A 57,671-nucleotide genomic window follows, 5' to 3' on the forward strand; every position below is an offset into this window, starting at 1 on the left:
TCTTTCACTTGCTCATAGGTCATAGCTTGGATAGTGGCGTTATCAGGATTGTACTTCTGAATCGCTTCTAACATGCTTAAACGTGCGTATGGGCCACCGAAATCGACAGTGTGCTCACCGTAGGGCATTTGCGCACTGCCAAGCAGTTCGATAGCAATCGAGCTGAGCATTTCTTCGGTAAGGTCCATCAGATCTTTGTAGTCAGCATAAGCCATATAGAATTCCATCATAGTGAATTCTGGGTTATGACGTGGCGACAGACCTTCGTTACGGAAGTTACGGTTGATTTCGAACACACGCTCAAAACCACCCACCACTAAACGCTTCAGATATAATTCTGGCGCGATACGCAGGTACATTGGCATGTCTAAGGCGTTGTGATGGGTGATAAAAGGACGCGCCGAAGCACCACCTGGGATCACATGCATCATAGGGGTTTCAACTTCCATGAACTCTTTTTTGATCATGAAGTTACGAATTGCAGAAACCACTTTAGAACGCATGATAAAGGCATTGCGCGAATCTTCGTTAACGATGAGATCCACGTAACGTTGACGGTAGCGCATTTCTTGATCGGCTAGACCATAATAGTCCGCAGGCAATGGACGCAGCGCCTTGGTCAGTAGCTCGTACTGTTCCATGTTGACGTATAAGTCGCCTTTGCCAGACAAATGCAGCTGACCGGTTACACCGATAATGTCACCGATATCCAGACCTTGAAAACGCTCTTTCAAATCAGCTTGTACGCTTTTTTCAGCATAGGCTTGAATACGGCCAGACACGTCTTGGATCACTAAGAAAGGACCACGTTTTGCCATGATGCGGCCAGCGATGCTGGTCTTAAAACCTAAGGCTTCGAGTTCTTCTTTAGTGCTTTGACCATACTGTGCTTGTAATTCAGCCGCTTTATGGGTGCGACGGAAGGTATTTGGATGGGCATTAGCACTACAATTTGGGCGGATGCTTTCTAGCTTGGCACGGCGCTCGGCGATCAGTTTGTTCTCATCAATTACTTGTTCAGTCATCTTATTTCTCGTCTATACCTTGAATTAATTACAGCCCAGATTTCAAACTGGCTTCGATAAACTTATCCAGATCGCCATCGAGTACCGCTTGAGTATTGCGGGTTTCAACGCCTGTGCGTAAGTCTTTAATGCGGGCATCGTCTAATACATAAGAGCGAATTTGACTGCCCCAGCCGATATCAGACTTAGCGTCTTCTGCGGCCTGTTTGTCGGCATTTTGCTTGAGCATTTCTAACTCAAACAGTTTTGCTTTCAGCTGCTTCATCGCAGCATCTTTATTTTTATGCTGTGAACGGTCGTTCTGGCACTGCACGACGGTATTCGTCGGTAAGTGGGTAATACGAATCGCCGATTCCGTTTTGTTAACGTGCTGACCACCCGCGCCCGATGCGCGATAAGTGTCAATACGCAGATCCGATGGGTTGATATCAATCGTGATATCGTCATCGATTTCTGGATAAACGAACACAGAGCAGAATGACGTATGACGACGACCCGATGAATCAAATGGCGACTTACGTACTAAACGGTGCACGCCAGTCTCAGTGCGTAACCAACCGAACGCATATTCGCCAGTAAACTTAATGGTCGCGCCTTTAATACCGGCCACGTCACCATCGGTCACTTCCATCAACTCAGGGCTAAAGCCATGGGCTTCGCCCCAACGTAGGTACATACGCAGCACCATGTTGGCCCAATCTTGGGCTTCGGTACCACCACTACCAGACTGAATGTCTAAATAACAGTTTGACGCATCTTGCGGGCCGGAGAACATACGACGGAATTCAAGATCGGCAAGGCGGCTTTCGAGATAATCCAGCTCTTTACTGGTTTCATTGAAGGTATCTTCGTCTTCCTCTTCAATAGCCAGCTCGAGTAAGCCTTCAACATCTTCAAGACCTGAGTCCATATCGTCTATGGTTTTGACCACAGCTTCTAGGCTGGCGCGCTCTTTGCCTAAGGCTTGGGCGCGCTCTGGGTCGTTCCACACTTCTGAACTTTCAAGCTCACGGGTAACTTCTTCTAGACGCTCATTTTTGGCATCGTAGTCAAAGATACCCCCTAAGAAGCTCCGTGCGCTCGGCAAGCTCCTTAATTTTGAATTTTACTGGATTAACTTCAAACATGAGTTTTCAACTTTCTTTATTTGGCCGCTTTAATTGATCTTCCACTAAAAGGGGCGGTGATTAACAGTATTTGCAACCGCGCATTTTAACCTAACCAGACTGGTAAACCTAGGGGTGCACTGTTCATTAAATGGGATAACAAGGATTATTTTCCAAGCTAAAAGACCACAGCACTAAAGCCGAGACTAACAAAAAGCAATGAGTTAAGACTGTGATCTTACTTAAATTTAGCCAAGATAGTGCTATGCGCGAGGCCAATGGCTGACACACAAGCGCTCTCCTGCCTAAAAAATCCCCATAATATCAAAGGAAACACGACTAAAAAGGCCTGATAACGCCAACCCCATCACGACTAAATCAGAACAAACATTCACCAGCGCACAGTCTGGGCGGGTTTGTGATTCAAGCTGCAATTTTGCAGCAAACTTCACTCGCCCATAAGCGTCTTCTAAAGCTGTCTAGGTATACTCGAAACAACCTAAGCCTGCAGCCCCGCGCTATAGCAGCTAAGCACCCTACATATAAAAAGGCCATGGGATGATAGAACTTCGAATTAATGACCAAGTGTTGTCGGTTAATCCGACCGATAACCTACTGCAAGTGGCGCATGCTGCTGGCATAGCAATACCCAGCTTATGTGATCCCAGCGCAGCCTCGCAGCAATTAGGCAATCACGAACATGCAGACAAGCAAGCCTGCAATTTGTGTGTCGTCCAAATTGAGAATTCCGACGCCAGTTTGCGCTGCGTACGCGCCTGTGAAACGTCCGCCACAGTCGGCATGCGAGTCATAACTCAGTCTGAATTATTAAGTCAAAAACGCAAACAAGCGCTGACTGAGATCTTGAGCGATCATTTTGCCGATTGCGAAGCCCCCTGCCAACAAGCATGCCCTGCGGGCGTCGATGTGCAGAGTTACCTGTATCACATAGCCCAAGGCAACCATACTGAAGCCGTTAAAGTCATTAAACAAACTTTGCCGCTGCCACTCTCCATTGGCCGTGTCTGCCCTGCTTTTTGTGAAGCACAATGTCGCCGCGGACTCGTCGATGAGCCCATTGCCATACGCCAATTAAAACGTCACGCCGCCGATCTCGACTTAGCTGATGGCGAAAATGGGGGCATGAGTTATGTGCCACCACGCCAAGCCGACACGGGCAAAAAAGTCGCGATTATTGGTGCGGGTCCAGCAGGGTTAAGTGCCGGATATTACTTATCAAACCAAGGCCATAGCGTTGAGATATTCGAATCTATGCCACAGGCGGGTGGCTGGCTGCGCTATGGCATTCCTGAATATCGCTTACCTAAGGCGATACTCGATAAAGAAATCGAACTCTTGTGCCATAACGGGTTAACCATCCACACAGAAACGCGTCTCGGTCACGAGATACATTTAAATCAATTAGTTGAAGATTTCGATGCCGTTTGTCTTGCCATTGGCGCCCAAAAAGCTGTGCCAATGGATTATCCAGGTAGCACACTCGCAGGTTGCTACTTAGGTGTCGATTACTTAAAAGATCATTGTCTCGAAAAGACACTTATTTTAGGTAAGAAAGTCGCCGTCATTGGTGGTGGCAATACCGCTATTGATTGCGCCCGCACAGCGGTGCGTGAAGGCTGTGATGTCACCCTAATTTACCGTCGTACCCGCGCAGAAATGCCCGCCGAAGCTTACGAGGTACACGAGGCCGAAGTCGAAGGGGTGAAGTTTCATTTTTTAACCAATCCGCTTGAAAACCATAGCGATGCGCAAGGTAGAGTACATTCTGTCACCTTCGCTAAGATGGCACTCGGCGAAGCCGATGCCTCTGGCAGACGCGCTCCCGTTGATACTGGTGAAACCTTTACCCAAGATTTTGATACTGTGATAGCCGCAGTATCACAAACTCCCGATATGAGTTTTATGCAAGATCCCGCGAGCCACTTAAGTAATGGTGAACTCGCTCTCAGCCGCTGGAATACCTTTATTGGCTGCGAGCACACTATGTCATCAGGGGTTGAAAAACTCTTCGTGGTGGGGGATGCGCGCCGCGGTCCTGCCACCGCAGTCGCCGCCATAGGCGATGGCCATAAAGCCGCCATCGCCATAGATAAATTACTCAAACAAGGCCTAAGCTGTGAGCTGCATGCCACTGAATTTAATTCATCAAAAGCAGTCGGTAACACAATAAAACAAGGCTTGCCAACTACCGAGCTCTACCCCTCTGTCGCACGTAAAGCCCGTTTAACCATGCCCGAATTGAACGCGGTGCAACGTTTACTCAATTACGGCGAAGTCGAGCTAGGCTTTGCTCCCGATGCCGCCATGCAAGAAGCGGCTCGCTGCCTCGAATGCGCCTGCCAAGCCAATACTGATTGTAAATTAAGGGACTATGCGACCGACTACCATGTCGAACCTAAGTCACTCAGCACTCAAAGCGTGCGTAAGTTTTCGGTCGATAAATCGAGTCCGTTCATTCAATTTGATGCAAATCGTTGTATTAGCTGTGGTAAGTGCGTCGATGTGTGCCAGTTGCAGAGTGGCCATTGTGCGATTCAATTTGCCCATGATTCCTATCAAGCACTGCCGCAAGATATAAGCGAAACCGCCACGCGCCGCGCACCGAGAGTCGGCTTTAGCGCTAGCATGGCCGACAGCAAATGTGTGCAATGCGGCAACTGTGTGCAGGTTTGCCCAACGGGTGCACTCGTCGATGCGCGGGATAAACGCCAAGGCGATGAAACGCCACTCAAAACCGCCTCAACGATTTGTACCTATTGCGGCGTAGGCTGTCGGCTTGACCTTAAAATCGATACCAACACGAATCAGATCCGTCATATTGAGGGCAATAAAGAGTCTGTGGTTAACCAAGGCATGCTCTGCGTCAAAGGGCGATTTGGTTTCGATTTTATTCACAGTGAAAAACGCCTCACCACGCCACTCATTCGTAAACATGGCCAGCTCACGCCAAGTAGTTGGCCTGAAGCCATCGCCTATGTGGCCGAACATTTACAGCAAATAAAACAGCAACATGGCAGCAATGCACTGGCAAGCTTGGCCTCGGCAAAAGCCACCAATGAAGAAAACTTCCTCCTGCAAAAATTTGTCAGAAGCATACTCGGCACCAATAACATCGACCATTGCGCCCGTCTGTGCCATTCATCCACAGTCACTGGGCTACAGCAAAGTATCGGCAGTGGTGCCATGACCAATGACATTCCGAGCATTCAAGCATCGGATGTGATTTTTATCATAGGCTCAGACACCAGCAGTGCTCACCCGATCATCGCCTCGAAAATTAAGCAAGCCGTGGCTTTGCATGGCGCAAGATTAATGGTGGCCGATCCTAAACGTGTCGCCATTGCCGACAGTGCACAGCTTTATGTCGCCCACAGACCCGGCACTGACGTCATGCTACTCAATGCGATTATGGCGGAAATCATCCGTAATGACTGGCAGGATAAAAGCTATATTGCAGCGCGCACCGAAGGCGTGGATGCTCTCTATGCTGAACTCAAAAAAGTAGATTACAGCCTAGAAAATGCAGCCTTGATAACAGGTGTTAAAGCCGAAGATATCGCCCGCATCGCCCGTACCATAGGCACGGCCGACAAAACCGCAGTCTACTATGCCATGGGCATTACCCAGCACACGACGGGACACGACAATGTCACCGCCATATCTAATCTACAACTTCTATGCGGCAATATTGGAGTTGAAGGAGCGGGGATTAACCCACTACGGGGACAAAGTAATGTGCAAGGTGCCTGTGACATGGGCGCACTGCCTAACTTCTTCAGTGGTTACCAAAAAGTCACCGACATTCACGCCAGAATGCGTTTCGAGGCACATTGGCAAACGCCGTTATCGGGAGAAATTGGCGTGACCGCCACCCATATGATGCATGATATTTCCAAAGGGAAAATCAAGGCTTTATATGTAATGGGCGAAAACCCCGTATTAAGCGACCCAGATCAAGCCCATGTGCTTAGGGCGCTTAATGCAATCGACTTTTTAGTGGTGCAGGACATCTTCCTCACCGAAACCGCCGAGCTTGCCGACGTGGTTCTGCCCGCCGCGGCCTTTGTCGAAAAACGCGGTCATTTCACTAATACTGAACGACGAGTGCAGCGACTCGAACAGGCCCTGCTACCGCCAGGTGAAGCCCTGCCCGATAGGCAAATTGTCCAAGCCATTGCCAATGCGATGGGTGCCGCTTGGGATTACCCTAATGAAGAAGCGATTTGGCAGGAAATCAATGAGCTGACACCACAATATCGCGGTATTACTTGGCAGCGATTAAGCACTAGAGTTGACGGTAAAATTCCCCAAGGTATTCAATGGCCTTGCCCAGATGATGCTCATCCAGGTACTCCCATTATGCACCAAGGCCAATTCACCCGCGGCTTAGGTAAGTTCACGCCAGTGAGTTATCGCTTACCCGCAGAAATGCCCTGCAGTGAGTACCCGCTCACCCTCTCGACCGGACGTTTACTGGAACAGTTCCACACAGGCACCTTAACCCGTAAAACGGCCGGACTCGACTTACTCGGCTCGCCTAAAGTAATGATTTCAGTCTATGACGCCGAGCAACTCGGCATAGGCAATGGCGATAAAATCAAACTTACTACCCGTCGCGGTGAAATTGAAATCGACGCCTTTGTGACGAAAAGAGCCCAAGCTGGCGTGTTATTCCTGCCCTTCCACTTTGTGGAAGCTGCGGCGAATAAACTCACCATCAATGCGCTCGATCCTGTCGCTTTTATCCCAGAATATAAGGTCTGCTCGGTAAGGGTTGAGCGGGTTGCCGAGAAAATTGATTAGAATGAACTGACTAGGCTGGATTGACTAAAGTAGATGGATTAAGTACTCTTCAAAAAGGTAAATAAGCCAAATAAAAACGGGAGACTTTAAGTCTCCCGTTTTTAATCAAGATTGCTGCAATTAAATCTTAAACTGGCCCACTAACTTGCCCAAGTTAATGCCTTCTTCCGAGACTGTCATACTGATCCTAGCGGCATCTTCGCTGGAATGAAGCAGCTCGTTTACAATCTCTTGGATGGCATACACGTTACGGTTAATTTCTTCGGTTACTGAGCTTTGCTCTGTCGCCGCGGCCGCAATTTGGGTACTCATATCATTAATAGCCGTTACCGCTGAAGTGACTGAACCTAAACTATCGGAAATCGTGCGAGAAGAATCCACCGAACGTACACAGCTTTGCTGACTCTCTTCCATGGCTTTCACGGCTTGGGTCACTAGCTTATGCAGTGCCGATAACATCTCGTTGATTTCTAACGTGCTGGCTTGAGTTCGACTGGCTAAATTGCGCACCTCGTCGGCGACCACAGCAAATCCACGACCCTGTTCACCAGCACGGGCCGCTTCGATGGCGGCGTTTAATGCCAATAGGTTAGTTTGCTCGGCAATACCGCCAATGACAGAAAGCACGCTGTTGATCTTCTGTGATTGCTCGCTGAGTGACTTTATACTGCCAGCCGCATTGTTGATTTGCGACATTAAAGACGCAATCTCCTCAAGCGAAGCATCAACACAACGCTGTGCATTCGCCACATCACCAGTAGCAGCGTGAGTCGCTTCGGCTACTTGAGTGGTATTCTTAGCCACTTCGTTCGCAGTGGAGGACATCTCAGTGATTGCAGTCACCACCTGATCGGTTTCATTGTTATGACTCACCAACTGGCTCGACATGACTTTAGTTTGATCATGAATCGCATTGGCTGCCGTTTTTACTTTAGCCGTCGCAGTCGCAACATCGCCGATAATATGCTGAAGTTTATCGACAAAGAGGTTAAAGGAGCGCCCAAGTTGGGCAATTTCGTCTTCACCTTTTACGGTAAGTCGTTTGGTTAAATCCCCTTCGCCCTTAGCAATATCATTTAAGTTATCGGCCATATTCTTGATTGGCACAACCATACGATGGGCGGCAATCATAATGATAAAGCCAGTAATACCCGTAAGGAAAAGCGCTATCAGCAAAATCGCGAAGGATTTTTCTGCCATTTGCTCAGTCACTGTCTGGCGATAATCTTCAACAACAGCTTCAATATCATCGATATATGCCCCAGTACCTAACATCCAGTCAGTACTTGGGATCATCATGGCGTAACTGATTTTTTCAATCTGTTCATTAGTATTAGGTTTTTGATAGTAATAGGAGAAACTACCATCGCCACGTTTAGCGGCATCGAGCAGACCGACGATAATTTTAGTGCCGCGAGGATCTGTCATATCCATTTTATTTTGCCCTTCTAAACTCGGTATTAGGGCATGGAAAATATTTTTCCCTTGAGAGTCATACATGAAGAAATAACCCGCACTGCCAAAACGTATGTCTCTTAGCGCTTGATTCACATTCCCTTGTTCTTTTAACGATAATTGGTAATTCACTATACCAGCGGCAATTTCGGTAGCTTCTTTAATTTGTTGTTTACGTTCACCGACGAGCTTAGATCTAAAGGTAACCACCTCATCGGCAAGCGCATTTTTCTCGACATAATAAGAAACCGACATCAACACCAATAATGCGAGGATCAAAGGGAACAGCGATAGCAATAATAATTTATTGCGCAAACTCAACTTAGACATACTTGAATGCTCCAAAGGATTACAACTTGTATCTTCGGAGTATAGCTAAGATTGTTGTATTTCTATGCGCTTAAAGTAACAAAATCTTAATCTTGCTCAATAAACATTCGATTAATAACGACTCAGTTCAAAGCATATTAAGCAGCACACCACATACACTAAAACCTAATACCAGTTGTAGCATGGGTGGTTTAAATAACTTTAATGCACCAAAACCGAGCAATACCAAGGCCATATCTTTACCTGAGAATACCGCCTGAGAAAACACGGGTTGATAAAGTGCTGCGGCAAGTAAGCCAACAACACAGGCATTGACGCCCGCTATCGCACCAGCAATTTTTGGTCTTGCGGCAATCGCATGCCAGCTTTTCAACCCCACCAGCATGAGTAAAAAACCGGGTAAAAAAATGGCTGCGGTTGCGATGCAAGCCCCCATGAAGGGCTTATCTAACATCACTTCAGCGCCTAAAAAGGTCGCAAAGGTAAACATAGGTCCTGGCACTGCTTGGGCAAAGGCATAACCTGTCAGAAAACGATCGCCACCTATGGTATCACCCACCGCAGTTTCCAACAGAGGTAGCACAACATGACCACCACCAAATACTAAGCTCCCTACGCGATAAAACTCACCGAAGATCCAAGCTTCAGAGCCTAAATCCACGATAAAAAAACTGCCGATGAGCAACACGAAAAAGAGCAACAAATAGAAGTAATTCAATCGAATCGGTGCCAGGGCTACTGTGTCATCTTGGCTCGCACTCAATTTATAGATGCCGATAGTGGCGGCGCCAAGTAACAAAAGGATTTGCGTCCACATAGATGGCACAATCAAAATTGCAGCAGTACTGACTAACATTAATAGGCGTGCGGATTTGCGTTGGCAGAACTGTTTAAACATGGCGAGAACGGCATCGGCAACCACAACGACGGCCATTAACTTAAGCCCATAAATCATCCCTTGAACATAATGATTGGCGAGCCAAGCCGACGTCGTTACCGCCAGTAAGTACATCAAAATAAAGGAAGGTAGTGTAAAACCGGCAAAAGCAGCAAGCGCGCCAACAAGCCCGCCTCTTTGATAACCAATGGCAAAGCCCACTTGGCTCGACCCTGGCCCCGGCATAAATTGGCTTAAGGCAACCAGACTGGCGTAACGCTTATCATCGAGCCAACCGAGTTCATTTACGAAGGTCTGGCGAAAATAACCAATGTGCGCCGCAGGTCCACCAAAACTCATCAAGCCCAAGGTAAAAAAGCGTAGGAAAATCTGTAGCATAAATCGCCGCCCATCAATGCATAAAGTGCTGAAGATTATGCCACTAAAAAGACACTTTGATGAAGTTTCACGCGAGCAGCGCAGATAAAAGTATTGCAAAGACTCCACATGGTAGAGTCCTTATGATTGTTTGAGCGGACTTCAAGAGTCGTAAAGCGAGTGAACACAAATGCTTAGTGATAAAATGATGAGAGAAAAAGCTAATCCTTCACCAACATAGCTAAGACTTCAAAATGATCCGTGTGGGGGAATAAATCAAATAGCTGCACTTTGGTTAAGTGATAGCCTTGAATATATTCGAGATCTTTCGCTAAGGTTTGCGGATTACAGCTTGAATAGAGAATGGCCTTAGGGGCAAACTCGCTTAAAGACTGACATAGCGCCTCGCCAATGCCACGCCTTGGTGGATTAACAATGATCAAATCCGGCTTATCGGCAGCGCTTTTACCCTTAGCAAAGTCGGTGGAATCGAGCGCCATAAATTGCACGTTTTCGAGCCCCATCATTTGCGCTGACATTTGCGCGCATGCAATCGCTTCAGCTTCAATTTCAATCCCTGTGAGGGTAATATCTTTGGATGCACAGTGCAGTCCGAAACCGCCTACACCACAGAAGAGATCCCATAACGAATGAGGTGAAAACTCGGCAACCCATTCACGGGCCGTTTGATATAACTGAGCCGCAACGTGTGGATTGGTTTGGAAAAAGCTCTTAGGCCGAATAAACAAAGGCACATGATTAAAACGTTCTTCAAGCCTAGTATTCTCAGTTAAGAAAATCTCTTCATCACCCTCAAGTATTGCCATATGAACCGGTTGGATATTGACTGACACCACTTTTATTTGCGGATATTCAGCTAATAATGCAGGTAATTCACGTTCGATACGTTCGATACTATTGGTGGACCGCAGTACAAACCGCAGTAGATATTCACCACGCACTTGACTGCGGGTCAGCAGAATAAATTTAAGTTCACCCTTGGCTCTATCTACCCGATAAGGAGGAAGTCCAGCCTGCTGCACAAAGCGTGTTAAGCGATGTAATAAATCTTGCATATCAGATGGATATAAAAGGCAGTCGCAAAGATCTACCGCCTCGCCACTTGGGCTCACAATCCCCAGCACTGGCGCATGGGCGGCGCCTAAGGCTACCATTTTAGCTTTATTACGAAAGCCGCTGTCCTCCCCAATTACCGGCGGCTGAAAAATATCGTGTAAATTAGCTGGGATAAAAGGCGCGAGTAGTTGCTGTAAAGTTTGAGTCTTAACCGCCACTTGCTGCACCATAGGCTGTTGTATATGTCGGCAAGAAAGGCACTGACCTTGGTTAAAATAACCACATTGCTTGGCGGTATTTACAATAGCAGCATTCACGGCAGATCCTAGATATCAGTAAAAAAGCGCCACACTGTAGCGGTTTTACAGGTAAAAATCACCTTGAAGCATATTCAAATCAGCATCAAGTGCATAATTCACGGCGCACTCAAGATAGGGTGAGTTTATCAACATCAGCAATAGACTGCCGCTTACCCAGGGCCTTTTCAATCCATTCAAGCACTTCGGCTGAGGTACTGCGAAACGTCGTTAACTTACCGCCATATAAACTGAGTATTCGCGGATGGGAAATCGATGTTTGCATTAAGGTATCTCGCGGTCGCTCAAAGGCTTGGCTATTTTGCTTAGGCAAGACCCGAATACCACAGAAAGTTTTGGTTATTAGCGCCTTGAGCTCATCAATCTCCGGCGTTAATGGGAAATAATGTTTGTAGATCCCCAGCAGATAATTAATTTCAGATTCGGTCGCCTCAGGCGGCTTATCTAAAGAGGTTAATTCAGTTTCTGTGGTGCCGATTAAGGTTTGACCATACCAAGGCATCACAAAAATTACCCGCTTATCGAAGCATGACTCTAAGTACAAGATGCCATCGGGCGCGGGAATATCCAGCAACACATGGGCACCTTGTACCCAATCGAGTTCAACACCCGCAAGTGGGGGCAAGACTTTGCTTAAAACAGCATTTACCCAAGGACCTGCAGCATTAATCACAAGCTTCGCCTCGGCTTTATGGATTTCGCCCCTGTGGCTAAAACTCAGCTCACAGGTCTCGCGCTTGTGTTCCAACTCAAGAAATTCAGCCTCGGTATAGACTTCAGCACCCAGTGCCTGTGCGCTACGCGCCACCGCTTGAGTGAGCAATTTATCGTCGGTCTGTGCATCCCAGTACTGAAATACGGCTTTTAATCCAGAGAGTTTTAATCCCTTGAAACGATGCCAATGCACAGCAGGTACTGACACAAATTGGCCTAAAGGATCAAATTCACTCAGCAGTGCATACATACTCAGTCCTGCGCGAATGGTCCAAGGACTGCGCTGACTGTTGTCGTACACGGGAATATAAAAGGGCACAGCTTTAACAAGTGATGGCGCAAGATTGAGTAAATGTCGCCTTTCAAGCAATGACTTACGGACTAAATTAATTTGTCCGGTTTCTAAATAGCGTAAACCACCGTGGATAAGCTTGCTGGAATTAGCTGAGGTTTGGCCGCCAATTTCGCCCTTTTCAATCAGCAAGGTGGAATAGCCCGCTGCTGCTGCATATTGGGCAATGCCGACACCGCTGATCCCACCGCCAATAATGGCTACATCGAAACAGGCCATAACTTACTCTCGCTAACCTTCAATAGACGACTGACCCGCTGAGCCTCAAGCATAAAACCCATTACACTCAGTCGAAACGCTAATAAGCGTTAATATGTCAATAAGTTAATCTTAGATCAAATCTCGACGATAAGAGTTTAATCAATACTGGCATGTAATTGTTTAAGTGCTTGATCGCACATAGTCTTTAAGGCTTTTAGTTCGCTCGCCTCGCCGCCTACTTTACAGCGCATCAAATGGGGAATTTCACTTGCCTGTGTTTTGAGGGCAAGCCCCGCTGGCGTTAAGGCCAGCACTCTCACGCGTTCATCCTGCTCGCTACGCCCGCGAGTCACTAATCCTTTAGATTCTAGCCGCTTCAGCAATGGCGTTAACGTGCCTGAATCGAGGAAAAGTTTATCGCCTAAGGTTTTGACACTAATCCCCTGCTCTTCCCATAGCACTAGCATGACTAAGTACTGCGGATAGGTTAGATCTAATTTGTCCAACAAAGGGCGATAGGCACGCACCATAGCATTTGCAGCACTATAAAGTGAGAAGCACACTTGATTCTCAAGACATAAGGCATTCTCTGTGCTGGTATTTTCGGCCATATCGACAGTATTAACACGGGTGTTGGGTTGAGTTGTTGCCATAGGAAGATCCGACAAATTAAATATATTGCGCACAATATACTTGCATTCACACCAAAGATCGAATTATAGTTTACCACAATTAAATTGCGCGCAATTCAAATAGGTTTACTTAATCCTTAACCTCAGAAGGTCTAATACTATGAAAACACTTTATGAAACACGTGCCACAGCAAAAGCGGGTCGTCAAGGTCAAGTCAGCACTGATGATGGTTTACTGGATGTCGCTTTAGCCTATCCAAAAGCCATGGGCGGTAGCGGTCTCGCCACGAATCCTGAACAACTGTTTGCCGCAGGTTATGCCGCCTGTTTCTCAAACGCCGTTCTGCACGTCGCAAAAATCGGCAAAGTGGATATTACCGAAGCGCCAGTCAGTGCAGTTGTTGGGATTGGTGCCAATGACGCCGGTGGTTTTGCATTAGCGGTTGCCTTAGAAGTCAGCTTAGATTTACCGCAAGAAGCCGCAGAAGCCCTAGTGCGTCATGCGCATCAAGTTTGTCCGTACTCGAACGCCACGCGCAATAATATCGACGTGAAACTTAGCGTAAATGGCGTAACGTTAGGCTAACCATAACCCATCATCGACACCTGTTGATAACGTCAGAAATAGAGCACCCTCGGGTGCTTTATTCTTTATTAGCCAATAACGACTCAAGCTGAGAGTGAGTGTGCATCACACCATTTCACAGGGAGATAAACTGGTTTCAGTTCCCAAAAAATTATTATTCGCGAGTTAACTAACACTTCTTAATATCTAATTTAATCAAAATGATTGATTTAAGTAGAGTAAGAGATAATCGAACCGTTTGACGATACTTAAACCCACTCTCTGTGGGAGGCGCTATGACAAAATATCTATCGAAATTATCTCTCTTTTGCTCGCTATTATTCCTCTTTGCCTTTTCTATCCCGAGCTGGGCCGAGACAACACCCTCAAGCTCAGCGGATCGAACGTGGCATTATGTGAATGCTCAGGGTGAACTCAAAATTAAGCTGTATTTCTTTTGGTCAAAAACCTGTCCGCACTGTGCAGAGGCCCATCCGTTCATTGATTCATTACCGCAAAAATACCCTTGGATAGAACTCGAATCCCATAGAGTGTCAGATCCCGGCGTACAGGATATTTGGCAAAATATTGCCTCCAAAACCAGTACTGAAGCACGCTCAGTACCCTATATGGCAAGTTGTGAAAAGGCCATTGTGGGATATTCAAGTGAAGCGGTAACGGGTGAGTTTTTAGTCAATCGACTGAAGAATTGTTATTTATCCCTTGGCGGTAAACTGAGCGACGCTGACCTCCCCACCAAAGGAGCCACCAGCACAACCACAAGCGCTCAAACTGATGCACCGCTCTTTGGCACTTGTGGCACGGATACTGGTGAAGGCACCTGTGATGCCACCAGCTTAAGCGAGTCCGTTGCAGAGGCAGAAGTTCAGCCCGTTGAATTACCTTTAGTGGGAGTAGTGACACCTGAGACTATGTCTCTGCCGTTACTCACCTTAGTGCTCGCAGGTGTCGATGCTTTTAACCCTTGTGCCTTCTTTGTGTTGCTATTTTTACTATCGATAATGGTTAATGCCAAGAGTCGCAGCCGCATGTTACTTGTCGGCGGGATTTTCGTATTCTTCTCCGGCTTTATCTATTTCCTGTTTATGACGGCATGGCTAAACATCTTCCAACTGCTGGGGGCAGGCAGTGATGGCGGTATGATCATTTTAGCGGCGGGTTGTTTAGCTTTGATCGCAGGAGCCATCAATATCAAAGATTACTTCTTTACTAAGGGAGAAGTGACACTATCGATGTCGGCAGAAAATCGTACGAGTCTAATAAAACGCATGGGGAAACTATCCAATTCCAGTAACTTAGGCGCGTTACTCATAGGTTCTACCGTATTAGCTATCCTCGCCAATGCCTATGAGTTACTTTGCACCGCAGGCTTCCCAATGATCTACACCAGTGTGCTATCTATGCACAATCTGCCAGACATTGAACGCTATATGTATTTGGTTTTATACAATATTGTTTATGTGATCCCGCTGGCTATTATTGTTATCGTTTTCAGTGCGACCTTAGGCAAACGTAAGTTAACCGAAAAAGAAGGCCAAACCCTGAAACTTATGTCAGGCGTGATGATGTTGGGTATGGGTATCGCACTGGTTATTGACCCAACAGCACTGCAAAATGTGAGCCTGGCACTCGGATTGATCTTAGGCTCGCTAGGCGTTACAGCAATAATTGTTATCGGCCGCAAACTGCTCACGGCCAAGGCAAAATAATTGCAGATTGGCAAATTCATGTGTAACGACTAAAGTTAACCGTGGGTTTGCCGATAAAGGGATCCAGCTTACAATCGAGGTTAGTTATGTCAATTTCACTGAATACCCAAGCTATCGCACCGAATCTAGAAAATGGTGCAATTGGCGTTAAGGTTGCTCAGTTAGCAAAAGAGCAGCAAAAAGCCGAAGGTAAAATCGCGGTAGATTTAATTGCAGCTGCGGCGCCAAAACCCGTAGGCAATGCAGGCCACAACATCAACACCACGGCCTAATTGTTAGCAATACAAAATCAAAAAAAGCGCTCTGATTATCAGGGCGCTTTTTTTTGTTATTTTCTCTAAAACGTCAAGCGAATTTAAGAAAAAGCGTTACCATTCACGTGCATAATAGTAAATGTCCACACCACAAATGCCAGTGGGATATGCACTAAGGCATAGAAACACTGATCGAGTCGCCCCATTCCTTTTGCTAACAAAATCAAATACAAGTGTAATCCAATCACCAAGGGAAATAGCGCTAACAGCGGATAGAGTGCGACAGGGTTTGCATCGGAAAATAAGCTGTGACTGAATAAAGCCCACGCCACCATAAAGGCGGTCGTCAACGGCGGCGTTGCAATGCGATATTGCTCTGGATAGGGAAACATCCTACGACCTCTGAGTCTCAATCAATAAATTTACGTTGTAGGTTTTCGCGCAATCAACTGGGCTTTATAACTGCTTTGAGTGGACTGCGGATCACATAATCGACCTTCAAAGTAATGTAAAGATTGCCAGTTAGCAAACACTGATTTGAGTTCATTTTCAGTAAGTAAGAAATCTGGGTTGCGTGGCCTACCTATCTGCGCCTGTTGCGTTGTAAAGGTTTCATAGACGATAAGGCCTGTGCTCTTAACCGCCTTAGCAATTTGTGGCAGTAATGGGCGATGCAGATAATTAAATACTAAGACAATATCGTACTCTTCAACCGGCAATAATGGTCCTGCCTCTGCTTCTAAATCCCTTTGTAATTTGTAAGCATTAGCCTGATCAATGTGTGACATGGCTGACAAATCTCGATCGATAAAAGTCACTTCAGCCCCTCGCGCTAAAAACCACAAACCATTACGCCCAGAACCGCAAGCGAGATCGAGTACCTTAAAGCAACTCAAGTCTAAGTTAGACACAGATGGATTATGCCAAGCGAACTCTGTGATTAACGCAGCAGGCGTTAAAGTTGACGTATGGGTTACAGACATATCAATTAGCCCTTAATTTCTTTTTTCGAGTCAATTTGCCGACGATGCACAATAGAATAATGCCTGAGCCCTGCAGGACCATGGGACACGATAACTGACAAAAAAAGTATCACGATTAACAGCTCAGGTTTGTAATGAGCCAGCGGCACAAACAGGCCAAGCAAGCCTATTTTTACTAAAGTTAACACTCCCTTAAGCTGGATCAGCCAGCGCCAATCCCGTGCGATTTCCCACAACATTAATATGCTGCCCGTCGTCATCGCGAGATACCAATAACTCAACCATTGCACTTTATTTACATCTAATAAAATGCCACCACCGACACCAACGATCCCTAAAATATGTAATGCCCTTAAACTGGTTTTACTCAAACGTTGAAACCAAAAACGTTTTTCAGATATGCCTTGTTTGTGCATTACAACCCCTTAAGAATCAATTGTGTAACATTTGATTAAAATGATAATATAATTTTATACAATAAAGGCTTTTGAAATAACATTATTAATAGAATATATAAAAATAAATAAGCCATCTCCTCAATATACAAGATTAAATTATAATATCTATAAAATACAAATAGATAAAACACGCCACCAAAACCATAATTCATACCATTTTTATTTTATAAAGTTAAAATCAATCCATTCAATATGTTAACTCACGCATGTTATACCGTATTGAAGCAGTGATTAGCCTCAACTTCATTAATATTTCCCATCCGATTGCACATTTTAAATATGTTATTTTCGCTGTAACAAAGGTTATGTGATCTGAACACACATATACCTCTTTAGATAGTGATAAATTTGCAAATGGAGAATGCTCTAACAGTGCGTGAGCTAAGTAAAAAATAAATATCACGCCACGATGAATAACCCTTATTAAGTAGATGAATGTACGGCGGAGGAACTATCATGTTCACAAGAAAGATTCAAAAAACAGCACTAGCCATGCTGATCTCTGGCGCTATGGCAGGTACTGCCTATGCAGCACCAGAAGTGCTAGCCGATTTTCACGGTGAAATGGGTAGCTGCGATAGCTGCCACGTATCAGACAAAGGTGGCGTCACCAACGACAACCTTACCCATGAAAATGCTCAGTGTGTTAGCTGCCACGGTGATTTAAAAGAACTGGCCGCCGCTGCACCTAAAGATAAAGTATCACCCCATAAATCTCACTTGATTGGCGAAATTGCTTGTACTAGCTGCCATAAAGGTCATGAAAAATCAGTCACCTATTGCGATGCTTGTCACAGCTTCGGCTTCGATATGCCTTACGGTGGCAAGTGGGAACGTAAGTTTGTGCCTGTTGATGCAGACAAAGCTGCTCAAGATAAAGCCATTGCCGCTGGCGTAAAAGAAACCACTGATGTCGTGATCATTGGTTCAGGTGGTGCAGGTCTTGCAGCAGCCGTTTCAGCCCGTGATGCAGGCGCTAAAGTTATCCTGTTTGAAAAAGAACCTATCCCAGGCGGAAACACTAAACTTGCTGCTGGCGGAATGAACGCTGCTGAAACTAAGCCACAGGCTAAACTAGGTATTGAAGATAAGAAACAAATCATGATCGACGACACCATGAAAGGTGGTCGCAATATTAACGATCCTGAACTCGTAAAAACGTTAGCCAACAACTCATCTGACTCTATCGATTGGTTAACCTCTATGGGTGCCGATATGACTGACGTAGGTCGTATGGGTGGCGCAAGTGTTAACCGTAGTCACCGTCCAACAGGCGGCGCTGGTGTGGGTGCACACGTAGCACAAGTTCTATGGGACAACGCGGTAAAACGTGGTGCTGACATTCGCTTAAACAGCCGTGTCGTGCGTATTCTTGAAGATGCAAGCGGTAAAATTACCGGCGTATTAGTGAAGGGTGAATACACAGGTTACTACGTAGTTAAAGCCGATGCTGTCGTTATCGCAGCGGGTGGTTTTGCTAAAAATAATGACCGTGTCGCTAAGTACGATCCAAAACTGAAAGGCTTTAAAGCAACTAACCACCCAGGTGCTACAGGTGATGGCTTAGATGTGGCACAACAAGCTGGCGCGGCAACTCGTGACTTAGAGTTTATTCAAGCTCACCCAACTTATTCACCTGCTGGTGGCGTGATGATCACCGAAGCGGTACGTGGTAACGGTGCGATCGTGGTTAACCGTGAAGGTAACCGCTTTATGAACGAAATCACCACCCGTGACAAAGCGTCTGCCGCGATTCTGCAACAAAAAGGCGAAAGTGCTTATTTGGTATTCGATGACTCTATCCGTAAGAGCTTAAAAGCCATCGAAGGCTATGTGCACCTGAACATTGTTAAAGAAGGCAAAACAATTGAAGATCTGGCTAAACAGTTAGATATTCCTGCAGCCGAACTCGCTAAAACAGTGAAAGCTTATAATGGCTTTGTTAAATCAGGTAAAGATGCTCAATTTGAACGTCCTGATTTACCACGTGAATTAGTTGTTGCACCTTTCTACGCTCTCGAAATCGCGCCAGCAGTTCACCACACTATGGGTGGTGTTGTGATCGATACTAAAGCCGAAGTGAAGAGTGAAAAAACGGGCAAGCCTATTGATGGTTTATATGCAGCAGGTGAAGTCACAGGTGGCGTTCACGGTGCTAACCGCTTAGGTGGTAATGCTATTTCCGATATCGTTACTTATGGCCGTATCGCGGGTGCATCTGCAGCTAAATACGCTAAAGACAAAAAGTAAAATGCAATAACGGAGGGTTAAAGGACTAACCCTCAGCTCATATAGTACGACTTTCAATATGAGAGCCCTAGCTTGAACACTTCAAGTAAAAGCAGTCAATCAATAAGCGAGCCGTCAGGGGCTCGCTTTTTTTATTCCCAATTGATGATAAAGCTCACTCTTTTAACGGGGAATTTTCTAAGGCTAAGGACAAAAAGCCCTAACTCACTTACACTCTTTGCCAGATAATTACATCAGCAAACCCGTTAGGTGACTGAAATGAGAATTGGATTTTTTAGCGCAAAACATTACGACATGCAGCACTTTAACCGCACAAATGCTGCGTTTGGTGCACAAATTGAGTACTTCGATTATCGCCTCTGCATGCAAACAGTGAAGCTTGCCGAAGGTTTTGAAATTGTCTGCGCCTTTGTCAACGATTCACTCTGTGAAGAAGTTCTGGTCGAACTCGCTAAGGGTGGCACAAAAATTATCGCCATGCGCTGCGCTGGCTTTAACAACGTCGATTTAGTTGCCGCTAAACGCTTAGGCATGCAAGTCGTTAACGTACCAGCTTATTCTCCTGAATCCGTGGCCGAACATACAGTCGCACTGATGTTGACACTGAATCGAAAAATCCACAAAGCTTACCAACGCACCCGCGATGCCAACTTCTCCCTCGAAGGCTTAGTCGGCTTTAACATGTTCGGCAAAACCGTCGGCGTGATTGGTACAGGTAAAATCGGCGTAGCAACCATCAAGGTATTACTCGGTTTTGGCTGTAAAGTCATTGCCTTCGATCCCTTTATCAATCCGGCTGTCATCGCGCTGAATGTTGAATATCAAGATCTCGACTCTATTTATGCCAACAGCGATATCATCAGCTTGCATTGCCCGTTAACCGCGGATAACCGTCACTTACTAAACCAAGCCAGCTTCGCCAAGATGAAACCCGGTGTCATGGTGATCAACACCAGCCGCGGTGGTTTACTCAATGCTTTCGACGCAATGGAAGCATTAAAACTGGGGCAAATCGGCTCGCTTGGGCTCGATGTATACGAAAACGAAAAGGGCCTGTTCTTCGAAGACAAATCGAATGAAATTATTCAAGACGATGTATTCCGTCGTTTATCAGCCTGCCATAACGTGATTTTCACGGGTCACCAAGCCTTCCTCACCGAAGAAGCCCTAGGCGCCATTGCCAAAACGACCTTGAGCAATATAAAAGCACTATGTGCAGGTGAACTCTCAGGTAACGAATTGTTTTAACTGACAGATAAAATCCTGACTGCTAAAGTGAGGCTTCAACGTTTGAAGCCTCATAGAGGAATATAAATATGTTAGTGACTCAGGAAATTCAGGATATCTCCACGCCTTCAGGGCTAATGCGCACCTATATCTATCGCCCAGAAGCACAGGGAATATTCCCAAGTATCATCTTTTATTCCGAGATATTTCAGCAAACTGCGCCCATCGCCCGCACCGCGACTATTCTTGCTGGCCACGGTTTTGTGGTGTTAGTACCCGAAGTGTTCCATGAACTGAATCCTTTAGGCACACTGCTGGCCTATGATGAATCAGGTAAAGATAAAGGTAACGCCGATAAATTTGCCAAACCCCTAGAACACCACGATAGCGATACCCAAGCACTGATCGATTTTGCCACTCAACAAACTTACTGCAATGGCAAAGTTGGCTCTATGGGCGTGTGTATCGGCGGCCACTTAGCCTACCGCGCCGCACTCAACCCCGCTATTTTAGGTGCATTTTGTCTTTATCCTACCGACATTCATTCCAACACCCTACCCTGCGCTTACGGCAATGACTCATTGAGCCGCAGCGGTGATATTCAAGGGGAATTAGTGTTAGTGTTCGGCAAGCAAGATCCCCACGTATCCGCGGAAGGCCGTGTTCTAATCCACCAGCAATTAATGGCGCTGAACCGTAACTTCACTTGGCTTGAAGTCAACGCCCAACACGCCTTTATGCGTGATGAAGGCGAACGCTATGATCCCGCACTCGCACTGCAAATGTACCTGCAAGCGGTAGCTTTTTTTCAAAGAGTGCTTCGATAATTGCCTTTGAAGAATCCTACCGCCACAAGTTAGAAGCCTTTATTGCATAATTCAAATAATGCAGCAGGTTATCCAAAACACACTTAACTAGCAAAATTCACGCTTAATGAAACAGACTAAAACCTTAACTCGCGTTAAGGTTTTAGTGATTCATCATCTTTTTATTCAATGAAACTAAGCGCCTAGTAAAGGTAGATGTTTGATACTTTTGTATTTCAACGATAATTCAATACATTGGGAAATCGCAGATTCTGGTAGGGGATCATGGATATTCAACACTATGGCTCGATTCCCTTCAAACTGCAGCACGTCGGAATGCAGCTCTCGAAATGTATCAATCAGCTTAGTTTTACAATTAAAGAATAGGTAATATTGTTCGGGATATTTAGGCTTCCAGTCAAACCTTACTGTGCTCCCATTTTTAACGGAATAACTCGGCTCGCCCCATTTTAAGCTCTCTTCCACCGCGCCTAAATTTTGCGCTTCGGCAATCGAAAAAATCAAAATTCGGATCCGTAATAGCAAGGGAGTTATATGCTCAGGGTAGCCTTCAAACTTGTTCTGTACTTCCGCTTGCATGCTCTCATCCTCCAATTTATGCAATGCCGAATCATCATATCTGTAAAACAAAAAACTATGCAGCGGGCCCACATGGTTGAACTTCCAAACCCTTAGTCATTGGTGATTTATCACTTAGTGGAAATATAGAGATAGTGGAAATAAGCAGAAACAAGCGTAATTTTATTTTTCCATATCAAAAGTGTCGATTATATCAGCACTTTATTATAAACCGCGTATTAGGGGTGTGACACAGTGTCGCAGGTAGTTGAGTTTTTATTGAGATATCAGCTTAATCCTTTATAAAACATCTCATTATTTAAACAAACCTTTCATAGGCTTATTATGTCCCGCTCTGCAGTAATGACTTCAATTGCAATATCCCTAACAAGTATGGCCACTTTTTCAGGGATAGCAGCCGAAGCCGAAACTGAAGCAATGTTTCCAGCATCTGCAATTAAACCTCAATTATCGACACCAAGCGCTATCGAAAGGATTGCCATTACAGGGAGCCGAATTCAAAGGGAAGAGATGGCTTCCACCGCGCCGATGACCGTTTTTACCGCACAAGATATCGAGAAAACTGGTGCCACCTCAGTTGAAGTATTGCTGCAAAGAATGACGGCCTCTGCGGGGTTTGCGGGTAATCAAACGAATGCCTATTGGACAGAAGGCGGCTATGGTTCAACCCAAGTGAACCTACGCGGATTAGGGGTAAATCGCACACTCGTACTGCTCAATGGTCGACGTATGCTGAACAGTGGCACAGGGGCGAACTCCTCTGTAGATCTTAATACTATTCCCGTTAGCGTGGTTGAACGAATCGAGGTATTAAAAGATGGTGCATCCGCCATTTATGGTGCCGATGCAGTTGCTGGCGTGGTCAATATTATCACTCGGCAACAAATCGAAGGGGTTGAGTTTCAAGCGCGAACTGGCATAACCGAGCAAAATGATGGTGAACAGTACAAGCTCGACCTTGCCATCGGTCATATCGGTGAGCGTGGCAGTGCATATGTGGCGATGAGTTACGATAAAACCCAAGCCGTCGATATGTTGAGTCGCGCGCCTTGTCCGCTTGAGGAAGTTAATGGCGAGCTAGTGTGTGGCGGTAGCTCGGCGCTGTCGGGGGGAAAAGGCCATTTCATTGATGCAAATGGCAATCAAATCGGCAATGAATTAATGCTATTGCCAACAGGAAGTGCCCCTTACACCAGTAGCCATAAGGATAATACTTATCAGTATTTTAATGCGGTTCAACCTAACGAGCGAGTCAATCTGTTTGCCTACGGTGAATATGACTTAACGGCGAGCAGCCAAATGTTTGCTGAGGCTATGTACACTCACCGTCACTCACAATTACCCGCTACTCCGCAATCGGTGTCAGGTATCGTGATCCCTGCTTGGCATGAATCAAATCCGACCGATGAAGACTTCCTGCTCCAGAGTCGCAGACTGGCAGAAGCTCCCCGACAATTTAATATTCAAGCGGATACTTGGCGCTTAGTGACAGGTTTTAGAGGTGATTTAGACAACGGTTGGCAATGGGATGCTGCCGTTAACTTCGGCAGTAATCGTGGTTCCTATGAAGTGACCAATGTCATTAATAAGGTTCGTCTTGCCGACGCGACAGACTATAGCAATTGTAATATTGATCCCAATGTACCTTGCGCAAACTTTTGGGGAGCTGGCTCACTCACACCTGCAATGCTGGACTATTTTCTGTTTAACATGCGTGATAGCGGCGGTAATGAGCAGTTTAGCCTCACAACGAATATAACAGGCGATCTATGGCAGTTACCCGCGGGCATGATGAGTTTTGCCGCAGGACTAGAGCACAGAAACGAGAAAGGATGGAATGATCCTGACCCACTTAAAATCAGTGGTGAAGCAAACACAGCCCAGCAAGAACCGATTGATGGTAGTTACAATGCCGACGAAATCTATCTTGAAGCCTTATTACCTATGTTAAGCGGCCTGCACTTTGCTAAGTCGGTCGAATTAACTGCGGCGTTGCGATATTCCTATTTTGATACCTTCGGTGGTGATACCAATTATAAAATGGGGCTGCTGTGGGTCGTCAATGACACAGTGACGCTGCGGGCCACCCAATCTACGGCATTCAGAGTACCGAATATTCCTGAGTTGTTTGGCGGCATAGATCAAGGCTCCATGAATACCACAGATCCTTGTAGCGAGTGGGTTAAGCTCAACCCTAGCTCGAATCGATACGCTAATTGTATGGCATCAAACGTGCCAACGAATTATAAGCAAGAAGGCACAATATTAACCGATCGTGGTGGCAATGCTGAACTTGAACCAGAAGAAGCCAATACCTTTACAGCCGGCTTTGTTTGGGATCTGGGATTTATTGAAGGGCTCAACATCACCCTCGATTACTACAAAATAGAGATTGATAACGCCATTAACTCAGTCAATGGTTCGAGCAAATTAGCCGCCTGTTACGACAGCAAAGGGATGACGCATCCTTTCTGTAGCGACGAGCACTTTGTGCGAGACGTGATGACAGGCAACATCACCTACTTACAGACACAACTGGGCAACGCCGCCAACGAAGTGGTTTCAGGTGTTGATATGGCGATGTTTTACCAGAAAGAGATGGGCAGCGTTGTGACGAATACGACTTGGGAGCTGAGCTATTTAGATCAATACGATCTACAAACCTACGCTGGCGCCCCCGTTGAATCACGAACTGGCACCATTGGTTATGATGGTAGCTACACCAAATGGCGCTCAAACCTCTATTTTGATATCACGAATGACAATTGGCGCTTTAGCTACAACATTCAATATATCGGCGCGGCGGATGATCAATATGCCAATGCCGGAGATATAGGTGACTCCGTTGATGCGGTCACTTACCATAACGCACAGGTTCATTATCAAATGGACAACAATATAGCCTTAACGGCAGGTATCGATAACCTGTTCGATAAACCAGCGCCATATCATCAAAGCTTTACCGATGGTAATACCAACACTATGACGTACGACCTAATGGGACGTCGTTACTATGTCGGAATGAAATGGGCTCTGTAATGCTTTGGGCTTAAGGGGGTAATCCCCCTAAGCAAGCTGGCTAAATTAATTAAATAAAAAGTGAGTCATCAACTTGAAGCGGGTTAACACACTAAAACGAGTCTCATCAGCACACTTTCTACACAGATGGTTGATGCTATTGCTGGTGCTGCCGATTGGGATCTGGTCAGTCACAGGCAGCTATTTCGTCTTAATGGATCTTGGGTTTATCCGTGGCGATTATATTAAAGTGCAAGACACCCAGCATATCAATCCCAGCCAGATCCAGTACCCAATCGCAGCGGTTTATGCGCGTTTCCCTAAGGCTCAAGCAATCGCGTTAACCTCAATCACTGATACCCTCTATTACCGGATTAAACTGAACGATAAGTCCATTCTCGTGGACGCAAATTCGGGTGAGTTATTGCCTTCGATAACGGAGAAACAAGCCCGAATGATAGCTTCAAACTATCAGCATAACGGGTCTTTACCCGTAGAGGCTAAGCTTGTTAGTGCAACTCTGCTCACCGATATCGCCCCAGCTGAACTAGCGCCGCAATACCTACCAGTTTGGAGAATGGATTTTAACGATAGTGCAGCCACAAGCCTTTATCTGTCAGCGACAACGGGTGAGTTAGTCACGCGCAGACATGACTATTGGCGTTTGTTCGATCTCTTTTGGAAATGGCACATTATGGATTACGACGAGGGTGAAGCCATCGACAATCTTCTACTGCTGAGCACGGCTCTAGTCTCCATTGTGGCTGTGTTAGCTGGCTTCGTCTTACTGTGGCAGCGAAGAAGGAGGTATCTGAGATGATGCCGAATCTTAAACTTAAGCCTAAACCTAAGCCTAAGCCTCAAAGTAAACACTTCAAACGCTGGGTCAAAATCGCCCACTATTGGCTCGGTGCCATAGTAAGCATTCAACTGCTACTTTGGCTTGTTACTGGGGTCTATTTCAATTTAACGCCCCATGATGAACTCAAGGGAATGGAGTACCAGCTTAGCCATAGTCCTGCACCGCAAAAGCAAGAGTTTGATCCACAAAAGCTCGTGGATATCGCTCCCTTACTGGCTAAGCATACTCAGGTAGAAAGCCTGACATTAATGGCGCTCGCGGGTAAGCCCGTTTATGTACTCGATGCAAAGGTGCAGCGCTATGCACACCAGTGCCAACAGCAAACCTTGATTGATGCCTATACGGGAAATACCTTACTCATTAATAAACAAAGCGCGCAACAACTGGCGCTTGAAAGTTATACCGGGCCAGGGAAAATTACCCAAGTTAAGCAAATATCAGCCCCCATTAGCGAGTGGCCAACCCAGTGCAATTCACTTTGGCAAATAGATATGGATGATGACCTGTCGACGCGAATTTATATCAATACAGTTAATGGCGAATTAGTTGGCCATAAAAATGACCACACAGACATCGCCGACTTGATGTTTAAATTGCACTTTATGGATTACCTCAATCAAGGTAGTTTTAACAACCCCTTTAGCTGGCTGCTGGGGATACTGACCTTATTGTTATCCCTATCTGGTCTGTATTGGGTTATTGATAATCTTGTACTCAAGCGCTATCGGTTAAGTCTGAGTTGAATGGCTAGAACGGCAAGAGCTATTTCATTCATCTCATCGTACGCCGCGATGGGTTAATAGACCCTATAAGCCTGCCAAACGACTCAGACACGCCCACGAACGCTCAGCACAGTTTGATAATCAATGTAGCGCTGCGCAACAATCCAAACTACTCAGGATCAAACTTCTTTTTGCCTTCGAGTAAGGCCTGACGTTCGGCTAAGGGAGTTTGATCGGCGAGCTTTAACACTGCCTTTTGCAGCATGAGGTTATTAGGATAAGTGATGGTATCGCCGTTATCGCGATGGATCAGCACATGGAATAACGCGATTTCGATGATCACGCCGCTAATATCTTCATCCTTATCAACCACCCGAATGCGCTCGCCGATACGGTAGGGAAACACGAAAAAGATCAGCACGCCAGCAGTTAAATTACTCAATATCGACCATTGAGCAACCAATGCAACGCCCATCACCGCAAAGGCAGATGACACAAATAGCGACACATCCTGATAGCCTAGTCCGAGCGAGACCGCCATCAAGGACAGAGTAATAAAAAACATCACATAGGAAATAAAACGGGTCACTAAACTGGTCCGTGCAACACTCACTTGCTTCATTTGCGCGAGTTTTCTAACCCAATGGGTTAAGGCGCGCTGTAAAAAGAGAAACACTGCAAGATAAATACAGGCAAGCAGGATTTGATTTGTCATAATAGCGGCTCAATTAACTAAAACTGTCTGAATTCTAACTTTTTTGCGCGAGCAGTTATAGCCCGTGCAAACAAGCCAAACAGCTAAACCGAGTAATTAATCCAATATGGCCGATTCGACCCTCTTACATGAAACCCAAGACGCACTAGGCCCGATTCGTGTAATCGATTACGACGACTCACGGATCCTGTCCTTTGGGGATAACGATGAGCAGAGTAAGATCCTCAAGGCGGCGCCCCATATTCCCCAGCACACTTATGTGCAAGCCATGCTGTTGGTTTTACTGTTTTGTAAGCCTAAGAGCGCTATTGTTTTAGGTTTAGGCGGCGGCTCGATTATTCACTCACTGCGCAATTTCGACGCGGCAATAAAGTTAACAGCGGTGGAATTACGCCCCGCGGTGATTGAGTTAGCTAAGCGCTATTTTCAGCTGCCGATAGGTAAAAAGCTCAATCTTATCAATGATGATGCTATTGCTTTTTTAGCTGCTGGCGATCATAAAAAAGTGGATGTAATTTTTGCCGATATTTACACAGCCAAAGGCGTTGAAACAGGGCAGCTTTCGCCAATATTCCTTGAGCAGTGCACTAACCTCATCAAACCCAATGGGTATTTAGTGCTGAACTGCTGGAAAGAACATAGCCAAAATCGCGAGTTGTTAGCCGACTTACAACAACACTTTGCCCATGTGAACGCTTGTCTCACAGGCGGCGGGAATTGGGTGATTTTTGCGAGCCAATCGCCACAGCTTTTAGGCACCTCGGCCCTTAAAAGTAGTGCTCAATCTTTATCGCAACAATTGGGTTTTGCCCTTGATCGATCATTGACACGCTTTGGGCCTTGGATTTAATACTAATATCAGCAAAATAGCGTAAATTAGTTAACCCTAAGGCTGAGCTTTGATATTCTTCTCACACTTCCATGATATGAGCTGTCACCATGAAAAATAATAATAAATTGATGTTAAGCGTTATGGCGCTGGCGTGCCTTAACTCTCTCAATGCTAACGCCGAAAGTTTTAGTTTTGACACTCGTAGCTCACTGAATTCAGATACATTAGTGCTATTCCAAAGTGCTGATTCTACTACCTATGGGATCGACTTTTTACCTCAGTCGACCCAAGATCAATTAAACCTAGCAACGGCGGATAATATTTTTTCCGGCAAACGGGGGGAAATCCTCGAGATTTTGGTACCCAGCGAAATTGATGCTAAACGGGTCTTACTGGTCGGCATTGGCGATGCAAAAAACTTAACGCCCGGTGACATTAATACCATTGGTGGCAATGTTGCGGCCAAACTCGATACGGTTCCCCAAGCCACAGTGCGTGTACTCACCCAAGGCTTAACTGCCGCGCCGCTATTTGCCTCTGAGCTTGCTCACGGAATTGAACTACGCAGTTATCGTTATACTCAGTTCAAAGCGAGCCCCCGTGCCGAGAAGAATTACCAAATCGCTGTCGATGATTTAAGTCGCAACCAAAAACACCATAAAAATCTGCAAGCGGTTGAAGCAGGTGTGTTTTTAGCGCGCGATCTGACAAACGCACCTGCAGACATTATGTATCCCGACAGCTTTGCTAACGAAGCCAGAAAACTCAAATCCCTCGGCGTTAAAGTCACGGTATTAGAAGCCAAAGATATCGAACGTCTACAACTGGGCGCCTTAGCTGCTGTAGGTAAAGGCAGCGAGCGCCCACCTAAGTTAGTGGTCGCCCATTGGCCTGGTAGCAAAGACGCGCCAATCGCACTGGTCGGTAAAGGCATCACCTTCGACTCGGGTGGTTACAATATTAAGGCGACAGGTACTTCAATCGCGCGGATGAAGTCAGATATGGCAGGTGCAGCCACTGTGCTAGGCACTATTAAAGCCATGGCGATTCAAAAAGCGCCTGTCAACGTAGTGGCGATTATGCCCATGGCGGAGAACATGGTATCGGGTCATGCAATGATCCCAGGTGATGTGATTAAAACCGCCCAAGGTCTCACCGTTGAAGTGCTCAATACCGATGCCGAAGGTCGCCTAGTGCTGGCCGATGGCCTCTGGTATGCCAGAGAAAATTATAAGCCATCGGTGATTATCGATGTTGCGACACTGACTGGCTCAAAAGTGAGTGCGTTAGGCAATGTTTATGCTGGCTTGTTTACCGATTCTGAGCCTTTAGTGCAGCAGCTAACTTATGCAGGTCAACAGGTTGGCGAAAAGGTCTGGCGCTTACCGTTAGATCAAGCCTATGCGGATGAGCTTAAATCCACTATCGCGGATCTCACAAACACAGGTAAAGAAGGCAGCGCGGGTGCTTCCTCTGCGGCCATGTTCTTAAAACGCTTTGCGGGCGAACAGCCTTGGGCACATTTGGATATCGCGGGCAATGCCTTAACCGCCACTGATACCGCTGTTGTGCCTGCGGGTGCAACAGGTTACGGCGTGCGCTTACTCAGCACTTGGTTAACTCAACCCAAAGCACAGAACTAGAACCTAGAACCTAGAACCTAGAACCTAGAACCTCAGTATCTTGTTTTAATTGTATTTACACTTTAAGGGATATCATTGATATCCCTTTTTTATGCTCGAAATTTATCTTATCTCAATCAACAAAAACCAGCTGGCTAAACCCTGACTACACCCAATCACGCCAAACCCGCAGCCGTCGTAGAAAAACCGATTGAGTCCGACCTAATCGCATCATAATTCGACTAAACCGATTAGGATAATAGTTTTTATCCGTTATCTTAATTTTAATCGAGTCGGTAATATGCTTCACATCGACAGGACGCAAGCAAATGTCCTCGTTATGAACTTAAGCCATCATCAACTAAATGGAAGCATAAAATGACTCAATCAATTATCAACAGCACAATCAAACCATTCAAAGCCACTGCATTCCACAATGGTGAGTTCGTTCCAGTAACTGAACAAGACCTGTTAGGTAAGTGGTCAGTCGTATTCTTCTACCCAGCTGACTTCACCTTTGTTTGCCCAACTGAATTAGGCGACATGGCGGATCACTACGAAAAACTGCAAGGTATGGGCGTTGAAGTTTACTCAGTATCAACTGACACACACTTCACTCACAAAGCATGGCATGACACGTCAGACACCATCAAGAAGATCAACTTCCCAATGCTGGCTGACCCAACAGGCACTATCAGCCGTAACTTCGGCGTGATGATTGAAGAAGACGGTTTAGCACTGCGTGGTACTTTCGTGATTAACCCAGAAGGCCAAATCAAGGTCAGCGAAGTTCACGATTTAGGCATCGGCCGTAGCGCTCAAGAGCTAGTTCGTAAAATTCAAGCAGCTCAATATGTTGCTACTCACGATGGCGAAGTTTGCCCAGCTAAATGGCAACCAGGTGACGAAACATTAGCACCGTCTTTAGACCTCGTTGGCAAAATCTAATTTAGCCTGCAAAGCGTCAACCCCGCCAGTCTAGCGTCCCAAGCTGATTGGCGTTACAGCCAACACAGTTGTAGCGCCACGCAGCAAAGGATTAAGCCCGCCCCTGCAAGAGCCTAGACTGGCCCCCTTACTTCTCCCTTTTAAGCGATTTTGGAGTCATCACATGTTAGATGCGAATTTAAAAAATCAACTGCAAACCTATCTGCAAAACCTCAAGAGACCAGTTGAACTTGTCGTGTCTGCAGATGAGAGTAGAAAGTCTCAAGAATTAAAAAGCTTAGCGCAAGACATTGTCAGCCTATCTTCTCTGGTGAGCCTGAAAGAAGTTCAGGGCGAACGCACCCCGGCAATGACAGTGATTAACCCAGAGCTTAATACGCAAATCAGCTTTGCTGGTCTGCCTATGGGTCACGAATTTACCTCACTCGTGCTGGCATTACTGCACACGGGTGGACACCCAATCAAACTCAGCGATGACATTATTGAGCAGATCCGCAATCTGCCAGGCAAATATGCCTTTGAAACTTACGTCTCACTGACGTGCCAAAACTGCCCAGACGTAGTACAGGCACTGAACATGATGGCGGCCATTAACCCGAATATCACCAACGTGATGATCGACGGTGCCCTGTTCCAAGAAGAAGTAACCAGCAAAAACATTATGGCGGTGCCTTCTGTCTACTTAAATGGCGAAGTGTTTGCAGCAGGCCGTATCAGCATTGGCGAGATCCTCAATAAACTGGATACCAATGCAGCAAGCCGTAAGGCCGATGAAATTAATGAAAAAGCGCCATTCGAAGTCTTAGTCGTTGGCGGCGGCCCAGCCGGCGCAGCGGCCGCTATTTATGCAGCACGTAAAGGACTTCGCACCGGTATTGTTGCCGACAAGTTTGGCGGACAAGTGGCTGAAACCGTCGGTATCGAGAACTTTATTTCGGTCAAAGCGACCGAAGGTCCAAAACTAGTGGCAAACCTTGAAGCCCATGTACGAGACTACGAAGTCGACATCATGGACAACCAAAAGGCAGTGTCGTTATCAACAGATGGCTTGTTCGAGCTTGAACTGGCAAGCGGCGCTAAATTACGTAGCCGTACCGTATTGTTAGCCACAGGTGCACGCTGGCGTGAAATGAACGTCCCTGGCGAGAAAGAATACCGCGGCAAAGGTGTCGCATACTGCCCGCATTGTGATGGCCCGTTATTTAAGGGCAAGCGTGTGGCGGTGATCGGCGGCGGTAACTCAGGTATCGAAGCGGCTATCGATCTTGCGAACATAGTAGAACATGTGACCGTGCTGGAATTTGATAAAACCCTGCGCGCTGACGATGTACTGCAACGTAAAGCGGCTTCTATGGGTAACATTAAAATCATTACCCAAGCTATGACCACTGAAGTGACTGGCGATGGTACTCGGGTTAATGGCCTGAACTACACAGACAGAGCCACTGGCGAGAGTCACCATGTCACACTTGCAGGTATCTTCGTGCAGATTGGGCTAGTACCGAATGCGGAATGGTTGAAGGGCACGATCGATTTAACCCCAAGGGGCGAGATCATAGTCGATGAGCGCGGGCAAACCTCAGTCCCAGGTATTTTTGCCGCAGGTGATGTCACTAACTCACCTTTCAAGCAAATTATCATTGCCATGGGCAGCGGCGCGACCGCATCACTGGGCGCATTTGATTACTTAATTCGCCACAGCGATGAAGAAACCGCCGCGACCAAAGCCGCTTAAGGCTTCGTCAACAGACATCAAAGCTAACGCAAAAATAGCCAGCAAATGCTGGCTATTTTTTTGATGTTAACTAAGGTATTGATAAGGCTTAGCAGGCCTAATTTGCATGAGCATTTCAGGGGTATCGACCGCGTTGAAACCAAACTGGGCGTAGAGTCCATGGGCATCGCGGGTGGCTAACATTATCCGTCTTAAACCTTGTAATTCAGGATGTTCCATAATTGATGTCATCATCAACTTACTTAAGCCTAAGCCACGGTGCGACTCAAGTACAAACACATCGGCAAGATAGGCAAAAGTGGCTTTATCTGTGATTAAGCGGCCAAAAGCCACTTGTTGATTGTCCTTATCAAATACCCCAAAACACAGGCTATTGGCTAACGCTTTTTGTAGCAGCGCCTTTGGCATGCCCTGCGCCCAATAGCTATTACTAATAAAGCCATGGATAACCTCAAGATTCATTTCAGCTTGATCTGTACTGACTCTGTATCCTGTTTCCTGCAGCATTTTCCTTTCTCCGAAATTTTCCGTTAACGTCAGTTCAGGTGTTATTGGCACTCATAAATATCATAAATGCCATCGCTAATAACACCACTTTAGCTAACGAATACAAAGCCCCCGCTAAAGTGCCACCGCCATGATAACTAAAGGCTAAGTGGCGATTGATTTCATACTTAAAGGATTTAGCTAAATAACGGTAAGCGAGAAAGTAAAACAAGGAGGCTGCGGGCCAAATCCCCATAAGCAGCATTTGCCCCTGAGCCTTAGTAGTGAGTAAGGTTGAGATAAACGGTACACTTAAGCAGATAACATATATCCAAGCAAAACGCTTAAGTAGCTGGCGAATTTTTTTATCGGATAATGATTTCAACTTAACTCCTTGTCATCAGAAGCTTACATAGCTTCGATTTGCTCAATCATAAGTTGCAGCGAAAAATTGCCGCGATACTCATTCACATCGAGTTTATACACAATACGGGCATGATTAATCGTCGCATCTGGCCAAGTGTGCAAATCCACATTAAAGGCAATGGCATCGAGCATCACAGTGCCGCATTGGGTTTCGAGTACGAGCTTAAGGTGGCGCTCACCGACAAGACGTTGTTGCACTATCGTAAAGTAACCATCGAATAACGGCTCTTCGAAAGCTTGTCCCCAAGGCCCCGCATTGCGCAGTAACTGAGCCATTTCAAGATTCAACTCTGCGGGAGTGAGCTCGCCATCGGACCAAAGCTCACCCGTTAACAACTCAGGTTTAAGCTGCTCACGCACCGCATCATCATAGGCTTTGGCAAATGTCGCAAAACTGCCCGCTTTGAGCGATAAACCCGCCGCCATTGCATGACCACCAAATTTGATAATCAGTCCCGGATGGCGAGTGTTCACTAACTCCAATAAGTCGCGCATATGCAAGCCTGTGATCGAACGCGCCGAGCCTTTAATTTCACCATTGCCCGCATCGGCAAAGGCAATCACGGGTCTATGGTATTTGTCTTTAATGCGCGAGGCCAAAATCCCGATCACGCCTTGATGCCAATCCTCTTGAAATAAAGCAATCCCCCAAGGTAACTCGGCTTCGTTAAGCTTTAAGTGCTCTAGGCTTTTTAAGGCTTCCTGCTGCATGCCGACTTCCAGCTCACGACGTTCTTGATTCAATCCGTCAAGCTCTGCCGCCATGCGCCGTGCATACATCATGTCTTCGCAGAGTAAGGTTTCAACCCCAAGTGCCATTTCATCTAGTCGCCCTGCGGCATTCAGTCTAGGGCCCACGGCAAAACCAAAGTCAGATGCGACAATGCGCGCCGGATTTCGCTTCGCCACTTCAAGCAACGCAGTAATCCCCACACGGCAACGCCCGGCTCGCACGCGCTGCAAACCTGCTTCAACCAAAATACGATTATTGGCATCGAGTGACACCACATCGGCAACGGTGCCAAGGGCAACGATATCGAGTAATGTGCCTAAATTAGGCTCAGAAATACCATGGGTTTGATACCAGTTTCGCGTCCGTAATTCAGCCCTTAATGCGGTCATCAAATAAAAGGCCACGCCGACACCCGCTATCGATTTACTGGCAAATGGACAGCCCGGTTGGTTAGGGTTCACTATCGCATCGGCAGCGGGTAACTCATGGCCGGGTAAATGATGGTCGGTAATCACCACTTGCATACCAAAGGCTTTGGCCGCCGCAACACCGTCAATTGATGAAATACCATTATCAACTGTGATGAGTAGTTCAGCCTGTTTGGAAGCCGCAACTGCAACAATTTCAGGGCTTAAGCCGTAGCCGTAATCGAAGCGATTGGGGATCAAATAATCCACTCTCACCGCGCCCATCATCCGCAGCGCCAACATACACACACTGGTCGATGTGGCGCCGTCTGCGTCAAAGTCACCCACGATCAGAATCGACTTATTCGCCTGCATGGCATCGGCAATAAGCGCCGCAGCTTCAGGCAGGCCCTTCATGGTTTCAGGTCTTAATAGACCCTTAAGGACAAGTTCGCATTCGTGGGTGAGCGCACCACGGCGAGCGTAAAGCTGCTTCAATAGCGGCGAAAGATGAGCAGGTAAATGGCTATCATCAACGGTTGGGCGACGGACTATCTTATGGATCAAGGGACTCAAACTCTCATGAAATCGTGGCAATAAGATAACAAAAAGGTGAGCCTTAAGCTCACCTTTCGTGGGATAAATTTTACATTTTAGACTGTTACTGACGTGCCTCTAAGGTGCGTAATAAGTCTTCAGGCGGTTGATAACCAGGGATCATATTGCCATCTTCTAATACGATTGCAGGCGTACCATTGACACCAAAGGTTGTGCCTAAAGCATATTGCTCGGCAATTTTAGCATCACATGTTGCCGCGGCAACTTTGCTGCCCGCTTTAGCATCAGTCATAGCTTTTAATGGATCTTTAGCACACCAGATAGCTTGCATCTCGTCGGCATTAGCTGACGGCACACCCGCGCGCGGGAAGGCTAAGTAACGCACTGTAATACCAAGTTTATTGTAGTCAGACATTTGGCTATGCAATTTACGGCAATAACCACAGCTAACATCGGTAAATACAGTGACCACGTGTTTTTCGTTTTTCGCTTTATAGACAAGCATATTCTCTTCAAGCGGCTTCATCATTTCTAAACGCGGACCCGCTAATGCGGCTTCGGTTAAGTTTTTCATGCCCTTATCGATATCATACACACTACCGTGGAATAGTTTTGAACCATCACGGCTAATATAGAGCACGCCGCGGTTGGTCATGGCTTGATACAAGCCCTCAATTGGTGAGTCCTGCATAGAAATGACTTCAACATCTAACATCTCACCGAGTTTTTGCTTAATCGCAGCGGTATCGGGAGACGTCGCAGTGGCAGCGCTGGCAAGTGGTGCAACTAGGAGGGCAAAAACTAAGGATAATGCTGGGGTCAACTTCATGGGACATCCTATAAATTGTGTCGCTACAACGAGATATTGGGGCCGTTCTAACTCGAGATATTCAATAGACCCTGTATAGGGGCAAAAAGTTACAGACAAGCCGCGCGGAAAGCAAATTTATGCTGTAACTAAATCCTTTTTTAGCCTCTAGGATGATGCTGTTGATGCAATTCCTGCAATCTTGCCCGTGCGACATGGGTATAAATCTGTGTCGTCGATAAGTCGCTGTGACCTAATAACAGTTGGACAACGCGCAGATCGGCACCGTGATTAAGCAAATGAGTGGCAAAAGCATGGCGTAAAGTGTGCGGTGATAATGCAGTTTCAATCCCCGCACGCAGAGCATAAAGTTTAATCCGATGCCAAAAAGTTTGCCGCGTCATCATCTGACCGCGTTTCGACGGAAATACCACATCGGATTGCTTATTACCGAGCAACTCTTGGCGAGCAAATTTCATGTAGCCCTCCACTTCGGTAATAGCCAATTCCCCCAGCGGCACAAGACGCTCTTTGCCACCCTTGCCCACAATACGTACTAAGCCTTGGCGCAAACTCATTTGCTCCATGGTCAAGCCGACAAGTTCACTCACCCTGAGGCCAGTTGCATACAAAAGCTCTAGCATTGCCTTGTCACGGCATTCGACGGCATCATCCACATTGGGCTCAGACAGTAAACGGTCAACCTGCGACTCACTCAGAGAATCCGGCAAATGGCGCGTTAACTTAGGTGACTCTACTAAGGCCATAGGATCGGCTGAAATCTGCTTGGTCTGCACCAGATAAGTATAGAAACGCCGTAAGCTGCTGAGCAGCCGAGCGCTACTGGTACGCGCAAAATTCTGCTCAACTCTAAAGGCCAGATATGCCCTAACATCGGTCTGAGAAACCGCGAGTAACGTCACTCCTTGCTGACCTTGATAACGATCAAAATGGCGTAGATCGGTACGATAGGCCGATAGCGTGTTATCACTCAGTCCTTTGCTTGACCAAAGATCATCAAGAAAAGCATCGATAAGTGGATCTGGCATATAGGTTTTAGGCACAAATACTCCATAAAAAAACGGCGTAATCAAATGATACGCCGTTGATATTAATTTAAATATGTCTAAGCCTGCATAAGCTTAACTGAGTTAAGCATAAAGACGAGAACTAAAATGCAAAGCCTAGGCTGCAGCCGTTTGACCACGGCCACGACCGAATACTAAACACAGTGCAATCGTCGCAATGGTCGGCAATAACCAAGCCATACCTTCTTCATAGAGTGGCAGCTTAGATAACACTGGAGACATAACATTCACTATATGGATAAAAACCTGTGCTAAGCCATTCATGGCTTGACCATCAGCGTCAGTCAAACTTTTCGCAGCCACTTTAAGACCATCGAAGATGCCGAAAAACAGTGCCACGCTCAGTACTGCACGATGTGCAAACTGTGGATTCGCAAAATAAGCGGTCAGGAAAGTCACAACAACAAGAGCAATAGCCACAGGATAAATCGTCATTAATACGGGAATACTAATAGCAATCAACTGACTTAGGCCCACGTTCGCAATCACAGCGCATATCAAGCTTAAAAAGATCACGAGGAAACGGTAAGACAGTTTAGGCATCAGCTCATTAAAGAACTCAGAACACGCACTCACCAGCCCAACCGCAGTGGTTAAACAAGCTAAAGTCACGACTGATGACAACAAGACTGAGCCTAGTTCCCCAAACTCGCGGGTCACGTAATTTGTTAATATTTCGCCACCATTTTTAGTGCCGATAGCGATATCGCCAGCGGTTGCACCTAAAAAGAACAAGGACACATACACAAAAGTTAAACCAGCGGCGGCAATAAAGGCTGCACGGATTAGATACTTAGTTTGATCACTGGGTTGGTCAATGCCCTTTTTACGCAGGATATCAATAATCAACATACCAAACATCAAGGATGCTAACGTATCCATAGTGTTATAGCCTTCCAAAATACCTTTAGTCAGCGGATGCTGTTGGTAATCCCCCACAGCTTGGCCCACTTCGGATGCAGGTAAAAACAGCACTGAAACGGCTAATCCGACCAACAAAATCAATAAAATAGGCGTTAATACTTTACCTACGCTATCGAGCAACTTACCAGGGAAAAGCGCCAGCAACATAGTGACAGCGAAGAAACCTAATGTGTATAGCAGTTGCGTCAGGTTTAATTCCAAACTGCCCAGCAAAAACGTTGCCGTAGTGTCATCGATAAATGGCTTAGCGCCAATCTCGTAAGCCACTAATCCCGTACGCGGCGCAGCAAAAGCAGGGCCGATAATAATGTAAATCGCGACGGCCAATATCGTTGCTGCAAATACTGGCAGCATAGCCATAACCTTACCTTGAGCCTTAGCGACAGCAATCAGTCCAACTAAAGGTAAACCTACGGCGGTAATCAAAAACCCCAACATGGCGAGGGGCATATTTTCGCCCGCTAACATACCCGCGAATGGTGGAAAAATTAGGTTTCCCGCACCTAAAAAGAACGCAAAGGTCATAAAACCTAAGCCTAATGTATCTCCGATACTCATCTGATTGTCTTGCACTGGAAGCCCCATCTTGTCTTATTGTTTTTTTACAAACTTAAGTGATTATGTGTCGATTAGCCATAGCTAAAACAAAGCCCATCCGGAGTGCAAATCTATGTTTACACAATTCCGTGGTAAATATGTTCGATATCTGCCGAGTTTATAAACGATGGCGAACGTTTATGTAGCCTAACTGACGACTAATTCACCAACAAACTCGTTTACCTATCCGTTAATCTTAAAAGTGATTAAAAATGGGGGCGAAACTAATACCAGACTTAAAGCATCAATACAAGACAACAAGTCCGTTCAGGCAAAAAAAACGAAATAATGCTAATTAACTGCTAATAAAAGGTTTCTAAGGCAATAAATTAAAGCGTTAATTAAGTGAAATCAGTATTACCACGTAAAATAGGAAATGATTTGGCGACACAAATTCATACAGCTAGGACAGATGCGACTGTTTAAAAACATTAGCTAAAAACAAGGGCTAGAATTAGAATATTGCGCGCCCAATATTGGGCCTAAATCACTTTAGAACGGCAAAATTAACTCCCCATGGCATTCACTTTTAAACAATTTCATATCGATGACATGAATTGCGGCATGGCCGTAGGCACAGACAGCGTCGTCCTTGGGGCATGGGCACAACTGACCACCGCGAAATCAATCTTAGATATAGGCGCAGGCAGCGGCTTACTCAGTTTAATGGCAGCTCAGCGCAGTCAAGCACATATCACCAGTGTCGAATTAGACACCAATGCCGCCCATGCTTGCCAACATAACTTCCACAATAGTCCTTGGGCTAATCGACTGACCTTAGTTAATTGCAGCATCCAAGACTTTTGCCAACAAACTGAGTATCAAGGGTATTTTGATCACATAATTTGTAATCCCCCCTATTTTGAGCAAGGCACGCAAGCGATACAATCCCAGCGCGCTATGGCCCGTCACACAGATAGCTTAAGCTTTACCGCACTACTCGATGCCATTCATGTGTGCCTAGCACCGCAAGGAAAGGCAAGTCTCATATTACCAATGCAGAGTATGGCCCGTTTCGACGAAATATTAACGCACTCTCAGCTCAATTTGATTGAAATAACCAACCTTATCAGCATTGTAGGGAAAAGCGCTAATCGAGTACTCTGCGTACTCGCCCACAAGACTCATCCACAAATGGCTCCAAAGCTCAGTGATATCACTATTCGTGAACGTTCTGGCCAATACACACAAACCATGGTGCAATTGATCCAAGATTTTTACCTTAAATACTGATATCGAGTCCAATCCTGACAAGTTAAGTAAAGCTCGCTAAGTTTGGCAAATTTAACGAAAGGTCCAATTTCCCACAAATTAAATGCTAATACATTGACCTAAAAGTAATTAACTTATGCCAATTACCATAAAACTTTACTGACACAGAAGATAAACACAGGAGATCTAGATAAGTTATTTAAGTTAACCGCCATAACCTTTATAATGCTTCGCTATTATCCGTCGAGACGCTGCGCATGCAATTTGAAGATTTCCAGCTTGACCCTAGCTTATTAGAGTCGCTTAATGCCATGGGGCATCATTCACCCACTACGATTCAGCAAGAAACGATTCCTTACGCCCTAGAGCAAAGAGATATTCTTGCGCGCGCCCCGACAGGAACAGGTAAAACAGCGAGCTTTTTACTGCCCTCGCTACAACATTTGATCGATTTTCCCCGTCGTTTTGCTGGACAAGCAAGAGTGCTAATCCTCACGCCAACCCGTGAGTTAGCCAGCCAAATCCACCGTTATGCGAGTCACCTAGCCACGGGCCAAGGTTTAGATATTGCTATCGTTACTGGTGGCGTTCCTTATGGACCACAGGAAGAAGCCTTAGCAGGCAACGTCGATATTCTGGTCGCGACCCCAGGCCGCCTGATGGAATATTTAGACAAAGGCAATTTCAACGCACAAGAAGTCGATATCTTAATTATCGACGAAGCCGATCGCATGTTAGACATGGGCTTCTCTTCCGTGGTGCAAGCCATTGCTATTGAGGCCCAAGGCCGCAAACAGAACATGCTGTTTTCTGCCACCTTAGAAGGCGGCGGTGTACAACGTTTTGCCCGTGAAGTGTTAAACGACCCGATTGAAATCGATGTTGAAGCCCCTCGCAGTGAAAAAGCCAAGATCCACCAATGGATCCACTTAGCCGATGATAAAGAGCATAAATTTGCGCTGTTGTGTCATCTGCTACGCCAAGAGGATGTCAAACGGACTATCGTATTTGTGAAAACCCGCGACATCGTTTCTAGCCTAGAAGGCCAGTTACTGAAAGTCGGTATTCCCTGCGCCTTTATGCGTGGCGATATGGAACAGAAGAAACGCTTCCAAGCCTTAAGTCGCTTTACTAAAGGTGAAGTCAATGTCTTGTTGGCGACCGATGTGGCTGCACGCGGTATCGATATCGACGATATCACCCATGTGATCAACTTCGATATGCCACGTTCTGCCGACACTTATATCCACCGCATTGGCCGTACTGGCCGCGCTGGCGCAAAAGGTACCGCGATTTCGCTTGCCGAAGCCCACGACATGCGTATCGTTGGTAAAATCGAGCGTTATATCGAGCAACCGTTGAAACGCCGCGTGATCGAAGAGCTGCGTCCAAAGAATAAAGAAGCGCGCACACCGGGTAAGAAAAAAGCCAAAGTGAAAGCGAAAGAAGCTGCGAAGAAAACGAGCAAGAAAGAAGCGGCAAAGAAAGCGAGTAAAATCGCCCGTAAGAAAAAGTAACACCCGCTTAAATTCACCAAACTAAAGCCGCTATATGCGGCTTTTTTATTACCAAAATATAACTTACATGGGTGATTTTACTAAAAATATCCTGCTATGTTTAATTATATAGAATGAAATGCGGCGGATTTAGAGCCGTTAACCCCAATACGTATTCATTCTTATTTCAATATATTCCAATTACCTAACTGAACCTTTCATCACCTTTCTGCTCTAATTTTCGCCCAAATATCGATGCATGATGAGCATATCTGTCGCGGCATCACTTTTAGAAACATTTAATTTACAAAAATAAATTTATTGGCGTGGCCGACTCTGCTACTTTAACCCCATTACGCGATTAGCATGGATTTAACCATTATATGATGAAGACCCTACTGAGGAGACTGTCTCCTTTTCTTATTCTGCTGCTGTTTGTATTTGGCGCAGCCTTATTAATGCAAACGAAGGAGGCGCCAGAACAAAAACCTGAAGAGATGCCCATTCCTATCGTTGATGTCACGCAAGTGACTCAGCAAACAGTATCGCTAAACTTACCTTCCTACGGCGTGGTTACCCCAAAGTATAAAACCCAACTAGTGACCGAAGTTCAAGGCAGAATGCTCACTATTTCCCCTCATTTTGTTGCAGGTGGCATAGTCAAGAAAGGCGACCAATTAGCGCAAATCGAGCCCTCAGATTACGAGGCTGACTTAATGCAAGCCGAAGCGACGCTGGCCCAAGCCACCGCCGCACTGAACGAAGAAATAGCCCGTGGTGAAGTCGCTAAAATCGAATTCAAAGGCTACGACAAGGGCTTGCCCCCTGAGTTAGGTCTACGTATCCCGCAACTCAAAAAAGAACAAGCTAACGTAAAATATGCACAAGCAGCACTGGCGCGCGCCCAACGTAATCTTGAGCGCACAGTTATTCGTGCGCCCTTTGACGGCATAATCAAAGTTAGAAATGTCGATTTAGGTCAATACGTTAGCTTAGGCACTAATCTAGGTGAACTCTACGATACTCGCGTTGCCGAAATCCGCTTACCCATTTCTAATGATGATTTAGCCTATTTAGAGTCTGTCGATAATCCCGATACCCAAGTCACGCTTAGCGCCTCTTTGGCGGGCAAAGAAAATACTTGGGAAGGCAATATTATCCGCAGTGAAGGTGTTATCGATGCCGAAAATCGCATGGTGTATTTAGTCGCAGAAATCAAAGATCCCTATCTGCGCGCGAATAAAGTGCCAGGTAGCTTACCACTTAAATACGGCAGCTTCGTCAATGCAGTCATCAAGGGCCGCACTGTCGATGGCATAGTTAAATTACCCCGCCATGTGGTTCGTAACGACCAAGTCGCCCTAGTCAGCGACAAAAATATCATTGAAATGCGCCAAGTAAATGTGGTTCGTAGTGATTTAGAAAATGTGTTCATCAAAGACAGTCTAAAAACGGGCGAACGCGTCGCTACGACCCACTTTAACAGTATGGCAAATGGGCAAATGGTCAAAATCTTAGGTGAAGCGGCATTGCCCACTGAGACACCAAAAGAAAATACTCCTGAATCGAGTCTTGCGACCGCTGGAGTCAAATAATGGACACTCAAAAAGGGATCTTAGCTTGGTTCGCCCGCAACAGTGTGGCCGCGAACTTATTAATGTGTGTTCTGCTCATCGGCGGCCTGTTCAGCAGTATTTTGATTAATAAAGAAGTTTTTCCTTCTTTCGAACTCAATTTATTAAATATTTCCGTCGCCTATCCAGGTGCGGCGCCACAGGAAATCGAAGAAGGCATCAATATCAAGATTGAAGAAGCCATCCAAGATATCAACGGCATCAAGAAAGTGACTTCTGTGGCTAGCGAAGGCGTTGGCTCGATTACCGTTGAAGTTGAAGACGGTTACGAAGTGCAGACCATTCTCGATGAAGCCAAACTGCGGTTAGATGCAATTTCAACCTTCCCAGTGAACATCGAAAAACCGAATATCTCTCAAATCAAGCCAGAGAATAACGTCATTTGGGTGTCTGTTTATGGCGATATGACACTCCACGATATGAAAGAATTGGCTAAGTCGGTGCGTGACGATTTAACCCAACTCCCCGCTGTAACCCGTGCGAAAGTCACAGGGGTGCGCGATTATGAAATCGGTATTGAAGTTTCTGAGAATAAGTTAAGAGAATACGGTTTGACCTTCTCGCAGGTCGCATTAGCAGTGCAAAACTCCTCCTTAGACTTACCAGGTGGCTCTATTCGTGCTCAAGATGGCGATATCCTATTGCGCACCAAAGGCCAAGCCTACACGGGCGATGACTTTGCCAATATAGTCGTCACAACTCGCGCCGACGGTAGCCGCGTGATGCTGCCACAAGTGGCGACCATCAAAGATGATTTTGAAGAACGTTTGGAATATACCCGCTTTAACGGCAAGCCCGCTGCGATTATTGAAGTCACCAGCATTGATGATCAAAACGCCTTAGACATTGCAGACCAAGTTAAACAGTACGTCGAGCAGCGCCGCGCCACACTGCCAGCTAACGCTCAACTCGATACTTGGGGTGATATGACCCACTATCTCCAGGGCCGCTTAGACATGATGATGTCAAACATGTTTTACGGTGCCTTGTTGGTGTTTATCATCTTAGCCATGTTCCTCGATCTGAAGTTAGCATTTTGGGTCATGATGGGAATACCTGTTTGTTTCCTCGGCACTATGTTGGTCATGCCGCTCGAACCTTTCTCCATGACGATCAACATGTTGACCCTATTCGCTTTTATCTTGGTGCTCGGAATAGTGGTGGATGATGCCATTGTCATCGGCGAGAGTGCCTACACAGAGGTCGAACGCCACGGTCACTCGGTTGAGAACGTGATCCGCGGCGCGCAAAAAGTGGCGATGCCCGCGACCTTCGGGGTCTTAACTACAATTGCGGCATTTATTCCCATGTTAATGGTTTCTGGCCCTATGGGGATTATCTGGAAATCCATCGGTATGGTGGTCATCCTCTGTTTAGCCTTCTCATTGGTAGAGTCTAAGTTCATTCTGCCAGCGCATTTAGCGCACATGAAGTTTAAAAAACCTGGCGCACCAAAGGGATTCTTTGGCCACCTAAAAGCCAATTTTAACGACAGAGTGCAATACTTTATTCACCACAGCTATCGCAACTTCCTCGAGCGCTGTATCAAACACAGATACAACGTGGTCGCGGCCTTTATCGGTGTATTGATTCTGTCGATTGCCTTAGTCGCCAGTGGCAAAGTGCGCTGGGTATTTTTCCCAGACATTCCCTCAGACTTTATTCAAGTTGAACTTGAAATGGATGAAGGCAGCTCCGAAGGTAACACCTTAAAAGTGGTACAGAGCATAGAAGAAGCCCTGTACAAGATGAACGAAAAAATGGAGAAAGATAACGGTTATCAAGTGGTGAAGCACAGCTTTATCAATATGAGCTCCCGTACCTCAGCCTTCATTTTTGCAGAACTGACGAAAGGTGAAGACCGGGAAGTCGATGGCGTGACGATTGCTGCCGCGTGGCGTGAACAATTGCCCGAGCTTTTGTCGGTTAAAAAACTCAGCTTTAACGCGAGCACAAACGATGCTGGTGGCGATATTTCCTTCAGACTGACCTCGAGTGACCTCGATGAGCTGTCCGCAGCCTCTAAAGAGTTGAAGCAAAAACTCGCCAGCTATGAAGGCGTGTACGATATTGCCGACAACTTTTCATCGGGCAGCCATGAAATTCGCCTCAAGATACGCCCAGAAGCAGAAGCCCTTGGCCTGACCCTTTCCGATTTAGCCCGCCAAGTACGTTATGGTTTCTACGGTTACGAAGCCCAACGGATTTTACGTAATAAAGAAGAAATCAAGGTAATGGTGCGCTATCCATTAGAGCAGCGCCGTACTGTGGGTTATCTGGAAAATATGCTGATCCGCACGCCAACGGGCACTTCGGTTCCCTTCTCGACTGTGGCACAAATTGAAAAAGGTGAATCCTACGCCTCAATTACCCGTGTTGACGGTAAGCGAGCGATCACCATCACGGCAAATGCCAACAAAAACATCGTTGAACCTTCAAAAGTAGTGCAAGAAATCCAAAAAGATTACCTGCCACAATTGCAGGCCAAGTACCCTAAAATCCAAACTGCACTGGACGGTGGCAGTTTGGATGAACAGAATGCCATGGTCGGTTTGATGCAAGGCTTCTTCTTTGCGCTGTTCACCATTTATGCTTTGATGGCCGTGCCACTTAAATCCTACAGTCAGCCGTTAATCATCATGTCTGTGATCCCCTTCGGGATTATCGGCGCCCTGTTTGGTCACTTAATTCAGGGACTCGCGATGAGCGTGTTAAGTCTCTGCGGCATAGTGGCATTAGCGGGAGTGGTGGTGAACGACTCCTTGATTTTGGTGGACTTTGTGAACCGTGCGCGGGAGCAAGGGCAATCGGTCAGGCAGGCGGCGGTCGATTCAGGCTGTTATCGTTTTAGGGCGATCATCCTGACGTCACTCACCACCTTCGTCGGCTTAGTGCCTATTATTCTCGAACGTAGTTTGCAGGCGCAAATAGTGATCCCTATGGCGACATCCCTCGCCTTCGGTATCCTGTTCTCGACCGTTGTGACGCTAATTTTAGTACCCTTGCTGTACATCATACTCGACGACGTTAAGCGCACTAGCAGCCGCTTCTTCCATTGGTGGTGGCAGCCTAAAAAAGACCATGAAGTGGACTTTACACCTGAGCATTTAGAGCCGCCGGTCCCCACTGACTATAAAAAAGACTATCTATAGGAAGTTAACTAGAAGCAGTTAATCAATGTCTTGAACCTTAAAAAGAGAGCTTAGGCTCTCTTTTTAATCCTCAGTGCGAGTCAATAACCTCTCAATCATCTATGTCATTTTCAGTCTGCCGCGAGTGGCTTGAGCTTTCAAGTTGCGATCTAGTTGACAGTTATCGCATCAGGCTTTCGCTACACTGTGTTTAAGTCGTCAGCTATCGTTAGAATGAAACCCATCATTATGTCTGAGCATCTGCACAAGCAAAATATTGATAAACCACAAGTTGTCACCACAGAAACCCTAGCGAACGGTCACATAACAGATGAAGTTTGCACAAATGAAACCTGTGCGACTGAAACGCTTGTCTATGATATTCGTCGCAGTCGCTACCTTAATATTACAGGTCGCTGCACCCTGCGCTGCGCGTTTTGTCCAAAACATAATGGCAGTAAACAGATCCACGAATATCAACTGGCACTGTGTCACCAACCTAAGCCCGAAGAAATTATTCCACTGCTTGGCGATGTTAAAGACTTCGAAGAATATGTGTTTTGTGGCTATGGCGAACCGACCTTAAATCTTCCAACCTTGCTGGCGGTGGCGAAAGAAATTAAACAAAGAGGCGGACGGGTACGTATTAATACCGATGGTTTAGGTAATTTAGTCCATAGGCGCAATATTTTGCCGGAACTAGCCAACTGCGTTGATAGTTTATCCATTTCCCTCAATGCGGATAATGAAGCCGCCTATATGGAACATTGTCGCCCCAAACTCGCCGGTTCTTATGCCGCCGTACATGCCTTCATCGCATTAGCGCCACACTATATTGAAACGGTACAAGTTTCAGCCATCGAAGGATTAGCGGGTGTTGATATCGACATCTGTCGTGAACAAGTTGAGTCCTACGGCTGCGAATTCAAGCATCGCATATTAGGCGCCTTAGGCTAAACGGCATTCTAATACAGCCAAAATCGACTGAAATACCCCAGCAGATAACACTGTCGATTACGTGAGTGGTACATGTGTGAATCGTCTTAACTTTTACTCAAGGAATCTTGCTGAGTAACTTGGCACTGTCGTAACAATTCTTTCGTGTTAACATAGCGAAATTAACAGTTCACCCACTCATAATCGGTTCATGCTGAAGAATAACCCAAGCACGTATCCCGCTGCGCCACTGCTCTCTTTAACTCAAGGGATCTATTGGTCGCATCAACGCTTACTCGCTATTGCAAGCCAGCTTTCTATGCTGGTGATTGGCATGATTATTTTAACTCACTTAATCATTACTTTAGGTGAACGACGCCTGCAAGAAGAGTGGGCAACGCAAAGATACAGTGAACTGCAAACCATAGGCTCATTGATCGCAGATAAAGTGTCTTTTCAGCAATTTCGAACCCAAATTTTCGCCAATGGGGAACTGCTAAAACAATACTTAAGCAATCCTACCGACAAGCAACAACTTAAATTGCAGGAAAACTGGCAAGATCTAGTAAAACATATTCCTGAGTTACTCGGCATTGCACTGTACGATCCCCAAGGTAACTATAAATTCTCAACGCCCCCTAATTTCAATAAAGATGCCTTACCACCGACCTTACTTGGAGCGAGTCGGAGCATGGGTGGCAAGGAGGTCTATACCTCGCCACTGGAATTTGTTCCGATAGACGGCATGCTTGAACCTTATATGTATCAAATGGCGTGGCTCGAGAAGCCCGATCAGAGTTCTATCGGTTATCTGGTGACGTACAACTCTATGGTAAAAATGCTGGAGGCCATAAAACCAGCCTTTTCAAGCAATAAGTCCCCTATGTTAGTGCTTGATACTCAAGGATTACTCTATGCTGGCGCGAGCGATCTCGCCCCTCTAAGCAATATGCCAGAGACCTTAGGAGCAAGTTTAAGACAGAGCTATCCGGCCCTGTGGCGCGATATGTCCATGAGCAACTTTGGACAATTCCACGGTGAAGAAGCCACTTATGTTTACCTTAAAATCGAACTCACTGCCCAACCTGAGACTCACAGAGAATATTTTTTACTCTCCTATGTGCGCAACTCAGACATAGCTGCTCGTTTCTCACAATGGCAAAACATTGTCATTGTGGCATCGTTAATATTAACGGTTTTAGCCGCTTGGGTTGTACTACTCAGCCACATGTATCGCTTACAACAGCGTTCACGCCAATACAGTATTGATGTTGCTAATGGCTTATTTAATAGTGACATTGGCTTTATGATGGTAAACGAAAATGCCAGAGTCATCAGTGCCAATACTAAAGCGGCACAAGCGACCTTAGTACCATTAGATGAACTGACAGACCGAAGCCTACAGCGTACCTTATGCCTCGATGATAAAACCTACACGGAGTTAATGGAGCAGGTACATAAAACCGGTCAATGGTCTGGTGAAATCAGTCTAGACAGTATCAATGGCCCCACGCTGCGGGTTCATATCCGCCAAGCACCAAGGGCGAGCCGAGGCTCACCACATCTATTAATCACCCTTGAGGACATCAGTGAGTTAATCAGCAGCAAACAAAATGCTTTTCTCAGTGAGCTTTTATGCGATAACACAGTAGCGACAGCCCTCACAGATGCTAACGGTAAACTGATTAAAATCAATCCAGTATTCGATGCGCTAATGCAACTCAATGGCGATTTAAATCAAGATTTAGCGTCATTACTCGCAAATGATTTAGGCAATCAATGGCAGAGGATCAGCGCCCAAATTGCCATGCAAGGTCAGTGGCAAGGGCAAATTCTATGCTCACCTAAACAGGCGCATTCCAATTGTTTGCAAGCCACATTGAAGGGCCATGTGGCCGCCGATGGTGAGATTGATTATATCGTCTGCACTTTAGAACAAGCCGCCGAGCGTGGTCGAGGCACAGAGAAGCGTAACCTTGTGCCCCATCGCAGTACTATTCTGCTGAATTTGGCAGATTTAGAACGTTACTTTAACTCTCTGCCGCCGCCAAGCCGTCTCAGCTCAAGCTTACTGTTAATGGATATCAATCCAGAGGGCATGCTAAGCCACATGAGTGATATCGACCAACTGGCAAATCGTCAGCAAGAAATAGAAGTGCAATTATTGCTTGAAATTCCAGCTAATTATCAAATTCTGCATTGGCAGCTAGGGAAGCTCATTGTGATGTTACCTGACACAGACGCCACCCATGCGCACAACTTTGCCCTCAATATGATGGAAAAGCTCAATGGTAATGGCTTAGGGGAAGGTATTAGTATTGGTATTGCGGGTTATCAAGAAGGCCAGACATTAGAGCAATATTTGAATAATGCCGAAATCGCCCTAAAACGGGCGAAGCAAAATAACGATCAGAATATCGGTCAGGCCTTTACTCGTCATCAATCGTAGATTCGGGTGCATTAACTGAGTCAGGCAACTGACTCTGGGTAATTTCTATGATTGCCGAGCGGTTCATGGTGATTTTATAGCGAATATACTGCGGGGCTTCGCGCCCATCACGCAACACTAAAATCAGATTGACTTGATAGCGCCGCTCAACCGATTCATAACTAATTTTGCCTTCAACTTCCTTATAAATCTTCGCTTTACCCCGTTCTAAATAACGGGCAAAAGGCACTAAGCTAAAGCTCACTTGCTCTTGAATAGTCGAATATCCCGCTTGAAATTCACTCTGATTCACCTTAGTGGCGATTTTATAGTGCAGAATTTCCGCATCGACCTTATTTTGGCTATGTCTGTGCTTTAGAATGTCACTGACTTTTTCGGGTAGATCTTGTTGACGCATAAACTCAAGCCATACCAACTGCTTAGCGATAACCGCCTGACTCGTAGTATCCCGTAAAATGCGGCTCCAACGTGGTCGACCCCGCTGAATAAATCGCCACATGGCATTGCGCACATCGTCCTTAAAGATTTCCCTGAAACCGTAGATCACGGCCAAGGTCAGCACTAGCGCAATAGTAAAACCACTAAAGGCACCCTGTGCTTGAATTATCAACGCAGACACCACCAACATCACTAACGCGGTCGCCAGTCCTGTCGTAAACTTTTTAAGGCCAATCCCTAAAGGCTTTAACTCTTCTTTGAGTACCACACCTTGTTGAATTAAACGGCGCAATAACAACATCTTATTAGAGATACGGTTAGGATCTTGCTTAGTTTGCGCTGAGTTGTACTTATGCTCATCACGATAGGCACATTCATTACGGCAGAGCGTGAGTACCCGCTCTAAAATATCGTTGAAATCACTGGTACGAGTGGCATAAGCGAGCACTTTGAGTAACTGCTGCTCACAAAACCAAGACAAGTAGTTATCAGCATTTTCAAAGTAAGATTTCCATTTGGGATCACCTGGTTCGTTACGACGAAACTTTTTCAGCAACTGGGCAATTTGTTCGCGTAATTCGTCGAGGGCAAAATAAAAATGGGTTACATCTGTGATTTGATTGAGTTCTTTAACATCGTTTTCAACCGCAACCGCAAACTGATAGGCGAAGAGATTTAGGTACAATCTGAACTCTTCAACAGTACGGCGATTTAAACTGGCAAAACGCCCCTGCACCAGAGGTAAGTGCAAGCCTTCTGAATAGTATGAGCGACGTCCAACTATTGAGCTGTAGTAGTACTCTTCTTCATTGAGCGTGCGCGAGCCTATGCCCATTTCCTTAGGTAAAAAGAAATAGAGATCGAGCTGACGATTATCGCCCTTTTCCATCTGATGGCTGAACTTAATCGACAGGGATTCTTCTTGCTTTACACGTATCTTAGACACAACACCCTTTTCATGAATCCCTCACAGGAGACTCACCACAGTAATCACAAATCAATGAGCACTAATCTTAACTGAAATAAACTCAAATTCACTGATTAAATTCGACTATTTACGATTCTGCATCCACAAATAGTATTGCTAGGCTGAAAAAGGACCACGGCATAATCTTTGGTGTCATCCATATCTAACACCTCGATACTGAGATTGTGCATTTCCGAGTCATTAAAATGTAAGCTGCTGATATAGGATAGATATTTCATATGTTCTGGCCAATTTTTTTGCTTTTCAATTTCAGATTCCGTTTTCGTTTTAACGGTAACTTTATAGGTCATGCTATTGGCCTCAATACTGTCGACTTTGCCTTGCATTAAAATATTGCCCGCACTCGTACCGTCAATATTAAAGTAACGATAATTGATCTGCGTATTGTCAGCGGCAATCAAAACATCCACGAGTAGGTAAAATTTACCGTCACTGCTAACACTCGAGCTGCCGCTAGGATTGGCACTAGAATGGCGGTCGAATAATTCAGAGCTGCAATTTAAAATCATCGTCTGATTGGTAGCCGACTGTTTGTATATCACACCGCAGGCCATAATCAATGCCGACAAGATAACAATATTAATCGTCCACTTTAGCCATTTAGCCACAGATGTTAACCTCCTGCAGCCAAGCAGCATCGATGAAGGTTTTCGGTCGAGTGAAATCACTGATTTTAATATTACGGATCACTGACTGACCGAGTTTTTCGCCTCGAAAAGTAATATTAAGCACTTGTTTATCATGGGACAAAGAAGCATAAACATCAGCCCAATCACTTTGACCGCAGGCGATTAATCCTGCACTTAAGCGCTCACCTAATTCGAAGAGTAAGGTGTTATTAGTATTGGAATCAGCAAATAAGTGTAATCGTACTTGCTGGCCTGAAGCCAAAGGTAATATTGAGGTCATAAGTGCTTGGGTTGGCTTGCTGTGATCCGTATGATTCAAATAAAACACCGAAAACGCTAACATAAACCCGAATAACACTAAGGCACTCCACAAAGGCACTGTGTGCAATCTGAGGTAATTAACACCTCTAAACTCAGTCCCATTAGATGGTTGGAGTAAATAACCTTGGCCTTTCACGGTTTCAATCAAGCCCTCATATTGAGGTCCAAGAAAGCTGCGAAGCATAAAAACAGCACGGGCCACAGAGGTATCAGTTAGCGGCGGATGCTTTCCATCCCCCGTCTTCAGCATGTGCTTAGAAACCAACTTACCTTGATGCTCAACAAGCAAATTAAGTACTTGTAACTCGGCTCGAGGAAGATGCCAAGATTCATCGCGAGACAACTCAATCAGTATGCCTCGTTCCCGATCAAACCTGCAGTCTCCCAATTGCATCAACATCCACTCAACTCCATAAAAACACAAAGTTAAGTCTATGCAAACTAACTAATGATTAATGTGATCTTGCTAACCCAAGTCAGCAAATAGTTAATTTTCGTGAGACGACCCCCAAGTTCAGCGCTATTAGGCAAAAACATGCGTTAACTCACAGGAATAAATGCCATTTAGCACATGGTAAATTCGGCATAAATTTACATAAATATAACAAAAATCGGGACGATGAGCACTTTGCAATCTGTTTAGTTAATTAAAATACATAATTTAAGTCGGTTAATTCTATTATAGTGACGCTATTTACCGCTCATGTAAAAGGCAAATATCCTCCGGCGTAAATCACAATATTTATCTCAAGCATGCTTAGAATTTACGCCATCAATTTATCTTTAGCATTTGATAAATAGAAGTAATCCTACATAGAGGAAATACATAATGAGCATAAATAGACGTCAAGCATTAACCCGTATTATTGGTATTAGCACCGCTGCGGCAGGTGCAACATTCATGGGAACATCGGTTCTCGCGGCAACGAATGCCGATGGTCAATATCAATTAGCGATAGGTGAGAAACTTAAATACGTTCCACTTGATGCAATGGCAACAGCAAAACTGGCCTATGAAACGGGTGGTGGTTGTATGCACCAAGTTTTTCATGCCGTTGTGACTATGCTAGCCCAATCTAATAGTGCCGATGCAGACAAGTTCAAAACAATTCCAACGGCATTAGCCGCCTATGGTTTTGCAGGGGTAACGGGTCAAGGCACGCTCTGCGGTAATCTTAATGCGATAGGCATGTTAGTGAATATTTTAGATGACATTAATGGTCACAATAACGCCGTGATAGCTAATACCTTCCGCTACTACGAAAATACAACGCTCCCTTTATCTTCACCTGAATTTGTTACTGGTATTGGCTCGACAGCAGAAAAAACGGCTCTTGTGGGCAGTTCATCAAAAGCCAAGAGCGTGTTATGTCACTCATCTATCAGTAACTGGTCAAAGGCTTCTGGCTTACCATTCGCGAAAAAAGGTGAACGCTGCTACCGCTTATCCGCGTCTATGGCTTATTACCTAGTAGATGTATTGAATCGTGCCTATCAAGGGGAGAATATCGGCGCCCTTGTTGGTAGTAAGCCAACACCAGATGCGCAAGATTGCCAAACTTGTCATGGTAGCACTAGCACACTAGGCTCAGCGGCAAGTGTAAAGACAGACATGGAATGCACCACTTGCCATACAGGGCATTTCAATTAAGGAGACTGTGATGAAATACCCATTACTCACATTGACCCTCGCGACATTAATGCTCGTAGGATGTGGCAGTGACAGCAATAACACTGAGCCTGAAACGCCGCAGCCACCTCCCGTCGAAAATGCAGTAAACATTGATGAAGCAACGCAAATAAATCTCAAGCTTGAGCAATTTGACTCGAGTACAGGGACAATTCAATTTTCACTGACGAATGCGCAACAAGAAGCGATCACTGCAGCAAAAACCTATGATATTTACTATTTTGGGTTCCCCGACAAAGCCAAGGAATCCTCGAATCCGAAGGCATGGAAACACTGGCATGTTACCCAAAATTATCGTTGCCAAAGTCTTGGAGAATGCAGCGGTAAATTAACCGAAGTCACAAGCGGTCAATATCAATTTGAGATAGCTGGCTTAGATTGGGCTCAGCAGGATCCAAGTGGTTCAGTGGCACAAATTAAAGTCGCGATTCAGATCTACGGTGCAAAAGCCAATAACGAGCTGGATTTAATCCAAGTTCTACCGCAATAATCCTTCCCATGACATATCCAAACAAATAGAGGCATCCATCGGATGCCTCTATTTTATTCATTGATATCTAGACGTTATGCGATTGAATTTTGTTAGCTCGATGTTGTTCGCTAAATAATTCGCGATATTATCCGCTACAAAACGACTCACAAACACCAATACAGCCCAAAAGGTGAATGAGCAGTACTTTTATTTAGAACATCGCAGCATTGAGCCACATATGTACTAAAATGCTCGCGATATAACCCAGCGCAATGACAGGTGTCCAACGCAAATGGGCACCAAAGGTGTAAATCCCCCTAGCTTGTCCCATTAACGCGACCCCTGCAGCACTGCCAATTGACAATAAACTGCCCCCAACTCCTGCGGTTAACGTTACCAGTAACCATTGGCCTAAGGCCATCTCAGGGTTCATCGTCAACACAGCAAACATCACCGGAATATTATCAACAACAGAAGACAACAGACCGATAGCCACGTTGGCATAAGTCGTATCCCAATTGGAATACAAAGCCTCAGATACTAAGCTCAAGTACCCCATAAAGCCAAGGCCACCCACACATAGCACTACACCATAAAAGAACAACAGGGTATCCCATTCAGCGCGGGAGATCCTGCTAAACACATCGAAGGGCACCACACTACCAAGCTGCTGAAGACGCTGCTCGTCCTGACGCAATTCAGCCTTTGCACGTTCGCGGGCAACGGAACGATTGAAGGTTTTACGCAGATAAAAACCAAAGAATTGTAAGAAACCTAATCCCGTCATCATACCCAATACAGGCGGCATACCTAAGAAGGAATGAGCACACACTGCCGTAGCGATTGTGAGTAAAAACAACGCAACAATTCGCTTAGCACCCGGCTTAGTATAAACATGCTCTTTTTCTGGCTCTGGCACGAAATGTGGAATAAACACACTCATAATGGCAGCGGGTAATGCAAAGTTCACTAAAGCAGGAATAAACAGATGGAAGAAATCGCTAAAGTGCACTAATCCTTTTTGCCACACCATTAAGGTCGTGATATCACCAAACGGACTAAACGCACCACCCGCATTAGCCGCAACAACAATGTTGATACAGGCTAGGGTGATAAACTTGCGTTGCCCTGCCCCCACCTTCATCACCACGGCACACATCAATAGCGCAGTCGTTAAATTATCTGCCACGGGTGAGATAAAGAACGCCATAAACCCTGTCAACCAAAATACGGTTCTTAGACTAAAACCACGGCCGACAAGCCAACCACGAATGGCATCAAACAAATTTCGCTCTTCCATAGCATTGATATAAGTCATCGCCACGAGTAAGAAGAGTAGAAGCTCAGCATATTCAAGCAAGTTATGTTTGAATGCCGCTTCCGACACTTCAGACATACCATTTTGTACATACACAAAACCTATCATGCCCCAGATAATCCCTGCCGCGACCAGCACAGGTTTCGACTTGCGTAAATGTAACGACTCCTCAGCCATCACCATTATGTATGCAAGTACAAACACAAAGACGGCAACATAACCCACACTCGAGGCGGTTAAATTAAGCCGTTCTATCCCTTCTGTCATAGCCCATGCTGCAGGTGAGAATCCGCTCAATATTGCAACGCAGAATAGACTCCAGAACGCCATTCCACTGCCTTTAAACAACCGCTGTAATTTCATTAAAGTTCATCTCTACGTAGGAAATTAGTCGAAAATTACCATAGCTTCGGCATAGTAAATGTTGATAAAACGCAACTTTCTATGCATTACCCTATAACCAAAGGCGTTTAAAACATTAATTTTTGTATAACTACAGCGATAACTAATAAAGAAACATTTAACTTAGTCTAAAAAGAGCCAATAAAAAAGCACCTCAAAGGTGCTTTTTAGTTTCTAATCAGCGTCACAGCATTAGAAGGAATATAACAAGGTCATATTGGTTTCTGTATCTGTACTTTTCTTATTATCCAACGGCTCGCTGTTGTAACGCACAATAATGGCAAACTTCATTGCTAATGCGCCGATAATATTCGCCGTTAACGAAGTTTCAGAACGGGCATCGAGCTTATCACCGTAATCGGCAACGAAACGTTGTTGGAATTTAGAGGTGTCAGTGATTTCGGTTTCAAAGTTGATCACGCCGTGAGCGACGACGCTGTCATTGGTGTCATGGCCTTCGATAAGTGCTTGCTCTGTATCAAGACGCTGATAGATATAACCTGGACCGACTTCGACATCTAAAAAGGTCTTACTAGTATCATAGAATCTATAACCATAACCCGCTGCGCCAGATAGCGTGTAATCATAACCTGTGAACGGATCAACTTCATAATTACCGTTAGCAAACAAGTAGCTACGATCTGTCATCTTGTAGTTACCTTGTGCGCCCGCTAAATAGCGTTTCGCGGTAACAGAACCTGTATCCTCTTTATATAAACCTTCGAGTAAGTACTGATTCTCCCAATCGCCAAGCTCATGCTTAAGATTTAAACGCCCTTTGAATGATGAGGTTTCAGTGTTACCTGTGGTTAAGGTTGCACCAAGCTCAGCTTCACCTGCGAATGTCTCATCGCCTTTTACAAAATCGGCCCCAGCTGTCGCCATAAAAGGTGCAGTCATTAATAGTGCTGCGGTCAGTACTTTCTTCATGTTTATCCGTTCCTGTTCCGTTAAATCCAATCCCTATAAATATCTGTTCGTCCCAGCGATGCTGAATAAGCACATATTAATAAGGGTTAGTATTTTCCCCTGAAAATCTGCGCGATATTAACATTTACGATTAAAAAATGAAAATTGCAGCTATTTTAAGTATAAAAAAACCCGCTTTAGCGGGTTTTTATCTCAGCGACAACGCTTACATATTGATCTTAGGATCTAACGCGCCAGACTGATACGCTTTATACATTGCTTGTAAAGACAATGGCTTAATCTTAGATGCTTGACCTGCACAGCCGAAAGCTTCATAGCGAACCGTACAGATATCGGCCATGGCTTCCATTGATGCTTTCAGGAATTTACGTGGATCAAATTCACTTGGGTGTTCAGCTAAGAATTTACGAACGGCACCCGTTGATGCTAAACGTAAGTCGGTATCAATGTTGACTTTACGCACACCGTGTTTGATACCTTCTACGATTTCTTCTAATGGTACACCGTAGGTTTCTGGGATCTGACCACCATATTGGTTGATGATCTTTAGCCACTCTTGTGGCACAGAAGATGAACCGTGCATCACTAAGTGAGTGTTAGGAATACGCGCATGAATTTCTTTGATGCGGTCGATACGCAGTACATCGCCCGTCGGTTTACGACTGAACTTATATGCACCATGGCTAGTACCGATAGCAATCGCGAGTGCATCAACATGGGTATCGGCAACGAAACGCGCCGCTTCTTCAGGGCTAGTCAGCATTTGATCGTGACTTAAAATACCTGATGCACCAACACCATCTTCTTCGCCAGCTTGGCCAGTTTCTAAGCTGCCTAAACAGCCGATTTCACCTTCAACTGACACACCACACGCATGGGCAAATGCCACTGTACGACGAGTAACATCAACGTTGTACTCGTACGATGCAGGCGTTTTGCCGTCAGCCATCAAAGAGCCGTCCATCATGACTGATGACATGCCT

The 57,671-nt window shown here is 45.7% G+C and carries 46 protein-coding genes (2 of these 46 only partly in view); 22 read left to right on the forward strand and 24 right to left on the reverse strand.

Annotated features, from left to right (window positions below):
• On the reverse strand, nucleotides 1-1,025 hold the 5' portion of the coding sequence (gene lysS, locus L5M17_RS03260; protein WP_168824901.1) for a lysine--tRNA ligase. Its footprint begins 478 nt before the window's first position; only the first 1,025 of its 1,503 coding nucleotides appear in the window; it begins with the start codon at nucleotides 1,023-1,025; its stop codon lies beyond the left edge, outside the window.
• Between the two features lie 28 nt (nucleotides 1,026-1,053).
• Nucleotides 1,054-2,152, reverse strand: a protein-coding gene (gene prfB, locus L5M17_RS03265) for a peptide chain release factor 2 (RefSeq protein WP_168824900.1) whose coding sequence is annotated in 2 segments (ribosomal slippage) — nucleotides 1,054-2,076 and nucleotides 2,078-2,152 — 1,098 coding nt in all. Because the reading frame shifts where the segments join, the coding sequence is not laid out codon by codon here.
• A 537-nt stretch (nucleotides 2,153-2,689) separates the two neighbouring features.
• Here prfB and fdhF point away from each other — a divergent pair.
• Nucleotides 2,690-6,955 (forward strand): formate dehydrogenase subunit alpha, encoded by a 4,266-nt coding sequence (gene fdhF, locus L5M17_RS03270; RefSeq protein ID WP_263145182.1) that lies wholly within the window; start codon nucleotides 2,690-2,692, stop codon nucleotides 6,953-6,955.
• 120 nt (nucleotides 6,956-7,075) lie between these two features.
• Here fdhF and L5M17_RS03275 read toward each other — a convergent pair whose 3' ends face one another.
• The 5 genes from L5M17_RS03275 to ohrR all read right to left on the reverse strand — a co-directional run bounded on the left by L5M17_RS03275 (nucleotide 7,076) and on the right by ohrR (nucleotide 13,309).
• Nucleotides 7,076-8,740 (reverse strand): methyl-accepting chemotaxis protein, encoded by a 1,665-nt coding sequence (locus L5M17_RS03275; RefSeq protein WP_263145185.1) that lies wholly within the window; start codon nucleotides 8,738-8,740, stop codon nucleotides 7,076-7,078.
• Between the two features lie 127 nt (nucleotides 8,741-8,867).
• Nucleotides 8,868-10,016, reverse strand: coding sequence for a chromate efflux transporter (gene chrA / locus L5M17_RS03280; RefSeq protein WP_263145188.1), 1,149 nt, complete (start codon nucleotides 10,014-10,016; stop codon nucleotides 8,868-8,870).
• A 200-nt stretch (nucleotides 10,017-10,216) separates the two neighbouring features.
• On the reverse strand, nucleotides 10,217-11,389 hold the full coding sequence (gene rlmC, locus L5M17_RS03285; RefSeq protein WP_263145190.1) for a 23S rRNA (uracil(747)-C(5))-methyltransferase RlmC: 1,173 nt from the start codon (nucleotides 11,387-11,389) through the stop codon (nucleotides 10,217-10,219).
• A gap of 109 nt (nucleotides 11,390-11,498) precedes the next feature.
• Nucleotides 11,499-12,674 (reverse strand): glycerol-3-phosphate dehydrogenase/oxidase, encoded by a 1,176-nt coding sequence (locus L5M17_RS03290; RefSeq protein WP_263145193.1) that lies wholly within the window; start codon nucleotides 12,672-12,674, stop codon nucleotides 11,499-11,501.
• Between the two features lie 137 nt (nucleotides 12,675-12,811).
• A complete protein-coding gene (gene ohrR, locus L5M17_RS03295; RefSeq protein ID WP_168824895.1) occupies nucleotides 12,812-13,309 on the reverse strand; it encodes a hydroperoxide resistance transcriptional regulator OhrR in 498 nt (165 codons plus the stop codon).
• A 139-nt stretch (nucleotides 13,310-13,448) separates the two neighbouring features.
• Between ohrR and L5M17_RS03300 the strand changes: the two genes are divergently transcribed.
• The 3 genes from L5M17_RS03300 (at nucleotide 13,449) to L5M17_RS03310 (ending at nucleotide 15,855) form a co-directional block, all read left to right on the forward strand.
• Entirely contained in the window at nucleotides 13,449-13,874 is a 426-nt protein-coding gene (locus L5M17_RS03300; protein WP_131524696.1) for an organic hydroperoxide resistance protein, read from the forward strand.
• A gap of 275 nt (nucleotides 13,875-14,149) precedes the next feature.
• A complete protein-coding gene (locus tag L5M17_RS03305; RefSeq protein ID WP_263145197.1) occupies nucleotides 14,150-15,583 on the forward strand; it encodes a cytochrome C biosynthesis protein in 1,434 nt (477 codons plus the stop codon).
• A gap of 86 nt (nucleotides 15,584-15,669) precedes the next feature.
• Complete coding sequence (locus L5M17_RS03310; RefSeq protein WP_028759392.1) at nucleotides 15,670-15,855, forward strand: hypothetical protein; 186 nt, start codon at nucleotides 15,670-15,672, stop codon at nucleotides 15,853-15,855.
• An 83-nt stretch (nucleotides 15,856-15,938) separates the two neighbouring features.
• Here the strand turns inward: L5M17_RS03310 and L5M17_RS03315 are convergent, their stop codons facing one another.
• Genes L5M17_RS03315 through L5M17_RS03325 form a run of 3 tightly spaced genes read right to left on the reverse strand, consistent with a single transcriptional unit; the run spans nucleotide 15,939 to nucleotide 17,236 of the window.
• Entirely contained in the window at nucleotides 15,939-16,229 is a 291-nt protein-coding gene (locus L5M17_RS03315; protein WP_105250069.1) for a hypothetical protein, read from the reverse strand.
• A gap of 30 nt (nucleotides 16,230-16,259) precedes the next feature.
• Nucleotides 16,260-16,820, reverse strand: a complete 561-nt coding sequence (locus tag L5M17_RS03320; protein WP_105250070.1) for a class I SAM-dependent methyltransferase — start codon at nucleotides 16,818-16,820, stop codon at nucleotides 16,260-16,262.
• 5 nt (nucleotides 16,821-16,825) lie between these two features.
• The gene (locus L5M17_RS03325) at nucleotides 16,826-17,236 is read right to left on the reverse strand and encodes a hypothetical protein (protein WP_105250071.1); all 411 of its coding nucleotides are present in this window, start codon (nucleotides 17,234-17,236) and stop codon (nucleotides 16,826-16,828) included.
• Nucleotides 17,237-17,734: 498 nt separating this feature from the next.
• Between L5M17_RS03325 and fccA the strand changes: the two genes are divergently transcribed.
• From fccA to L5M17_RS03340, 3 genes are all read left to right on the forward strand, one after another.
• A complete protein-coding gene (fccA, locus tag L5M17_RS03330) occupies nucleotides 17,735-19,528 on the forward strand; it encodes a fumarate reductase flavoprotein subunit FccA (RefSeq protein ID WP_105250072.1) in 1,794 nt (597 codons plus the stop codon).
• Nucleotides 19,529-19,786: 258 nt separating this feature from the next.
• On the forward strand, nucleotides 19,787-20,776 hold the full coding sequence (locus tag L5M17_RS03335; RefSeq protein WP_105250073.1) for a 2-hydroxyacid dehydrogenase: 990 nt from the start codon (nucleotides 19,787-19,789) through the stop codon (nucleotides 20,774-20,776).
• Between the two features lie 68 nt (nucleotides 20,777-20,844).
• The gene (locus tag L5M17_RS03340) at nucleotides 20,845-21,582 is read left to right on the forward strand and encodes a dienelactone hydrolase family protein (RefSeq protein WP_263145202.1); all 738 of its coding nucleotides are present in this window, start codon (nucleotides 20,845-20,847) and stop codon (nucleotides 21,580-21,582) included.
• A gap of 174 nt (nucleotides 21,583-21,756) precedes the next feature.
• Here the strand turns inward: L5M17_RS03340 and L5M17_RS03345 are convergent, their stop codons facing one another.
• Entirely contained in the window at nucleotides 21,757-22,161 is a 405-nt protein-coding gene (locus L5M17_RS03345) for a DUF1801 domain-containing protein (protein ID WP_105252988.1), read from the reverse strand.
• 324 nt (nucleotides 22,162-22,485) lie between these two features.
• On the opposite strand from L5M17_RS03345, the gene L5M17_RS03350 reads away from it, so the two are divergent.
• From L5M17_RS03350 to L5M17_RS03360, 3 genes are all read left to right on the forward strand, one after another.
• Nucleotides 22,486-25,200, forward strand: a complete 2,715-nt coding sequence (locus L5M17_RS03350) for a TonB-dependent receptor (RefSeq protein ID WP_263145205.1) — start codon at nucleotides 22,486-22,488, stop codon at nucleotides 25,198-25,200.
• A 133-nt stretch (nucleotides 25,201-25,333) separates the two neighbouring features.
• The gene (locus tag L5M17_RS03355) at nucleotides 25,334-25,999 is read left to right on the forward strand and encodes a peptidase (protein WP_263145207.1); all 666 of its coding nucleotides are present in this window, start codon (nucleotides 25,334-25,336) and stop codon (nucleotides 25,997-25,999) included.
• On the forward strand, nucleotides 25,996-26,784 hold the full coding sequence (locus L5M17_RS03360) for a PepSY domain-containing protein (protein ID WP_263145209.1): 789 nt from the start codon (nucleotides 25,996-25,998) through the stop codon (nucleotides 26,782-26,784). Before L5M17_RS03355 ends, L5M17_RS03360 begins: the two co-directional genes overlap by 4 nt.
• 148 nt (nucleotides 26,785-26,932) lie before the next feature.
• Here L5M17_RS03360 and L5M17_RS03365 read toward each other — a convergent pair whose 3' ends face one another.
• Nucleotides 26,933-27,478, reverse strand: coding sequence for a mechanosensitive ion channel family protein (locus tag L5M17_RS03365; protein WP_006080363.1), 546 nt, complete (start codon nucleotides 27,476-27,478; stop codon nucleotides 26,933-26,935).
• A 106-nt stretch (nucleotides 27,479-27,584) separates the two neighbouring features.
• Here L5M17_RS03365 and L5M17_RS03370 point away from each other — a divergent pair, with 106 nt between their 5' ends.
• The 4 genes from L5M17_RS03370 to ahpF all read left to right on the forward strand — a co-directional run bounded on the left by L5M17_RS03370 (nucleotide 27,585) and on the right by ahpF (nucleotide 32,615).
• Complete coding sequence (locus L5M17_RS03370) at nucleotides 27,585-28,328, forward strand: spermidine synthase (RefSeq protein ID WP_113939824.1); 744 nt, start codon at nucleotides 27,585-27,587, stop codon at nucleotides 28,326-28,328.
• A gap of 89 nt (nucleotides 28,329-28,417) precedes the next feature.
• Entirely contained in the window at nucleotides 28,418-29,953 is a 1,536-nt protein-coding gene (locus tag L5M17_RS03375; protein WP_263145213.1) for a leucyl aminopeptidase, read from the forward strand.
• 357 nt (nucleotides 29,954-30,310) lie between these two features.
• Nucleotides 30,311-30,880 carry an alkyl hydroperoxide reductase subunit C gene (gene ahpC, locus L5M17_RS03380; RefSeq protein WP_105250080.1) on the forward strand — a complete coding sequence of 190 codons (570 nt, stop codon included), beginning with the start codon at nucleotides 30,311-30,313 and terminating at the stop codon, nucleotides 30,878-30,880.
• 163 nt (nucleotides 30,881-31,043) lie between these two features.
• Nucleotides 31,044-32,615 carry an alkyl hydroperoxide reductase subunit F gene (ahpF, locus tag L5M17_RS03385; RefSeq protein WP_263145215.1) on the forward strand — a complete coding sequence of 524 codons (1,572 nt, stop codon included), beginning with the start codon at nucleotides 31,044-31,046 and terminating at the stop codon, nucleotides 32,613-32,615.
• Between the two features lie 66 nt (nucleotides 32,616-32,681).
• Here the strand turns inward: ahpF and L5M17_RS03390 are convergent, their stop codons facing one another.
• The 6 genes from L5M17_RS03390 to brnQ form a co-directional block, all read right to left on the reverse strand.
• Nucleotides 32,682-33,122, reverse strand: coding sequence for a GNAT family N-acetyltransferase (locus L5M17_RS03390; RefSeq protein WP_105250082.1), 441 nt, complete (start codon nucleotides 33,120-33,122; stop codon nucleotides 32,682-32,684).
• 34 nt (nucleotides 33,123-33,156) lie between these two features.
• On the reverse strand, nucleotides 33,157-33,486 hold the full coding sequence (locus tag L5M17_RS03395) for a hypothetical protein (RefSeq protein WP_105250083.1): 330 nt from the start codon (nucleotides 33,484-33,486) through the stop codon (nucleotides 33,157-33,159).
• 23 nt (nucleotides 33,487-33,509) lie between these two features.
• Nucleotides 33,510-35,234 carry a single-stranded-DNA-specific exonuclease RecJ gene (recJ, locus tag L5M17_RS03400; RefSeq protein ID WP_263145219.1) on the reverse strand — a complete coding sequence of 575 codons (1,725 nt, stop codon included), beginning with the start codon at nucleotides 35,232-35,234 and terminating at the stop codon, nucleotides 33,510-33,512.
• 94 nt (nucleotides 35,235-35,328) lie between these two features.
• Complete coding sequence (gene dsbC / locus L5M17_RS03405; protein WP_105250085.1) at nucleotides 35,329-36,054, reverse strand: bifunctional protein-disulfide isomerase/oxidoreductase DsbC; 726 nt, start codon at nucleotides 36,052-36,054, stop codon at nucleotides 35,329-35,331.
• 140 nt (nucleotides 36,055-36,194) lie between these two features.
• Nucleotides 36,195-37,097: a site-specific tyrosine recombinase XerD gene (gene xerD / locus L5M17_RS03410; RefSeq protein WP_173497326.1), complete on the reverse strand. Its 903-nt coding sequence runs from the start codon at nucleotides 37,095-37,097 to the stop codon at nucleotides 36,195-36,197.
• Nucleotides 37,098-37,217: 120 nt separating this feature from the next.
• The gene (gene brnQ / locus L5M17_RS03415) at nucleotides 37,218-38,630 is read right to left on the reverse strand and encodes a branched-chain amino acid transport system II carrier protein (protein WP_263145221.1); all 1,413 of its coding nucleotides are present in this window, start codon (nucleotides 38,628-38,630) and stop codon (nucleotides 37,218-37,220) included.
• 528 nt (nucleotides 38,631-39,158) lie between these two features.
• On the opposite strand from brnQ, the gene L5M17_RS03420 reads away from it, so the two are divergent.
• The 6 genes from L5M17_RS03420 (at nucleotide 39,159) to L5M17_RS03445 (ending at nucleotide 49,500) form a co-directional block, all read left to right on the forward strand.
• Nucleotides 39,159-39,875 (forward strand): tRNA1(Val) (adenine(37)-N6)-methyltransferase, encoded by a 717-nt coding sequence (locus L5M17_RS03420; RefSeq protein ID WP_173246586.1) that lies wholly within the window; start codon nucleotides 39,159-39,161, stop codon nucleotides 39,873-39,875.
• Between the two features lie 236 nt (nucleotides 39,876-40,111).
• Nucleotides 40,112-41,371 (forward strand): ATP-dependent RNA helicase SrmB, encoded by a 1,260-nt coding sequence (gene srmB / locus L5M17_RS03425; RefSeq protein ID WP_105250089.1) that lies wholly within the window; start codon nucleotides 40,112-40,114, stop codon nucleotides 41,369-41,371.
• Between the two features lie 362 nt (nucleotides 41,372-41,733).
• Nucleotides 41,734-42,945, forward strand: coding sequence for an efflux RND transporter periplasmic adaptor subunit (locus L5M17_RS03430; RefSeq protein ID WP_173246592.1), 1,212 nt, complete (start codon nucleotides 41,734-41,736; stop codon nucleotides 42,943-42,945).
• The gene (locus L5M17_RS03435) at nucleotides 42,945-46,136 is read left to right on the forward strand and encodes an efflux RND transporter permease subunit (protein WP_028761618.1); all 3,192 of its coding nucleotides are present in this window, start codon (nucleotides 42,945-42,947) and stop codon (nucleotides 46,134-46,136) included. The genes L5M17_RS03430 and L5M17_RS03435 overlap by 1 nt, the downstream gene beginning before the upstream one ends.
• A gap of 228 nt (nucleotides 46,137-46,364) precedes the next feature.
• The gene (locus tag L5M17_RS03440; RefSeq protein ID WP_105250090.1) at nucleotides 46,365-47,072 is read left to right on the forward strand and encodes a TatD family nuclease-associated radical SAM protein; all 708 of its coding nucleotides are present in this window, start codon (nucleotides 46,365-46,367) and stop codon (nucleotides 47,070-47,072) included.
• A 190-nt stretch (nucleotides 47,073-47,262) separates the two neighbouring features.
• The gene (locus tag L5M17_RS03445) at nucleotides 47,263-49,500 is read left to right on the forward strand and encodes a PAS domain-containing protein (RefSeq protein ID WP_263145227.1); all 2,238 of its coding nucleotides are present in this window, start codon (nucleotides 47,263-47,265) and stop codon (nucleotides 49,498-49,500) included.
• Here the strand turns inward: L5M17_RS03445 and L5M17_RS03450 are convergent.
• The 3 genes from L5M17_RS03450 to L5M17_RS03460 form a co-directional block, all read right to left on the reverse strand.
• The gene (locus L5M17_RS03450; protein WP_028761621.1) at nucleotides 49,481-50,884 is read right to left on the reverse strand and encodes a hypothetical protein; all 1,404 of its coding nucleotides are present in this window, start codon (nucleotides 50,882-50,884) and stop codon (nucleotides 49,481-49,483) included. The two genes, L5M17_RS03445 and L5M17_RS03450, sit on opposite strands and share 20 nt — an antisense overlap.
• Before the next feature lie 95 nt (nucleotides 50,885-50,979).
• On the reverse strand, nucleotides 50,980-51,534 hold the full coding sequence (locus L5M17_RS03455) for a hypothetical protein (RefSeq protein ID WP_113939813.1): 555 nt from the start codon (nucleotides 51,532-51,534) through the stop codon (nucleotides 50,980-50,982).
• The gene (locus L5M17_RS03460; protein WP_105250092.1) at nucleotides 51,527-52,276 is read right to left on the reverse strand and encodes a transcriptional regulator; all 750 of its coding nucleotides are present in this window, start codon (nucleotides 52,274-52,276) and stop codon (nucleotides 51,527-51,529) included. Before L5M17_RS03460 ends, L5M17_RS03455 begins: the two co-directional genes overlap by 8 nt.
• Before the next feature lie 429 nt (nucleotides 52,277-52,705).
• On the opposite strand from L5M17_RS03460, the gene L5M17_RS03465 reads away from it, so the two are divergent.
• A complete protein-coding gene (locus tag L5M17_RS03465; RefSeq protein ID WP_263145230.1) occupies nucleotides 52,706-53,527 on the forward strand; it encodes a cytochrome c3 family protein in 822 nt (273 codons plus the stop codon).
• A gap of 10 nt (nucleotides 53,528-53,537) precedes the next feature.
• Entirely contained in the window at nucleotides 53,538-54,056 is a 519-nt protein-coding gene (locus L5M17_RS03470) for a hypothetical protein (protein WP_173497322.1), read from the forward strand.
• A gap of 193 nt (nucleotides 54,057-54,249) precedes the next feature.
• On the opposite strand, the gene nhaD is transcribed toward L5M17_RS03470, so the two are convergent.
• The 3 genes from nhaD to fba all read right to left on the reverse strand — a co-directional run.
• Nucleotides 54,250-55,719 carry a sodium:proton antiporter NhaD gene (gene nhaD / locus L5M17_RS03475; RefSeq protein ID WP_105250095.1) on the reverse strand — a complete coding sequence of 490 codons (1,470 nt, stop codon included), beginning with the start codon at nucleotides 55,717-55,719 and terminating at the stop codon, nucleotides 54,250-54,252.
• Nucleotides 55,720-55,950: 231 nt separating this feature from the next.
• A complete protein-coding gene (locus L5M17_RS03480; RefSeq protein WP_028761626.1) occupies nucleotides 55,951-56,688 on the reverse strand; it encodes a YdiY family protein in 738 nt (245 codons plus the stop codon).
• A 205-nt stretch (nucleotides 56,689-56,893) separates the two neighbouring features.
• Nucleotides 56,894-57,671, reverse strand: partial view of a class II fructose-bisphosphate aldolase gene (gene fba, locus L5M17_RS03485; RefSeq protein WP_028761627.1) — the 3' portion only. 290 nt of this gene lie beyond the right edge of the window; only the last 778 of its 1,068 coding nucleotides appear in the window; its start codon lies beyond the right edge, outside the window — the gene reads right to left on this strand; it ends in the stop codon at nucleotides 56,894-56,896.

This window comes from Shewanella sp. SW24, from assembly GCF_025653395.1.
GTDB lineage: Bacteria > Pseudomonadota > Gammaproteobacteria > Enterobacterales > Shewanellaceae > Shewanella > Shewanella oncorhynchi.

What these genes read in the sequence shown, in the direction of transcription:
- fdhF (WP_263145182.1), top strand. Translation starts at nt 2,690, where the DNA reads ATGATAGAACTTCGAATTAATGACCAAGTGTTGTCGGTTAATCCGACC.
- L5M17_RS03275 (WP_263145185.1), bottom strand. Translation starts at nt 8,740, where the DNA reads ATGTCTAAGTTGAGTTTGCGCAATAAATTATTATTGCTATCGCTGTTC.
- chrA (WP_263145188.1), bottom strand. Translation starts at nt 10,016, where the DNA reads ATGCTACAGATTTTCCTACGCTTTTTTACCTTGGGCTTGATGAGTTTT.
- L5M17_RS03290 (WP_263145193.1), bottom strand. Translation starts at nt 12,674, where the DNA reads ATGGCCTGTTTCGATGTAGCCATTATTGGCGGTGGGATCAGCGGTGTC.
- ohrR (WP_168824895.1), bottom strand. Translation starts at nt 13,309, where the DNA reads ATGGCAACAACTCAACCCAACACCCGTGTTAATACTGTCGATATGGCC.
- L5M17_RS03300 (WP_131524696.1), top strand. Translation starts at nt 13,449, where the DNA reads ATGAAAACACTTTATGAAACACGTGCCACAGCAAAAGCGGGTCGTCAA.
- L5M17_RS03305 (WP_263145197.1), top strand. Translation starts at nt 14,150, where the DNA reads ATGACAAAATATCTATCGAAATTATCTCTCTTTTGCTCGCTATTATTC.
- L5M17_RS03310 (WP_028759392.1), top strand. Translation starts at nt 15,670, where the DNA reads ATGTCAATTTCACTGAATACCCAAGCTATCGCACCGAATCTAGAAAAT.
- L5M17_RS03315 (WP_105250069.1), bottom strand. Translation starts at nt 16,229, where the DNA reads ATGTTTCCCTATCCAGAGCAATATCGCATTGCAACGCCGCCGTTGACG.
- L5M17_RS03320 (WP_105250070.1), bottom strand. Translation starts at nt 16,820, where the DNA reads ATGTCTGTAACCCATACGTCAACTTTAACGCCTGCTGCGTTAATCACA.
- L5M17_RS03325 (WP_105250071.1), bottom strand. Translation starts at nt 17,236, where the DNA reads ATGCACAAACAAGGCATATCTGAAAAACGTTTTTGGTTTCAACGTTTG.
- fccA (WP_105250072.1), top strand. Translation starts at nt 17,735, where the DNA reads ATGTTCACAAGAAAGATTCAAAAAACAGCACTAGCCATGCTGATCTCT.
- L5M17_RS03335 (WP_105250073.1), top strand. Translation starts at nt 19,787, where the DNA reads ATGAGAATTGGATTTTTTAGCGCAAAACATTACGACATGCAGCACTTT.
- L5M17_RS03340 (WP_263145202.1), top strand. Translation starts at nt 20,845, where the DNA reads ATGTTAGTGACTCAGGAAATTCAGGATATCTCCACGCCTTCAGGGCTA.
- L5M17_RS03345 (WP_105252988.1), bottom strand. Translation starts at nt 22,161, where the DNA reads ATGCAAGCGGAAGTACAGAACAAGTTTGAAGGCTACCCTGAGCATATA.
- L5M17_RS03350 (WP_263145205.1), top strand. Translation starts at nt 22,486, where the DNA reads ATGTCCCGCTCTGCAGTAATGACTTCAATTGCAATATCCCTAACAAGT.
- L5M17_RS03355 (WP_263145207.1), top strand. Translation starts at nt 25,334, where the DNA reads ATGCTATTGCTGGTGCTGCCGATTGGGATCTGGTCAGTCACAGGCAGC.
- L5M17_RS03360 (WP_263145209.1), top strand. Translation starts at nt 25,996, where the DNA reads ATGATGCCGAATCTTAAACTTAAGCCTAAACCTAAGCCTAAGCCTCAA.
- L5M17_RS03365 (WP_006080363.1), bottom strand. Translation starts at nt 27,478, where the DNA reads ATGACAAATCAAATCCTGCTTGCCTGTATTTATCTTGCAGTGTTTCTC.
- L5M17_RS03370 (WP_113939824.1), top strand. Translation starts at nt 27,585, where the DNA reads ATGGCCGATTCGACCCTCTTACATGAAACCCAAGACGCACTAGGCCCG.
- L5M17_RS03375 (WP_263145213.1), top strand. Translation starts at nt 28,418, where the DNA reads ATGAAAAATAATAATAAATTGATGTTAAGCGTTATGGCGCTGGCGTGC.
- ahpC (WP_105250080.1), top strand. Translation starts at nt 30,311, where the DNA reads ATGACTCAATCAATTATCAACAGCACAATCAAACCATTCAAAGCCACT.
- ahpF (WP_263145215.1), top strand. Translation starts at nt 31,044, where the DNA reads ATGTTAGATGCGAATTTAAAAAATCAACTGCAAACCTATCTGCAAAAC.
- L5M17_RS03390 (WP_105250082.1), bottom strand. Translation starts at nt 33,122, where the DNA reads ATGCTGCAGGAAACAGGATACAGAGTCAGTACAGATCAAGCTGAAATG.
- dsbC (WP_105250085.1), bottom strand. Translation starts at nt 36,054, where the DNA reads ATGAAGTTGACCCCAGCATTATCCTTAGTTTTTGCCCTCCTAGTTGCA.
- brnQ (WP_263145221.1), bottom strand. Translation starts at nt 38,630, where the DNA reads ATGGGGCTTCCAGTGCAAGACAATCAGATGAGTATCGGAGATACATTA.
- L5M17_RS03420 (WP_173246586.1), top strand. Translation starts at nt 39,159, where the DNA reads ATGGCATTCACTTTTAAACAATTTCATATCGATGACATGAATTGCGGC.
- srmB (WP_105250089.1), top strand. Translation starts at nt 40,112, where the DNA reads ATGCAATTTGAAGATTTCCAGCTTGACCCTAGCTTATTAGAGTCGCTT.
- L5M17_RS03430 (WP_173246592.1), top strand. Translation starts at nt 41,734, where the DNA reads ATGATGAAGACCCTACTGAGGAGACTGTCTCCTTTTCTTATTCTGCTG.
- L5M17_RS03435 (WP_028761618.1), top strand. Translation starts at nt 42,945, where the DNA reads ATGGACACTCAAAAAGGGATCTTAGCTTGGTTCGCCCGCAACAGTGTG.
- L5M17_RS03440 (WP_105250090.1), top strand. Translation starts at nt 46,365, where the DNA reads ATGTCTGAGCATCTGCACAAGCAAAATATTGATAAACCACAAGTTGTC.
- L5M17_RS03445 (WP_263145227.1), top strand. Translation starts at nt 47,263, where the DNA reads ATGCTGAAGAATAACCCAAGCACGTATCCCGCTGCGCCACTGCTCTCT.
- L5M17_RS03460 (WP_105250092.1), bottom strand. Translation starts at nt 52,276, where the DNA reads ATGTTGATGCAATTGGGAGACTGCAGGTTTGATCGGGAACGAGGCATA.
- L5M17_RS03465 (WP_263145230.1), top strand. Translation starts at nt 52,706, where the DNA reads ATGAGCATAAATAGACGTCAAGCATTAACCCGTATTATTGGTATTAGC.
- L5M17_RS03470 (WP_173497322.1), top strand. Translation starts at nt 53,538, where the DNA reads ATGAAATACCCATTACTCACATTGACCCTCGCGACATTAATGCTCGTA.
- nhaD (WP_105250095.1), bottom strand. Translation starts at nt 55,719, where the DNA reads ATGAAATTACAGCGGTTGTTTAAAGGCAGTGGAATGGCGTTCTGGAGT.
- L5M17_RS03480 (WP_028761626.1), bottom strand. Translation starts at nt 56,688, where the DNA reads ATGAAGAAAGTACTGACCGCAGCACTATTAATGACTGCACCTTTTATG.